Origin of the sequence: Streptomyces sp. NPDC006624, assembly GCF_040611555.1 — a bacterium.
Taxonomy (GTDB): domain Bacteria; phylum Actinomycetota; class Actinomycetes; order Streptomycetales; family Streptomycetaceae; genus Streptomyces.
Window position 1 is genome coordinate 226,688 of sequence record NZ_JBEXOM010000001.1, and the last position, 57,671, is coordinate 284,358.

45 protein-coding genes and 2 pseudogenes (2 of these 47 running past the window's edge) are annotated in these 57,671 nt (G+C 72.0%); 18 read left to right on the forward strand and 29 right to left on the reverse strand.

Annotated features, from left to right (window positions below; genetic code table 11):
• A protein-coding gene (locus tag ABZY20_RS01045) for a BTAD domain-containing putative transcriptional regulator (protein ID WP_356434725.1) crosses the window boundary here: on the forward strand, positions 1-1,713 show its 3' portion. Its footprint begins 1,575 nt before the window's first position; 1,713 of the gene's 3,288 nt are visible here — the last part of the coding sequence; its start codon lies off the left edge, out of view; the stop codon is at positions 1,711-1,713.
• A 20-nt stretch (positions 1,714-1,733) separates the two neighbouring features.
• On the opposite strand, the gene ABZY20_RS01050 is transcribed toward ABZY20_RS01045, so the two are convergent.
• The 3 genes from ABZY20_RS01050 to panB all read right to left on the reverse strand — a co-directional run bounded on the left by ABZY20_RS01050 (position 1,734) and on the right by panB (position 4,591).
• Positions 1,734-2,567, reverse strand: a complete 834-nt coding sequence (locus tag ABZY20_RS01050) for an ABC transporter permease (RefSeq protein WP_356434727.1) — start codon at positions 2,565-2,567, stop codon at positions 1,734-1,736.
• Positions 2,564-3,583 carry an ATP-binding cassette domain-containing protein gene (locus tag ABZY20_RS01055; RefSeq protein ID WP_356434729.1) on the reverse strand — a complete coding sequence of 340 codons (1,020 nt, stop codon included), beginning with the start codon at positions 3,581-3,583 and terminating at the stop codon, positions 2,564-2,566. Before ABZY20_RS01055 ends, ABZY20_RS01050 begins: the two co-directional genes overlap by 4 nt.
• 132 nt (positions 3,584-3,715) lie before the next feature.
• Positions 3,716-4,591 carry a 3-methyl-2-oxobutanoate hydroxymethyltransferase gene (panB, locus tag ABZY20_RS01060; RefSeq protein WP_356434732.1) on the reverse strand — a complete coding sequence of 292 codons (876 nt, stop codon included), beginning with the start codon at positions 4,589-4,591 and terminating at the stop codon, positions 3,716-3,718.
• A gap of 212 nt (positions 4,592-4,803) precedes the next feature.
• Here panB and ABZY20_RS01065 point away from each other — a divergent pair, with 212 nt between their 5' ends.
• The 4 genes from ABZY20_RS01065 (at position 4,804) to ABZY20_RS01080 (ending at position 9,741) form a co-directional block, all read left to right on the forward strand.
• A complete protein-coding gene (locus tag ABZY20_RS01065) occupies positions 4,804-6,405 on the forward strand; it encodes an MFS transporter (protein WP_356434735.1) in 1,602 nt (533 codons plus the stop codon).
• An 87-nt stretch (positions 6,406-6,492) separates the two neighbouring features.
• Positions 6,493-7,143 (forward strand): TetR/AcrR family transcriptional regulator, encoded by a 651-nt coding sequence (locus ABZY20_RS01070; RefSeq protein ID WP_356434738.1) that lies wholly within the window; start codon positions 6,493-6,495, stop codon positions 7,141-7,143.
• A gap of 178 nt (positions 7,144-7,321) precedes the next feature.
• Complete coding sequence (locus tag ABZY20_RS01075) at positions 7,322-8,374, forward strand: endonuclease/exonuclease/phosphatase family protein (protein ID WP_356434741.1); 1,053 nt, start codon at positions 7,322-7,324, stop codon at positions 8,372-8,374.
• Positions 8,375-8,523: 149 nt separating this feature from the next.
• A complete protein-coding gene (locus ABZY20_RS01080; RefSeq protein ID WP_356434744.1) occupies positions 8,524-9,741 on the forward strand; it encodes an MFS transporter in 1,218 nt (405 codons plus the stop codon).
• Positions 9,742-9,823: 82 nt separating this feature from the next.
• Here the strand turns inward: ABZY20_RS01080 and ABZY20_RS01085 are convergent, their stop codons facing one another.
• The 3 genes from ABZY20_RS01085 to ABZY20_RS01095 are packed head-to-tail and all read right to left on the reverse strand — an operon-like array spanning position 9,824 to position 12,915.
• The gene (locus ABZY20_RS01085) at positions 9,824-11,578 is read right to left on the reverse strand and encodes an NAD+ synthase (RefSeq protein ID WP_356434747.1); all 1,755 of its coding nucleotides are present in this window, start codon (positions 11,576-11,578) and stop codon (positions 9,824-9,826) included.
• Between the two features lie 45 nt (positions 11,579-11,623).
• Entirely contained in the window at positions 11,624-12,250 is a 627-nt protein-coding gene (locus tag ABZY20_RS01090; protein ID WP_356434750.1) for a DUF305 domain-containing protein, read from the reverse strand.
• Positions 12,247-12,915, reverse strand: a complete 669-nt coding sequence (locus ABZY20_RS01095) for a DUF3105 domain-containing protein (RefSeq protein WP_356434752.1) — start codon at positions 12,913-12,915, stop codon at positions 12,247-12,249. The genes ABZY20_RS01090 and ABZY20_RS01095 overlap by 4 nt, the downstream gene beginning before the upstream one ends.
• A 194-nt stretch (positions 12,916-13,109) precedes the next feature.
• Here ABZY20_RS01095 and ABZY20_RS01100 point away from each other — a divergent pair, with 194 nt between their 5' ends.
• A complete protein-coding gene (locus tag ABZY20_RS01100; RefSeq protein ID WP_356434754.1) occupies positions 13,110-13,544 on the forward strand; it encodes an Rrf2 family transcriptional regulator in 435 nt (144 codons plus the stop codon).
• Positions 13,545-13,802: 258 nt separating this feature from the next.
• On the opposite strand, the gene ABZY20_RS01105 is transcribed toward ABZY20_RS01100, so the two are convergent.
• Entirely contained in the window at positions 13,803-14,993 is a 1,191-nt protein-coding gene (locus ABZY20_RS01105; RefSeq protein WP_356434757.1) for a globin domain-containing protein, read from the reverse strand.
• Between the two features lie 293 nt (positions 14,994-15,286).
• On the opposite strand from ABZY20_RS01105, the gene glnA reads away from it, so the two are divergent.
• The gene (glnA, locus tag ABZY20_RS01110) at positions 15,287-16,648 is read left to right on the forward strand and encodes a type I glutamate--ammonia ligase (protein ID WP_356434760.1); all 1,362 of its coding nucleotides are present in this window, start codon (positions 15,287-15,289) and stop codon (positions 16,646-16,648) included.
• A gap of 885 nt (positions 16,649-17,533) precedes the next feature.
• Here the strand turns inward: glnA and ABZY20_RS01115 are convergent.
• Together ABZY20_RS01115 and ABZY20_RS01120 are read right to left on the reverse strand one after the other, a co-directional pair.
• Positions 17,534-18,130 (reverse strand): annotated as a pseudogene (locus ABZY20_RS01115) (glyoxalase); the annotation flags it as partial.
• Positions 18,131-18,202: 72 nt separating this feature from the next.
• Positions 18,203-18,652: a VOC family protein gene (locus tag ABZY20_RS01120; RefSeq protein WP_356434763.1), complete on the reverse strand. Its 450-nt coding sequence runs from the start codon at positions 18,650-18,652 to the stop codon at positions 18,203-18,205.
• Positions 18,653-19,016: 364 nt separating this feature from the next.
• On the opposite strand from ABZY20_RS01120, the gene ABZY20_RS01125 reads away from it, so the two are divergent.
• A complete protein-coding gene (locus ABZY20_RS01125; protein ID WP_356434766.1) occupies positions 19,017-22,025 on the forward strand; it encodes a bifunctional [glutamine synthetase] adenylyltransferase/[glutamine synthetase]-adenylyl-L-tyrosine phosphorylase in 3,009 nt (1,002 codons plus the stop codon).
• A gap of 468 nt (positions 22,026-22,493) precedes the next feature.
• Here the strand turns inward: ABZY20_RS01125 and ABZY20_RS01130 are convergent.
• Positions 22,494-23,315 (reverse strand): annotated as a pseudogene (locus tag ABZY20_RS01130) (phosphatase PAP2 family protein); the annotation flags it as partial.
• A 143-nt stretch (positions 23,316-23,458) separates the two neighbouring features.
• Complete coding sequence (locus tag ABZY20_RS01135) at positions 23,459-24,493, reverse strand: LacI family DNA-binding transcriptional regulator (protein ID WP_356434769.1); 1,035 nt, start codon at positions 24,491-24,493, stop codon at positions 23,459-23,461.
• Positions 24,494-24,883: 390 nt separating this feature from the next.
• Here ABZY20_RS01135 and ABZY20_RS01140 point away from each other — a divergent pair, with 390 nt between their 5' ends.
• The 7 genes from ABZY20_RS01140 (at position 24,884) to ABZY20_RS01170 (ending at position 37,561) form a co-directional block, all read left to right on the forward strand.
• The gene (locus tag ABZY20_RS01140) at positions 24,884-26,152 is read left to right on the forward strand and encodes an extracellular solute-binding protein (protein ID WP_356434772.1); all 1,269 of its coding nucleotides are present in this window, start codon (positions 24,884-24,886) and stop codon (positions 26,150-26,152) included.
• 120 nt (positions 26,153-26,272) lie between these two features.
• Positions 26,273-27,277 (forward strand): sugar ABC transporter permease, encoded by a 1,005-nt coding sequence (locus ABZY20_RS01145; RefSeq protein ID WP_356434775.1) that lies wholly within the window; start codon positions 26,273-26,275, stop codon positions 27,275-27,277.
• Positions 27,278-27,290: 13 nt separating this feature from the next.
• Complete coding sequence (locus ABZY20_RS01150; protein ID WP_356434778.1) at positions 27,291-28,202, forward strand: ABC transporter permease subunit; 912 nt, start codon at positions 27,291-27,293, stop codon at positions 28,200-28,202.
• Between the two features lie 134 nt (positions 28,203-28,336).
• Positions 28,337-30,028: a glycoside hydrolase family 13 protein gene (locus tag ABZY20_RS01155; protein ID WP_356434781.1), complete on the forward strand. Its 1,692-nt coding sequence runs from the start codon at positions 28,337-28,339 to the stop codon at positions 30,026-30,028.
• Between the two features lie 120 nt (positions 30,029-30,148).
• The gene (locus tag ABZY20_RS01160) at positions 30,149-31,522 is read left to right on the forward strand and encodes an alpha-amylase family protein (RefSeq protein WP_356434783.1); all 1,374 of its coding nucleotides are present in this window, start codon (positions 30,149-30,151) and stop codon (positions 31,520-31,522) included.
• A gap of 191 nt (positions 31,523-31,713) precedes the next feature.
• On the forward strand, positions 31,714-37,107 hold the full coding sequence (gene pulA, locus ABZY20_RS01165) for a pullulanase-type alpha-1,6-glucosidase (RefSeq protein WP_356434786.1): 5,394 nt from the start codon (positions 31,714-31,716) through the stop codon (positions 37,105-37,107).
• A 97-nt stretch (positions 37,108-37,204) separates the two neighbouring features.
• Positions 37,205-37,561 carry a 5-carboxymethyl-2-hydroxymuconate Delta-isomerase gene (locus tag ABZY20_RS01170; RefSeq protein WP_356434789.1) on the forward strand — a complete coding sequence of 119 codons (357 nt, stop codon included), beginning with the start codon at positions 37,205-37,207 and terminating at the stop codon, positions 37,559-37,561.
• Between the two features lie 6 nt (positions 37,562-37,567).
• Here ABZY20_RS01170 and ABZY20_RS01175 read toward each other — a convergent pair whose 3' ends face one another.
• From ABZY20_RS01175 to ABZY20_RS01185, 3 genes are all read right to left on the reverse strand, one after another.
• Complete coding sequence (locus ABZY20_RS01175) at positions 37,568-38,257, reverse strand: TetR/AcrR family transcriptional regulator (protein WP_356434792.1); 690 nt, start codon at positions 38,255-38,257, stop codon at positions 37,568-37,570.
• A 94-nt stretch (positions 38,258-38,351) separates the two neighbouring features.
• Positions 38,352-40,274 (reverse strand): hypothetical protein, encoded by a 1,923-nt coding sequence (locus tag ABZY20_RS01180; protein WP_356434795.1) that lies wholly within the window; start codon positions 40,272-40,274, stop codon positions 38,352-38,354.
• Between the two features lie 48 nt (positions 40,275-40,322).
• The gene (locus ABZY20_RS01185; protein ID WP_356434797.1) at positions 40,323-40,850 is read right to left on the reverse strand and encodes a tetratricopeptide repeat protein; all 528 of its coding nucleotides are present in this window, start codon (positions 40,848-40,850) and stop codon (positions 40,323-40,325) included.
• A gap of 147 nt (positions 40,851-40,997) precedes the next feature.
• Here ABZY20_RS01185 and ABZY20_RS01190 point away from each other — a divergent pair, with 147 nt between their 5' ends.
• The gene (locus tag ABZY20_RS01190) at positions 40,998-41,450 is read left to right on the forward strand and encodes a hypothetical protein (protein ID WP_356434800.1); all 453 of its coding nucleotides are present in this window, start codon (positions 40,998-41,000) and stop codon (positions 41,448-41,450) included.
• 71 nt (positions 41,451-41,521) lie between these two features.
• On the opposite strand, the gene ABZY20_RS01195 is transcribed toward ABZY20_RS01190, so the two are convergent.
• The 8 genes from ABZY20_RS01195 to ABZY20_RS01230 form a co-directional block, all read right to left on the reverse strand.
• Complete coding sequence (locus ABZY20_RS01195; RefSeq protein ID WP_356434803.1) at positions 41,522-43,087, reverse strand: DUF1996 domain-containing protein; 1,566 nt, start codon at positions 43,085-43,087, stop codon at positions 41,522-41,524.
• Positions 43,088-43,291: 204 nt separating this feature from the next.
• The gene (locus tag ABZY20_RS01200) at positions 43,292-43,945 is read right to left on the reverse strand and encodes a response regulator transcription factor (RefSeq protein WP_356434806.1); all 654 of its coding nucleotides are present in this window, start codon (positions 43,943-43,945) and stop codon (positions 43,292-43,294) included.
• Positions 43,936-45,210, reverse strand: coding sequence for a sensor histidine kinase (locus ABZY20_RS01205; RefSeq protein ID WP_356434808.1), 1,275 nt, complete (start codon positions 45,208-45,210; stop codon positions 43,936-43,938). The genes ABZY20_RS01200 and ABZY20_RS01205 overlap by 10 nt, the downstream gene beginning before the upstream one ends.
• Before the next feature lie 97 nt (positions 45,211-45,307).
• On the reverse strand, positions 45,308-46,318 hold the full coding sequence (locus ABZY20_RS01210) for an NAD-dependent epimerase/dehydratase family protein (RefSeq protein WP_356434811.1): 1,011 nt from the start codon (positions 46,316-46,318) through the stop codon (positions 45,308-45,310).
• 102 nt (positions 46,319-46,420) lie between these two features.
• Positions 46,421-47,356, reverse strand: a complete 936-nt coding sequence (locus tag ABZY20_RS01215) for a hypothetical protein (RefSeq protein WP_356434814.1) — start codon at positions 47,354-47,356, stop codon at positions 46,421-46,423.
• 102 nt (positions 47,357-47,458) lie between these two features.
• Positions 47,459-48,490, reverse strand: a complete 1,032-nt coding sequence (gene glnII, locus ABZY20_RS01220) for a glutamine synthetase (RefSeq protein WP_356434817.1) — start codon at positions 48,488-48,490, stop codon at positions 47,459-47,461.
• Between the two features lie 358 nt (positions 48,491-48,848).
• Positions 48,849-49,580: a hypothetical protein gene (locus ABZY20_RS01225; protein WP_356434820.1), complete on the reverse strand. Its 732-nt coding sequence runs from the start codon at positions 49,578-49,580 to the stop codon at positions 48,849-48,851.
• Between the two features lie 111 nt (positions 49,581-49,691).
• A complete protein-coding gene (locus ABZY20_RS01230; protein WP_356434823.1) occupies positions 49,692-50,054 on the reverse strand; it encodes an arsenate reductase family protein in 363 nt (120 codons plus the stop codon).
• 228 nt (positions 50,055-50,282) lie between these two features.
• Between ABZY20_RS01230 and ABZY20_RS01235 the strand changes: the two genes are divergently transcribed.
• Positions 50,283-50,597, forward strand: coding sequence for a hypothetical protein (locus ABZY20_RS01235; protein WP_356434826.1), 315 nt, complete (start codon positions 50,283-50,285; stop codon positions 50,595-50,597).
• A gap of 99 nt (positions 50,598-50,696) precedes the next feature.
• Here the strand turns inward: ABZY20_RS01235 and ABZY20_RS01240 are convergent, their stop codons facing one another.
• Positions 50,697-51,752 (reverse strand): aldo/keto reductase, encoded by a 1,056-nt coding sequence (locus tag ABZY20_RS01240; protein WP_356434829.1) that lies wholly within the window; start codon positions 51,750-51,752, stop codon positions 50,697-50,699.
• A gap of 95 nt (positions 51,753-51,847) precedes the next feature.
• On the opposite strand from ABZY20_RS01240, the gene ABZY20_RS01245 reads away from it, so the two are divergent.
• Complete coding sequence (locus ABZY20_RS01245) at positions 51,848-52,489, forward strand: TetR/AcrR family transcriptional regulator (RefSeq protein ID WP_356434831.1); 642 nt, start codon at positions 51,848-51,850, stop codon at positions 52,487-52,489.
• Between the two features lie 64 nt (positions 52,490-52,553).
• Here ABZY20_RS01245 and ABZY20_RS01250 read toward each other — a convergent pair whose 3' ends face one another.
• From ABZY20_RS01250 to ABZY20_RS01275, 6 genes are all read right to left on the reverse strand, one after another.
• On the reverse strand, positions 52,554-53,738 hold the full coding sequence (locus ABZY20_RS01250; protein ID WP_356434833.1) for a winged helix DNA-binding domain-containing protein: 1,185 nt from the start codon (positions 53,736-53,738) through the stop codon (positions 52,554-52,556).
• A 67-nt stretch (positions 53,739-53,805) separates the two neighbouring features.
• On the reverse strand, positions 53,806-55,482 hold the full coding sequence (locus ABZY20_RS01255; protein ID WP_356434836.1) for an alpha/beta fold hydrolase: 1,677 nt from the start codon (positions 55,480-55,482) through the stop codon (positions 53,806-53,808).
• Positions 55,483-55,565: 83 nt separating this feature from the next.
• A complete protein-coding gene (locus ABZY20_RS01260) occupies positions 55,566-56,150 on the reverse strand; it encodes a hypothetical protein (RefSeq protein ID WP_356434838.1) in 585 nt (194 codons plus the stop codon).
• A gap of 7 nt (positions 56,151-56,157) precedes the next feature.
• Positions 56,158-57,075 (reverse strand): zinc metalloprotease HtpX, encoded by a 918-nt coding sequence (htpX, locus tag ABZY20_RS01265; RefSeq protein ID WP_356434840.1) that lies wholly within the window; start codon positions 57,073-57,075, stop codon positions 56,158-56,160.
• Between the two features lie 97 nt (positions 57,076-57,172).
• Positions 57,173-57,544: a signal peptidase I gene (locus tag ABZY20_RS01270; RefSeq protein ID WP_356434843.1), complete on the reverse strand. Its 372-nt coding sequence runs from the start codon at positions 57,542-57,544 to the stop codon at positions 57,173-57,175.
• 52 nt (positions 57,545-57,596) lie between these two features.
• Positions 57,597-57,671 carry the end of a hypothetical protein gene (locus tag ABZY20_RS01275; protein WP_356434845.1) on the reverse strand. It continues 177 nt past the right edge of the window, so 75 of the gene's 252 nt are visible here — the last part of the coding sequence; its start codon lies beyond the right edge, outside the window — the gene reads right to left on this strand; the stop codon is at positions 57,597-57,599.

Here is a 57,671-nt window from a genome sequence, read left to right on the forward strand (position 1 = left end):
GAGGACGAACGGGACGTCCTGCGGCGGCTCTCGGTGTTCGCCGGCGGCTGCGACCTCGCCGCCGCCGAGGCCGTGTGCGGGCCGGTCGCCCTGGAGGCGCTCGGCTCGCTCGTCGACCGCTCCCTGGTCGTGGCCGCCCCGCCCGGCGAAGCGGGCGACGAGGGGATGCGCTACCGGCTGCTGGAGACCGTCGCCGAGTACGCCGCCGAACGGCTGGACGAGGCCGGGCAGCGCGCCGCCGCCGAGCGCGCCCACCTCACGTACTACCGCGAACTCGCCCGCACCACCGACCCATTGTTGCGCGGCCCCGGCCAGCTCGACGCCATCCGCCGGCTGGAGCGCGAGTACGAGAACCTGCGCACCGCCCTGCGCCACGCCGTCGCCCTGCGCGACGAGCAGGAGGCGCTGTGCCTCGCGCTGTCCCTCGTCTGGTACTGGCAGATGCGCGACCTGCGCGTCGAGGCCCGCAACTGGTGCCGCGAGGTGATGGCCCTCGGCCCCGACCCCTTCACCGAGCCCGTCCGCCCCGCCGCCCCGGTGTGGCAGCGCTGCACCGACGCCCCGCCCCCGATGGCCGGCGAGGTCCTCCTGGAGGCCCGGCGCGGCATCCATCTGGCCCACCTCGCCTGCATGGACACCGAGTTGGAGGCGTGGCAGACCCCGCAGTCGCAGCAGAAGCTGCGGACCATCGCCCGGACCTACGAGCCCGGCCTCCCGCAGAACTGCCGCCTGCCCGGACTGCTCTGGTTCTTCGCGGTGATGCTCACCGGCGACATGGAGCGGCTGCGGGTCATCATGGACGCCTCCATCCGCACCTGCCGTGACACCCCCGGCTTCGAGTGGGAACTGGCCTCGGGTCTGCAGATGCGGGCCAACTTCCTCGCCAACCGCTTCGACTGGGCCGGTGACGCGGCCCGCGACGCCGACGAGTCACTGGAGATCTACCGCCGCCTAGGAGACGCCTGGGGCACCGCCGAGGCGCTCTCCGCCCGCGCCGAGGCCCGCGAACGCAAGGGCGACCACGCCCTGGCCGCCGCCGACTACGAGGCGGCCATCAAGCACGCCGAACACCTCGGCGCCCGCGCCCAGGCTGCCGTGCTCAGCGCCCGGCTCGGCAGCACGCTGCTGGAGGCGGGGGAGGGGGAGCGCGGCGAGCGGCTGCTGCGCGAGGTGATCGCCCGGCGCGACAACTCGCACAACGAGGCCATGCCGGCCGCCCGGCTCTTCCTGTCCGGCTGGCTCGGCATGACCGGCCGCACCGCCGAGGCCCGGGAGCAACTGCGGCGGCTGCGGCAGGACTTCCGGATCGCCCACTTCGTCGTCTTCGACGCGTTCATCCTCGGCGCGGAGGCCTGGCTGGAGGCGGAGGACGGACGGTACGAGCAGTGCCTGGACCTCGTCCGCAAGGCGCTGGAGCGGGCCCGCGACCCGCTGTCGACGGCCATCGCGCCCCATATGCGCGCGGTGTACCTGACCGTCGGCGCCGGGGCCCTGGGCCATGTCGACGGCGGGCGGCGCGCCGCGGACGCGGCCCGCTGCCTGGGCGCCGCCGACGCCTCGCTGCCGCCCGGCCACTTCCCCCAGCGGCAGGAACGCCTGGCCCGCGAGAGGGCCGAGCGCCGGGCCCGGGAGGTGCTCGGCGACCGGGACTACGACACGGCGTACGCGCAGGGCGGCGGCCTCTCCCCCGAGGAGGCCGCCGGCCTGGTCTGACGCGCGGCCGGCCCGTCCGGTCAGCTCTTTGTGCGGAACTTGTGGATCGCCACAGGGGCCATCACGGCCGTGATCGCCACCGACCAGCCGAGCGTCACCCACAGGTCCTGCGCGACCGGACCGCCCACCATCAGACCGCGCGCGGCGTCCGCGAGCGTGGAGAGCGGGTTGTAGTCGGTGAAGGCCTCCAGCCAGCCCGGCATCGACGTCGTCGGCGCGAAGATCGACGAGCCGAACTGCAGCGGGAACAGCACCAGGAAGCCCATCGCCTGCACGGACTGCGCGCTCTTCATGACCACGCCCAGGGTGAGGAACACCCACATGATCGACGAGGCGAACGCGGTGGACAGCGCCACGGTGGCGAGCAGTCCCGGCCAGTCGGTGATCTCGAACCCGACCGCGACGGCGACGACCATCAGCACCGCCGTCGCGAACAGCATCCGCAGCAGCTCCACGAAGATCTTCGCGAACAGCACCGAGCCGCGCCCGATCGGCAGGGACCGGAAACGGTCCATGACACCGGAGTCGAAGTCCTGGCAGAAGCCCGTGCCGACGCCCTGGCACAGCGTCATGCTCATCATCGCGATCATGCCGGGGATCACGTACTGCACGTACTGGTCCTGCCCGCCGCCCAGCGCCTGCCCGATCGAGCCGCCGAAGACGAACACGAACAGCAGGGTGAAGACGACCGGCATCAGCAGCGCGTCGGCCATCGACTCCGGGTCCTGGCGGATCCACAGCAGGTTGCGGCGCACGAGTGCGCCGGTGTGGCGCAGATGGCCGCGCAGCGTGATCCGGGCGTCCGCGCGGGCCGCGGGGGCCGCGGGCGCTGCGGGGGCGGTGACGGCGCTCATACGGCGGCCTCCTGAAGGTCTTCGGCGGGCGCGGTGTCCTGCGGGGCACTGGCGCGGTGGCCGGTGAGGGACAGGAACACCTCGTCCAGGCTGGGCAGTTCGGTGGTGACGGAGGCGAGCGTGACGCCTTGGGCCATGACGGCCCCCACGACGGCGGTCAGTTGCTCGTCGCTGAGGATCGGCACGAGCAGGGTGCCGGAGGCGCCGTCCACGGTGGTGGTCGCGAGCCCGGTGATGCCCAGGCCGTCGAGGTACCGGGCGAGCGGGCGCAGCCGCAGGGCGTCGGCCGGCCGGATCCTCAGAGTCCGGCCGCCGACCTTGGCCTTGAGCTGCTCGATGCGCCCGCCCGCGACCACGCGGCCCTGGTCCACGACGGTCAGCTCGGAGGCGAGCTGCTCGGCCTCCTCCATGTACTGCGTGGTCAGCAGCACGGTCACGCCGTCCCCGACCATGGCCTTCACCTCGTCCCACACCTCGTTGCGGGTGCGGGGGTCGAGGCCGGTGGTCGGCTCGTCGAGGAAGAGGACGGCGGGCCGCCCGATCATCGAGGCGGCCAGGTCGAGCCGCCGCCGCATCCCGCCGGAGTAGGTGCTCACGGGCCGCTTCGCGGCCTCCGTCAGGGAGAACCGCTCCAGCAGTTCGCCGGCCCGCGCGCGTGCCTCCTTGCGGGGCAGGTCGAGCAGCCGCCCGATCATGTACAGGTTCTCCCAGCCGGGCAGCTTCTCGTCGACGGAGGCGTACTGCCCGGTGAGCCCTATCACCCGCCGCAGCTGCCGCGGCTGCCGTACGACGTCGTACCCGGCCACGGTCGCCCGCCCCGCGTCGGGGCGCAGCAGCGTCGTCAGGATCCGCACCAGGGTGGTCTTCCCGGCCCCGTTCGGCCCGAGCACCCCCATCACGGTGCCCTCCCGCACCTCCAGGTCGACCCCGTCCAGCGCCTTGGTCTCCCCGTAGTGCTTCACCAGCCCCCGCACGGTGACAGCGGCGCCGCCGGCTTCTGTGTCGATTCGCGTCATGCCACCGACCGTCTCAGCCCGCGCCGACACATCGCCGACAGACCGCCGACAGCCTCCGTCGGTGCCCGGGCAGGCGAACGGCCCGCCGACGGGGGAAGATCGGCGGGCCGTCCGTGGTGGTGCGGCAGTGGCTCAGTGCACGGAGTGCTCCTCCTGCGGGAACGTTCCGCCGGCGACCTCGTCGGCGAACGCCTTCACCGCGTCGCCCATGACCTCACGCAGGTTCGCGTACCGCTTGACGAACTTCGGCACGCGCCCGCCGGTCAGGCCCAGCATGTCGGTCCACACCAGCACCTGCGCGTCGGTGTCGGGGCCCGCCCCGATACCCACCGTCGGGATGTGCAGCACCCGCGTCACCTCGGCCGCGAGCTCCGCCGGGACCAGCTCCAGGACCACCGCGAACGCGCCCGCGTCCTGCACGGCCTTGGCGTCCCGCAGCAGCTGCTGGGCGGCCTCCTCGCCCCGGCCCTGCACGCGGTAGCCCATCGCGTTGACGGACTGCGGGGTCAGCCCGATGTGCGCCATGACCGGGATGCCGGACTCGACGAGCAGCCTGATCTGCTCGTGCGACCGCTCGCCCCCCTCCAGCTTCACGGCCTGCACGCCCGCCTCCTTCACCAGCCGGGTCGCCGAGCGCAGCGCCTGCACCGGACCCTCCTGGTAGGAGCCGAAGGGCAGGTCGCCGACGATCAGGGCGCGCGAGGTGCCCCGTACGACCGCCGCCGACAGCATGGTCATCTCGTCGAGGGTGACGGGTACGGTCGTCTCGTACCCGAGGTGGCAGTTGCCCGCCGAGTCGCCGACGAGCATGACCGGGATCCCGGCCTCGTCGAAGACGGACGCGGTCATCGCGTCGTAGGCGGTGAGCATGGGCCACTTCTCGCCGCGCTCCTTGGCGGCGGCGATGTCGCGAACGGTGATGCGGCGGGTGCCCTTGCCCCCGTACAGCGTCTTGCCGCCGTCGGAGGGCTTTCCCTGAGCAGTCTGGGCAGCCGGAAGCTGCGTCATGGCACGGCTCCTATCACGTCATCTCGAGGCGCCCTGACGGCGTCCCCGGACCACGTCCATGGTGGCACCTCGTGCCACCGAGGGCTAGGGGAGCCCCTGTGAGTTCCGCCCGGGTGCCCCGCACGCGCCCTCGTGGAGGCCCGCGTAAAAGCTCGGTAAGAGAATTCCGATACGAGACGGTCTCGTATCGGAATGCGCCTAGGCTCGACGGCATGACCACACCTGCCGACGGCGCCGCCCCCACCGGCCGCCGCATACCGGAAGCGGTGCACCGGCGCCGCTGGGCGATCCTCGGCGTGCTGATGCTGAGCCTGCTGATCGTCGTCCTGGACAACTCGATCCTGAACGTCGCCATCAAGACGATCTCCACCCCCGCCCCGACCGGCCTGGGGGCCACGCAGAGCGAGCTGGAGTGGGCGATCAACGCCTACACCCTCGTCTTCGCCGGCCTGCTGTTCACCGCCGGGCTGCTCGGCGACCGGCTGGGCCGCAAGAAGGTGCTGCTCGGCGGTCTCGCCGTGTTCGGCATCGGCTCGGCGTTCGCCGCGTTCTCCGGCTCGCCCGGCGAGCTGATCACCTTCCGCGCCGTGATGGGCCTGGGCGCCGCGTTCGTGATGCCCGCCACCCTCGCCGTCCTCATGCACGTCTTCGAGCGCGAGGAGCAGCCCAAGGCCATCGGCATCTGGGCCGGCGGGGTCGGCCTCGCCATCGCCATCGGGCCCATCACCGGCGGTGTGCTGCTCGACCACTTCTGGTGGGGCTCGGTCTTCCTGATCAACGTGCCGATCGTGCTGCTCGCCCTCGCGCTGATGCTCTGGCTGGTCCCCGACTCCCGCGACCCGGACCCCGGCCGCGTCGACCCCGTCGGTGTGGTGCTGTCGGTCACCGGACTGGTGCTGCTCGTCTACGGCATCATCAAGGGCGGCCAACTGGCCGACTTCACCGACGCCACCGTGCTGGCCACCATCGGGGCCGGTCTCGCCGTGCTCGTCGCCTTCGTCGTGTTCGAGAAGCGCAGCGACCACCCGTCCATCGACGTCACGTACTTCAGGAACAAGGTCTTCTCGGCCGCCGTCGCCGCCATCGCGCTGGTCTTCTTCGCGCTGATGGGCGTGACGTTCTTCTCCGTCTTCTACACCCAGAGCGTGCGCGGCTACTCGCCGCTGGAGACCGGTCTGCTGATGCTGCCGCTGGCCGCCGCGCAGATGATCTTCGCGCCGCGCGCCCGGCTGCTGGTCGACCGCTTCGGCAACCGCGCCACCACGACCGCTGGCATGCTGCTCATCGCCGCGATGCTGGCCGCCTTCGCCACCCTGGACGCCGATACGCCCATCTGGGTCCTGGAGGTCGTCTTCTTCCTCATGGGCACGGGCATGGCGCACATCATGACGCCCGTCAGCGTCGTCATCATGCAGGCCCTGCCCCGCGAGAAGGCCGGCTCCGCCTCCGCGCTCAGCAACACCTTCCGCCAGGTCGGCGGCGCCCTGGGCATCGCCGTCCTCGGCTCGGTGCTGTCCGCCGCGTACCGCACGGCGATCGAGGACAGGCTCACGCCGCTGCCGCCGGACCTCCGGCACACCGCGGGCGAGTCCATCGAGGCCACCCTCGGCGTCGCGGCGAGGCTCGGCGACCAGGGCCGGGCCCTGATCGCCCCCGCCCACGACGCGTTCCTGCACGCGATGCACGTCACCGCCCTGTGGGGCGCGGGCGTCGCGCTGGCCGGCGCGGTCGTCGTGGCACTGTTCCTGCCCGGCCGCCAGCCCGCCCCTCACGAGGGCGAGCAGGACAAGGAGCTGTCCGGCACGCGGTCGTAGACCTGCGGGAGAAGTCGTAGCCCTGCGGGAGAAGTCGTAGACCTGCGGGAGAATCGGCACCACCCCGGTCAGGAAGGACACAGCGACGTGAGCCTCGCCGAACGGCAACCCCGCCACGACGGCCCCCCGAGGGGCCGCCCGAGAAGCGAGGCCGTCGAGCGCGCCATCATCGAGGGCGTGATGAAACTGCTGGAGGACGGCGTGCCGCTGGCGGAGCTGTCCGTCGAGCGCATCGCCCGCACCGCCGGAGTCGGCAAGGCCACCATCTACCGCCGCTGGAGCGGCAAGGAGGAGCTGTTCGTCGACGTCGTGCGCGCCGCCGAACCGCCGGAGCCGGAGCTTCCCGGCACCTCCGTGCGCGACGACCTCGTGGTGATGCTGGAGCAGATGCGGCTGCGCGGCCTGGTCAACCGCTCCTCGGCGATCCTGCACAGCGTGCAGGCCCAGATGAAGAGCAGCCCGGCGCTGTGGGCGGCCTACCACGCCACCGTGATCGCACCGCGCCGCCGCCGGGGCCTGGAGATCCTGCGCCGGGGCCAGGAGAACGGCGAACTGCGCACGGACGTCGACATCGAGCTGCTGAACGACCTGTTCGTCGGCCCGATGCTGGTGCGCTCGGTCCTGCATCCGGACGCCGACCTGCCGCAGGGCCTGGCCGAACAGGTCGTCGACACCCTGCTCGAGGGGCTGCGTCCGCGCAGCTCACCCCCCGTCAGTTCCGGTGGCCACGGCCCCTAGTGTGCGCGTTTCGTCACAGACCGCGCTTTCCCCGGGCCGGACCGGAACTCCCCGCGCGGAGTCGAACGTCCTCGCCCCCGTACGGCCGTCGGGCAACGGCGGGAACGGAACGGATCATCCCCTAGGGTCGTAAGGACACGGGGGCGATGGTGTGCACGGCAGGTAGTGAGGCGACGGTATGGCGCAGCAGGCGTACATGACGGAGACGGACGACGGCGGCTCGGGGCCCGAGCACCGCGGGACCCGGCTTCGGCGCCTGCGGGACCGGCTGGCCGGCGGCTGGCGGGGCGACCCACGCATCTGGCGGCGCGGCCTGATCCTCGCCGCCTGCGCGCTGCTGCTCGCCGTGGTGATGCTGCTGCACGCGCAGATCCCCAACGCCATCGGCAACCTGGGCAGCCTCGTCGAGACGTTCCTGCCCTGGCTCGGGCTGTTCGTCCCCGTGCTGCTCGTGCTCGCCGTGGTGCGCCGGTCGGCGACCGCGCTGATCGCGCTGCTGGCGCCGGCCGTGGTCTGGCTGAACCTCTTCGGCGGCCAGCTCAGCGACAAGACCGCCACCGGCGGCGACCTCACCGTGGTCACGCACAACGTCAACGCCGACAACCCCGACCCCTCCGGCACCGCCCGGGACGTGGCCGCCTCCGGCGCGGACGTGCTGGCCCTGGAGGAGCTGACGCAGGAGGCGGTGCCGACGTACGAGAAGGCGCTCGCCCCGACGTACAAGTACCACTCGGTGCAGGGCACGGTCGGGGTGTGGAGCAAGCACCCGCTCAGCGACGTGCGGGACGTCGACCTCGACATGGGCTGGACGCGCGCGATGCGGGCCACCGTGACCGCCCCGTCGGGGAAGGTCGCCGTCTACGTCGCCCATCTGCCGTCCGTGCGCGTGAAGATGGAGGCCGGCTTCACGGCCCGCCAGCGCGACCGCAGCGCCGACTACCTGGGCGAGGCCATCGCCCACGAACCGCTGGACAACGTCGTCCTGCTCGGCGACCTGAACGGCACCATGAACGACCGCGCGCTCAACGCCGTCACCTCCCAGATGCGCTCCACGCAGGGCGCGGCCGGCAACGGCTTCGGGTTCAGCTGGCCGGCGTCGTTCCCGATGGCGCGCATCGACCAGATCATGGTCCGGGGCCTGACCCCGGAGAGCTCCTGGACCCTCCCGCAGACCGGCAGCGACCACCTGCCCGTCGCCGCCCGTGTGAAGGTCACCACAAGCGGATCCTGAAACCCCAGGTCAGGGCAGCGCCGTCAGAAAACCGCCACCAGGGCGTCACCTCGTGGAATGCCATGCCTGCGAGACTTTGTTCCGTACTTGAACATACGACTTGACCATGCGACGTACGGATCGCCAAGCACGTCTCGAAAGGCTCCCTCATGCCCCTGGCCCTGCTCGCCCTCGCCGTGGGCGCCTTCGGCATCGGTACCACCGAGTTCGTGATGATGGGCCTGCTGCCCGATGTCGCGGACGACCTGGGCATCTCGATCCCCAGCGCCGGCCACCTGGTGTCCGCGTACGCGCTGGGCGTCGTCGTCGGCGCCCCGCTGCTGGCCGCGGTCACCGCCAGGATGTCCCGCCGCACGGTCCTGATCGGCCTGATGGGACTCTTCGTCGCGGGCAACGCCCTGTCGGCCCTCGCGCCCGACAACGGCTGGCTGCTGGCCGCCCGCTTCCTCAGCGGACTGCCGCACGGCGCCTTCTTCGGCGTGGGCGCCGTCGTCGCCACGAACATGGTCGCCCCCGAACGCAAGGCGCGCTCGGTCTCCCTGATGTTCCTCGGCCTGACGGTGGCGAACGTCGCGGGCGTGCCGGCCGCGACCCTCATGGGCCAGCACTTCGGCTGGCGGGCCACCTTCCTCGGCGTCAGCGCCATCGGCCTGGCGGCCATCGCCGCGCTCGCCCTCCTCATCCCGCACGACCACGAGCACGCCACCGCCCAGGGCCTGCGCGGCGAACTCGCCGCCCTGCGCTCCGTCCCGGTCTGGCTGTCGCTCGGCACGACCGTCGCGGGCTTCGGCGCCCTCTTCGCGGCCTACAGCTACATCACGCCGATGCTCACGGACGCCGCCGGATACGCCGGTGCCAGCGTCACGCTGCTGCTGGCCCTGTTCGGCGTCGGCGCGACCGCCGGCAACCTGCTGGGCGGCCGCCTGGCCGACCACTCCCTGCGGGGCACGCTGTACGGCGGCCTGATCTCCCTGGTGGCGGTCCTGGCCCTGTTCCCGCTGCTGATGCGCACCCAGCCGACCGCCGCCCTGGGCGTCACCCTGCTCGGCATGGCGGCCTTCACCACCGGCTCCCCGCTCCAGCTGATGGTCATGGAGAAGGCCTCCTCGGCCCCGTCCCTGGCCTCCTCGGCCAACCAGGCCGCCTTCAACCTGGCCAACGCCGGCGGCGCCTGGATCGGCGGCCTCGCCCTGGCCGCCGGCTTCGGCGCCACCTCCCCGGCCCTCGCCGGCGCGGCCCTGGCCGTCCTCGGCCTGGGCGTGGCGTCCCTCGCCCAGGCGGTCGACCGGCGCCGGGCCCCCGTCGCCGGGCGCGAGCGGGTCGTGGCCGGCCACGTCCCGCAGGAGGCGGAGGCCGTGCGCCACTGACACCGCCCCGCTCACCCCACGTGACGCGTCTGCCCCCGTCGCACGACGGGGGCAGACGCATCACGCCACGGACTCGGAGCCGTCAGAGCGACTCGCGCCAGCCGTTGGTGATCGGCAGGCGGCGGTCCTTGCCGAAGCCCTTCGCCGAGATCTTCGTGCCCGGCGGGTACTGCCGCCGCTTGTACTCGGCCGTGTCGACCATGCGCAGGGTCTTCGCCACCAGCGCCGGGTCGTAACCGGCCGCCACGATCTCGTCCGCGCCGCGGTCGCGGTCGACGTACAGCTCCAGGATCGCGTCCAGCACCGGGTAGTCGGGCAGTGAGTCCGTGTCGACCTGGCCCGGGCGGAGCTCGGCGCTCGGGGGCTTGGTGATCGAGTTCTCCGGGATCGGCGGGGTCTGGCCGCGCTCCCGGGCGGCGCGGTTGCGCCACTCCGCGAGACGGAACACCGACGTCTTGTACACGTCCTTGATGGGGCCGTACGCACCCACCGAGTCGCCGTACAGCGTCGAGTAGCCCACCGCCAGCTCCGACTTGTTGCCGGGAGCCAGGACGATGTGGCCTTCCTGGTTGGAGATCGCCATCAGCAGCGTCCCGCGCAGCCTGGACTGGAGGTTCTCCTCCGCCAGACCCGTCAGGCCCAGCGAGCCCATGTACGCGTCGAACATCGGCTCGATGGGGACCGTCCGGTAGTTCAGCCCCGTGCGGCGGGCCATCTCCGCCGCGTCGTCCTTGGAGTGGTCCGAGGAGTACTTCGACGGCATCGACACGCCGTACACGTTCTGCGCGCCCACCGCGTCGCACGCGATCGCCGCGACCAGCGAGGAGTCGATGCCGCCCGACAGACCGACCAGGACCGACTCGAAGCCGTTCTTCGCGACGTACGCCCGCAGACCCACCACCAGCGCCGAGTACACCTCCTCGTCGTCGTCGAGGCGCTCGGCGTAGCCGCCCGTGTGCTCCGGCTCGTACGGCGCGAGCGGCTCCTCGGACAGCACCACCCGGTCGATGCGCAGACCGTCGTCCACCACGCCCGCCGGGGCGTCCGGCACGGCCGCCGGCAGGTCGAGGTCCAGCACCAGGCAGCACTCGGAGAACTGCGGCGCCCGCGCCACGACCTCCCCGTCCCCGTCGACCACGATCGAGTCGCCGTCGAAGACCAGCTCGTCCTGGCCGCCCATCATGGCGAGGTACGCCGTCGTGCAGCCGGCCTCCTGGGCCCGCTTGCGGACCAGCTCCAGGCGCGTGTCGTCCTTGTCGCGCTCGTAGGGGGAGGCGTTGATCGACAGCAGCAGACCCGCCCGCGCCGAACGGGCCGCCGGGACCCGGCCGCCGTCCTGCCACAGGTCCTCGCAGATGGCCAGCGCGACGTCCACACCGTGCACCCGCAGCACCGGCATGCTGTCGCCGGGCACGAAGTAGCGGAACTCGTCGAAGACGCCGTAGTTCGGCAGGTGGTGCTTGGCGTAGGTCAGGATCACCTCGCCGCCGTACAGCACCGCCCCCGCGTTCCGCGGCGCGCCGGCCGGCTGGCCGTACTTCGGCTGGGCGCTGTCGCTGCGGTCGAGATAGCCGACGACCACCGGCAGCTCACCGAAGCCCTCGTCGGCCAGCCGGGCGGCGAGAGCGCGCAGCGCCGCCCGGGAGGCCTCCACGAAGGACGACCGCAGGGCCAGGTCCTCGACGGGATACCCGGTCAGCGCCATCTCCGGGAACGCCACGAGATGCGCTCCCCGTTCGGCGGAGTGCCGGGTCCAGCGGACGATCGACTCGGCGTTGCCGGCGAGGTCGCCGACACGGGCGTCGATCTGGTTCAGGGCGAGACGTAGTTGAGGCACGCCGACCAGTGTAATCGTCAGAGCGACACAATGGGGTGGTGTGGGTCACCCCCGCGAGCGCGGCCCCGCTCCTCGCGCCTCGAGCAGGTCCGCCATCAGGCCGATCTCCGACTGCTGCGCCTCCACCATGCCCTGCGCCAGCCGCTTCTCCACCCCGACCGTGCACGTGGCCACACAGCCCTCGGCCATGTGGACACCGCCTTTGTGATGGTCCGTCATCAGCTGCAGGTAGTAGATCTCCGCCCGCTTGCCGTCGAGTTCGCCGAGCTTCTTCATCTCCGCGCCGGTGGCCATGCCCGGCATCAGCGCGCCGTCCTCACCGGAGGCCATGCCGCCCATGCCCATCCAGCTCATCGGCGGTTCGGACGACACCTTCGGAAGTCCCCACAGGTCGAGCCAGCCCAGCATCATGCCGCGCTGGTTCGCCTGCGTCTGCGCGATGTCGTAGGCGAGGCGCCGCACCTCCTCGTCCTTCGTGCGGTCGCGCACGATGTACGACATCTCCACCGCCTGCTGGTGGTGCACCGCCATGTCCCGGGCGAACCCGGCGTCCGCCGAGCCGGCGGACGGGGTCGTGCCGCCGCCGTCGTCCCCGGCGACGGCGTAGGTGATCGCGCCGGCCGCGACGAGCACCGCCGCGGCGGCCCCCGCGATCAGGCCGGCGAACCTCACTGCGAGAGCCCGTTCGTGCAGGCGGCACCGGGCTCGGGGGTCTGCTGGCCCTGGACGAACTTCTCGAAGAACGCGTCCACGTCGGGGTCGCTCGCGCCCGTCACCGTGCGCTGGTGCCCCCACGCCGAGAGCATGATCGGGTCCTTCTGGCCGTCCACGGGGCTCATCAGCGTGTACGGCGTCTTCTTCACCTTCGCCGCGAGCGCGTCGACGTCGGCCTTCTTCGCGTCGGCGTTGTACGTCACCCACACCGCGCCGTGCTCCAGCGAGTGCACGGCGTTGGTGTTGTCGATCTCCTTGGTGTACACGTCGCCGTTGCAGTTCATCCAGGCCTGGTTGTGGTCACCGCCGACCGGCGGCAGGGTCGCGTACTTCACGGCCTTGGTGACGTGGTTGCGGGACAGCTTGCCCTGCCAGGTCTTCACGCCGTCCTTGCCGGTGACGAACTCGCCCTTGCCCGAGGAGTCACTCGCCGCGGTGTCGCTGCCGCCACCGTCGGACTGGGACCGCACGAGCGCCACGCCACCGGCGACGAGAGCGCCCACGACCACCACACTGGCCGCGACGACGAGAATCCGGTTACGGCGCTCACGGGCCTGCTCGGCGCGCCGCATCTCCTCTATTCGCGCCTTGCGCCCGGTGCTGCTCTGGTTGGCGGAGCCCATGAGGTGTCCTTCGGGGGAAAGTGACGGTCGGGTGGCCTGATCGTAATGCGGGAGACGGGGCGCCTCGTAGAGCGTCCCCGGGAAGGGGCCGAATCGATACGGCACCGACAGCTCCACGACAGCTTCACCGAATCCGCCGCCGGTACCGCCCCGGATAATTTGAACAGCAGATTCCCATTATCTACGCTGCGTGTATGCGGCTGCTGCGCTCCACCGACCTGGCCCTGCGCGTCCTGATGCGGCTCGCCGTCGCGGGCGGGTCGACTCCGACGACGCGGGACGTCGCCGCGGACATGGACGTGCCGTACACGCATCTGGCGAAGGTCGTCGCCGAGCTCCAGCACAGAGGGCTGCTGGAGGCCCGCCGCGGCCGCGGCGGCGGTCTCACCCTCACCGAGCGGGGCCGTACGGCGTCGGTGGGCGGCGTGGTCCGCGCCTTCGAGGGCGAGGGCGACGTCGTCGACTGCGAGGGCCCCACCCCCTGCCCCCTGAAGTCCGCCTGCCGCCTGCGCGGTGCCCTGCGGCAGGCCCAGGAGGCGTTCTTCGCCTCCCTCGACCCCATCACGGTCGCCGACATCGTCGCGGAGCCGACGGGGGCGCTGCTGCTGGGGATCTCGCGGGGGCCGTAGGCCGGTCCTGTTCGGGGGCCTTCGTTCCGGAGGCGCGGGAGACGAGAGGCGCGCACGGAGGCACGTGCGACGAGAGGCGCATGCGGAGGCACGTGCGACGAGAGGCACGTGCGGAGGCGCGGGAGACGAGAGGCACGCGCGGAGGCACGGGAGACGAGAGGCGTGCGCGGAGGCACGTGCGTGCGACGCGGCCGGCCCGGGGCAGGGATCCCCGGGCCGGCCGCGCGCCGTACGGCGGTCGGACCCTCGGCGGGCCGCCTACCGCGCCTCACCCGCCAGCCACAGGTCCGGTCCGAACACCTCGTAGTGGATGTCCGCGGGGGCCACGCCCCGGGCGATCAGCTGGGTCCGGACCGACCGCATGAAGGGCAGCGGCCCGCACAGGTACGCGCGCGTACCGGAGGCGACCGGGACGTGGGCGAGGTCGACCAGGCCGGTGCGCGTCCCGGCGGGGGCGTCCTGCTCGTACCAGAGGTGAAGGGCGGAGTCCGGGAGCTTGGCCGTGTAGGTCTCGTGGTCGGTGCGCAGCGCGTGGTCGGCCGGTGAGCGGTCGCCGTGGACGACGGTGACGGGGGCACGGTGCCCCGAGTCCGCGAGGTGGGCCAGCATCGCGACCATGGGGGTGACGCCGATGCCCGCCGAGGCCAGCAGCAGGGGCGTGTCGGGGCCGGCGTCCAGGACCAGGTCGCCGTGCGGTTCGGACAGTTCCAGGACGTCTCCGACCCGCACGCGCGCGTGCAGGTGGTTCGAGACCTCGCCGTCCGGCTCGCCGTCGCCGTGCACGCGCTTGACGCTGATCTGCCTCAGGGCCGGGGCGGGTGCGCCGGAGAGGCTGTACTGGCGTATCTGCCGGGCGCCGTCGGCCAGGGCGACGCGGACGGAGACGTACTGGCCGGGCAGGAAGTCGCGCACCGGGCCGCCGTCGACGGGCCTCAGCCGGAACGTGGCCACGTCCGCGGTCTCGGTGACGCGCTCGACGACCTCCCAGTGCCGCCAGGCGTGCCCGCCGCGCTCCTCGTAGAGGCGCTTCTCCACGGCGATCAGGGCGTTCGCCATCAGCCAGTAGACCTCGTCCCAGGCGGCGGCGACCTCGGGCGTGACCGCGTCGCCGAGCACCTCGGCAATGGCCGCGAACAGGTGCTGGTGGACGATCGCGTACTGCTCGGGGGTGACGCCGAGGGAGGCGTGCTTGTGGGCGATGCGCTGCAGCATCGCGTCCGGCCGCTGCTCCGGGTGGTCCAGCAGGTGCGTCGCGAAGGCGGCGACGGAGCCGGCGAGCGCCTGCCGCTGGGTGCCGGCGGCCTGGTTGCCCCGGTTGAACAGGTCGCGCAGCAGCTCGGGGTGGGCCTCGAAGAGGCCGGCGTAGAAGCGCTCGGTGATCGTGCCGAGGGCCGCGCCGACGGCGGGGAGTGTGGCGCGGACGGTGACGGCGGACTGCTCGGACAGCATCAGGGCTCCTTCAAGCTCGACTGCGCGTACGGTAATTAAAGTTGCATCTGAGATGCAAATTAAGCGGCCGGGGTGCCGCCGGGGACCGGCCGTTACGGATGCCGCGGCGAGCAGGCACTATGGGCGCAGGAGCAGTCCACCCGCCGTACGCGAGTCGTCCGAACCCTGCCGGACGGGCGATCATGGTCCGCAACGCGTACGAAATGGTCGTGTGGTGGGATGCTCAGGTGCCCGACCGCCTCCCGTGGTACGGAAGACAGGCGGCCTGACCAGCAAGGATGGGGAAGCGGAAGATGGACAAGCAGCAGGAGTTCGTGCTCCGGACGTTGGAGGAGCGCGACATCCGGTTCGTACGCCTGTGGTTCACCGACGTGCTGGGCTTCCTCAAGTCCGTCGCCGTGGCCCCGGCCGAGCTGGAACAGGCCTTCGACGAGGGCATCGGCTTCGACGGCTCCGCGATCGAGGGCTTCGCCCGCGTCTACGAGTCCGACATGATCGCCAAGCCGGACCCGTCGACCTTCCAGATCCTGCCCTGGCGTGCGGAGGCCCCGGGCACGGCCCGCATGTTCTGCGACATCCTCATGCCGGACGGCTCCCCGTCCTTCGCGGACCCGCGCTACGTCCTCAAGCGCGCCCTGGCCCGCGCGAGCGACCTCGGCTTCACCTTCTACACGCACCCGGAGATCGAGTTCTTCCTGCTGAAGGACCGCCCGCTGGACGGCTCCCGCCCCACCCCGGCCGACAACTCCGGCTACTTCGACCACACCCCGACCAACGTCGGCATGGACTTCCGCCGCCAGGCCATCACCATGCTGGAGTCGATGGGCATCTCGGTGGAGTTCTCCCACCACGAGGGCGCGCCGGGCCAGCAGGAGATCGACCTGAGGTACGCCGACGCGCTGTCCACGGCCGACAACGTCATGACCTTCCGCCTCGTCATGAAGCAGGTGGCGCTGGAGCAGGGCGTGCACGCGACGTTCATGCCGAAGCCGTTCTCGGAGCACCCCGGCTCCGGCATGCACACCCACCTCTCCCTCTTCGAGGGCGACCGCAACGCGTTCTACGAGTCCGGCTCGGAGTACCAGCTCTCCAAGGTCGGCCGCTCCTTCATCGCGGGCCTGCTGCGGCACGCCGCGGAGATCTCCGCGGTCACCAACCAGTGGGTCAACTCCTACAAGCGCATCTGGGGCGGCGCGGAACGCACGGCGGGCGCGGGCGGCGAGGCCCCGTCGTACATCTGCTGGGGCCACAACAACCGCTCGGCGCTGGTCCGCGTCCCGATGTACAAGCCCGGCAAGACGGGCTCGGCCCGCGTCGAGGTCCGCTCCCTCGACTCCGGCGCGAACCCCTACCTGGCCTACGCGCTCCTGCTCGCCGCCGGCCTGAAGGGCATCGAGGAGGGCTACGAACTCCCGCCGGGCGCGGAGGACGACGTGTGGGCCCTCTCCGACGCGGAACGCCGCGCGATGGGCATCGAGCCGCTCCCCCAGAACCTGGGTGAGGCCCTGACCCTCATGGAGCGCAGCGACCTGGTAGCCGAGACCCTCGGCGAGCACGTCTTCGACTTCTTCCTGCGCAACAAGCGGCAGGAGTGGGAGGAGTACCGCTCGGAGGTCACGGCGTTCGAGCTGCGGAAGAACCTTCCCGCGCTGTAAGGGCGGTGCGCAGCAGGTCCCGCTACTGCGGCGCATGGGGCCGACGGTCACTGACCGTCGGCCCCATGGCGTCTTGAGAGCGTCCTCCTCAAGAGTGTCCTCCGCACCGCCCCCTGGCCGGATCGCCCCCTTGTGTGCCCTTCGTGTGCGTGTCACACACGTCAGAGGCGGGGCATGGGGGAGGGGGCATCGCATGTCGGTGGTGGGTGAGAGGGCCGGGGCGTCCGGGTGGGCCGTCGAGCGGTTCGGGCGGCATGCCGGCGCGCTGGCCGCTGCGGTTCCGGTGCAACTGGCCGCCGCGCATGAGAAGGCGCATGCCGCGCATCTCGCTGCGGGGCTGAAGAAGCGGAGTCCGTACGGGGTCGCCCTCGCGGGGGTGGTGCGGGAGAACCTGGCGGAGACGGCGCGGGCGCTGGGGGAAGCCGTGCGAGACGTGCGCGGATACGAGTACGCCGTGATCAACGATCACGCCCTCTTCCCGTACCGGTACGCGGACAGGCCGAGGCCGTTGGACCGGGCCCGGTTGCCTGCCAACGCGTCGCCCACGCGGCACCGGCTGTTCCGGGCGCACGGGCCGCAGCCCCCGGAGGCCCTGTTCGACGTCGACGAGGACCTGGCGACGGAGGAGTACCTGGGGCTGCGCGAAGCGTTCGAGGAACTCGGGGCTTCCACCAGGCTGGTCTGCGTGTTCTTCACGGCCGACGTCGAGAACGGCATCCACGCCATCCACTGGGGCGACGCCCACCTCGAACCCGACCGCACCTTCACCTGGCTGTACAGGGAGCAGCTGCCGATCGCCTCCGTGCAGACGGAGTGACGGGGCAGGTGGTGGAAGCCCGTCCCTCTCCCCGCCCCCTGCACCGACGCCGTCGTGGAAGCCGTCGTCCAGGCGAAGCCGTCCGGGTCCGTGAAGGGTTCCGTGTCGGCGCCGATGACGAGGCGGTGGGAGCCGGTGCCGTCGGGGGAGACGCCGACGACCTTCGCCAGGCCGCGGCGCTTGTACAGGGCCAGCTTGACCGGAGCGGAGCCGGTGGCGAACTCGACGTACTTGCCGCCGAAGCTCTTGCCCACGGTGAGGCCGTGCTCGACGTAGAACCGCTTGCTGGCCTTCACGTCCTCGACGCCGAGCAGCAGCACGATCTCGTCGAACCGGCGGGTCGCCGGGCCGGTGTCCTTCTTCGACGACGAGGCGATCTGCCAGATCGTCCCGTCCGGGGCCTGGACGACGCCCCCGTAGCCCCACAGCGACCTGGCGGCGGGCTTCAGGGTCGTGGCGCCGGCCCGGACCGCCGCGTCGACCAGCGCGTCGACGTCGGCGGGCTGGGCGGTCACGAGCGACAGCGTGAACCCGCGGAACCCGGTGGTCGGTGCCTCCGAGGCCCGCAGGCGCAGCTGTCCGCCCAGGCCGAAGGCGGTGGAGTAGAAGCGTTCGGCGGCGGCGGGGTCGGTCGCCTCGAGGGTGACGCACGCGATGGAAGTCATGGCGACGACGCTAGTCGCGGCCGCGGGGACCGGCTTCTCGATTCCTGACCGGTAGGGCCACGGGGTGGGAGCTCAGTCCTGCCGCTGCCGTCTCAGGCCCGCCAGCAGCGCGTGCAGCGGTTCCGTCGCCCTGCGGCGGTACTCCTGCACGGCCCAGCCGTTGCCGTCCGGGTCCTGGAAGTGCATGAACGTGGCGCCGTCGTCCGGGGCGTACCGGACCGGTTCCGAGACGTCGAGGCCGCGGGCGACGAACTCCGCGCGGGCCGCCTCGATGTCGGCGACGCACAGCTGCAGGCCCTGGTACGAACCGGGGGCCGGGGTGGGGCCCGGGGTCATCTCCCAGATCGAGCCGCCCAGGGCGATGGAGCAGCCCGAGCCCGGCGGGGTCAGCTGGACGATCCGCATCCCGGGCATGACCTCCTGGTCGATGTCCACGTGGAAGCCGACCTTGTCCCGGTAGAAGTCCCGGGCCCGGTCGACGTCGGTGACGGGCAGCGGGATGACTTCCAGGGTGACGTCCATGGCGTGACTCCTTCGTCGGGCATCGCATCAGCCGAGTTCGGCGGGCATCGCATCAGTGGAGTTCGGCGGGCACCGCGTCAGCCGATTTCGTCGGGCATCGTCGGGCGAGTTCGTCGGGCATGGTCAGGCTCGTTCGGCGGGCATCGCGTCAGGCGGGCCGCCGCCCCGTCCGGACCGACGGCTCTCCCACACCGAAGCCGAAAACGGTGCCCGGCGCCACCGCACGGACCTCCCGGCGGCCCAGCGGCCCGCCCGGCGTCCGCCTGGCGAACTCGCGGCGCCCGCCCCGGGCTGTGCGGTTAGGCTCAAAGCCGTACGACCTTGATCCGAGGGAAATCCGAGAGCACGTGCGAGGGAGGCCCGGATGACGGCGGCGCCGGGGCGCAGGAGCAGTACCTTCACACGGCTGCTGCGGCACGGGTTCACCGACGCCTCCGCCGCCGAGCGGCTGCTGGACAGCCCCGACCTCGCGCCCCTGCGCGACGACCCCGTGCTGCTGGACGCACTGGGTGCCACCGCGGACCCCGACCTCGCGCTGCTCGGCCTCGTGCGGCTGCTGGAGGCCCAGCAGGGCTCCGGTGCCCGCCAGGAGCTGCTCGACACGCTGATCTCCGCCAAGCCCCTGCGCGACCGGCTGCTCGGTGTGCTCGGCGCCTCCACCGCCCTCACCGACCACCTCACCCGGCACCCGGGGGACTGGCAGGCCCTCGTCATGTACGAGGCGCACGACCTGCACCCGGGGGTGGAGGAGTTCGAGGCCGGTCTCGCGGAGGCCACCGACCCGGTCTCCCTGCGGGTCGCCTACCGGCGCTGCCTGCTGTCCATCGCGGCCCGGGACGTGTGCGGCACGACGGACATCGCCCAGTCCGCCGCCGAGCTCGCCGACCTCGCCACCGCCACCCTGCGCGCCGCCCTCGGACTCGCCGAGGCCGCGGCACCCGAGGACGCGGGCCTGTGCCGGCTCGCGGTCATCGCCATGGGCAAGTGCGGCGGCCACGAGCTGAACTACGTCTCCGACGTGGACGTCATCTTCGTCGGCGAGGCCGTCGACGGGGCCGACGAGACCAAGGCGATCCGGGCCGCGACCCGGCTCGCCTCGCACCTGATGCGGATCTGCTCGGAGACCACCGTCGAGGGCTCCATCTGGCCCGTGGACGCCAACCTCCGCCCCGAGGGCAGGAACGGCCCGCTGGTGCGGACCCTGTCCAGCCACCTCGCCTACTACCAGCGCTGGGCCAAGACCTGGGAGTTCCAGGCGCTGCTCAAGGCCCGCCCGGTGGCCGGCGACCCCGACCTCGGCCGGGAGTACGTCGCCGCCGTACAGCCCCTGGTGTGGAAGGCCGCCGAGCGCGAGAACTTCGTGCCCGACGTGCAGAAGATGCGCCGCCGGGTCGTGGAGAACATCCCCGTCTCCGAGGTCGACCGCCAGCTCAAGCTGGGCCCGGGCGGCCTCAGGGACGTCGAGTTCGCGGTGCAGCTGCTCCAGCTGGTGCACGGCCGGGCCGACACCTCCCTGCGCAGCGGTACGACCCTCGACGCGCTGGGGGCCCTCGCCGCCGGCGGTTACGTGGGCCGCGCCGACGCCGCCCAGCTCGACGCGGCCTACCGCTTCCTGCGGTCGCTGGAGCACCGGATCCAGCTGTTCCGGCTGCGCCGCACCCACCTCGTCCCCGAGGACGAGGCCGAGCTGCGCCGCATCGGCCGCTCCCTCGGGCTGCGCGCCGACCCGGTCGCCGAGCTGCGCCGCGAGTGGCGGCGGCACACCGGCGTCGTACGCCGGCTGCACGAGAAGCTGTTCTACCGGCCGCTGCTCGACGCGGTCGCCCAGCTCGCCACCGGCGAGGCCCGGCTCAGCGCCGAGGCGGCCCGGGAACGCCTGGTCGCCCTCGGGTACGCCGACCCGGCCTCCGCCCTGCGCCACCTGGAGGCGCTGGCCTCCGGCGTCACCCGCAAGGCCGCCATCCAGCGCACCCTGCTGCCGGTCCTGCTGGGCTGGTTCGCCGACTCGGCCGACCCGGACGCGGGCCTGCTGAACTTCCGCAAGGTCTCGGACGCGCTCGGCAAGACGCCCTGGTACCTGCGGCTGCTGCGGGACGAGGGCGCCGCGGCGGAGAACCTCGCCCGGGTGCTGTCGGCCGGGCGGCTCGCGCCCGACCTGCTGATGCGGGCGCCCGAGGCGGTGGCCCTGCTCGGCGACGGGGACGGCGGCGGTCTGGAACCGCGCTCCCGGGCCCACCTGGAGCAGGAGATCCTCGCCGCCGTGGGCCGGGCCGGCGACGCGGCCCAGGCGGTCACGGCGGCCCGCGGGGTGCGCCGCCGCGAACTGTTCCGCACGGCCGCCGCCGACATCGTCGGCTCCTACGGCACCGAGGAGCAGCCCGCCGAGGCCGACCAGGGCGCCCTGGTGGACCGGGTCGGGGCGGCGGTGTCGGACCTGACGGCGGCGACCCTGGCCGGCACGCTCCGCGCGGTCGTCCGCGAGCACTGGGGCGACGAGCTGCCCACCCGGTTCGCGATCATCGGCATGGGCCGGTTCGGCGGTCACGAGCTGGGCTACGGCTCCGACGCGGACGTGCTGTTCGTGCACGAGCCGAAGGACGGCGTGCAGGAGCGGGAGGCCTCGCAGGCGGCCGGCAAGGTCGTCTCCGAGATGCGCCGGCTGCTGCAGATCCCCAGCGCCGACCCGCCCCTGCTCATCGACGCCGACCTGCGCCCGGAGGGCAAGTCCGGGCCCCTCGTGCGCACCCTCACCTCGTACGCCGCCTACTATCGCCGCTGGTCGCTGACCTGGGAGTCGCACGCGCTGCTGCGGGCCGAACCGGTCGCCGGCGACGAGGACCTCGGGCGCCGGTTCATCGAGCTGGTCGACCCGCTGCGCTACCCGGCCGACGGCCTCGCGGACGACGCCGTGCGCGACATCCGGAGGCTGAAGGCCCGCATGGAGTCCGAGCGGCTGCCGCGCGGCGCCGACCCCAAGCTGCACGCCAAGCTCGGGCCGGGCGGTCTGTCCGACGTGGAGTGGACCGTGCAGCTGATGCAGCTGCGGCACGGCGCGCGGGAGCCGGGCCTGCGCACCACCCGCACCCGCGAGGCCCTGCGCGCCGCCCGCGCGGCCGGGCTGATCACCGACGAGGACGCCGCCATCCTCGACGAGGCCTGGGTCCTGGCGACCCGCGTCCGCAACGCGGTGATGCTGGTCCGCGGCCGGGCCGGCGACACGTTCCCCACGGAACCGAGGGAACTGTCCGCCGTCGGACGGTACTTGGGCTACGGCCCCGGCCACGCGGGCGACATGCTCGACGCGTACCGGCGCACGGCGCGCCGGGCCCGGGGCGTGGTGGAGGAACTGTTCTACGGCATCGCCGAGCGCTAGAGCCGAGCCGGCCTCCCCGCCCTCCGAGCCGGCCTCCCCGCACTCCGAGCTGGCCTCCCCGCCCTCCCCGCCCTCCGGGTCGGTCGGGTCCGCGCCCTCCGGATCGGTCGGGTCCGCGCCCCCCAAGGTCCGTCAGGTCCGCGCCATCGGTTCGTCCTCGCCGTGCGCCCTGGTGCGGGGCACCGCTTCGCCGTCGCCCCGGGCCGTCTGCCGGTCCTCGCCCCGCGCCGCCCGCTGGTCCTCGCCCCGCGCCGTCTGCCGGTCCTCGCCCCGCGCCGCCCGCTGGTCCTCGCCCCGGGCCGCCCGCTGGTCCTCGCCCCGGGCCGCCCGCTGGTCCTCGCCCCGCGCCGTCTGCCGGTCCTCGCCCCGGGCCGCCCGCCGGTCCTCCCCGCGGGCCCCCGGGTGCTCCTCGTGGGCCCTGGTCCGGGGCACCGCCGTGTGCGCGGCCCCGGTCGCCTCCGGCCGCTCGTCCGGTACCGCCCGCGGCAGGGCGTACGGCTGCCTGCCGTACCAGAGCCCGGCCACCGCGAACCCGAACGCCAGGCACAGCACACCGCCCACCGCGTCCAGCCAGAAGTGGTTGGCCGTGGCGACGATGACCACCAGCGTCAGCGCCGGGTACAGCAGCCCCAGCACCCGCGCCCAGGGGACCGTCGTCAGCGCGAAGATCGTCAGGCCGCACCACACCGACCAGCCGACGTGCATGGACGGCATCGCGGCGTACTGGTTGGACATGTGCTTCAGGTCGCCGGACGCCATCGACCCCCAGGTCTGGTGGACCAGCACGGTGTCGACGAACGTGCCGCCGTTCATCAACCGCGGGGGCGCGAGCGGATACAGGTAGTAACCGAGCAGGGCGACGGCGGTCGTCGCGAACAGCACCAGGCGCGTCGCCGCGTAGCGGCCGGGATGGCGGCGGTAGAGCCACACGAGCACACCCAGGGTCACCACGAAGTGCAGCGTCGCGTAGTAGTAGTTCATCGTGATGATGAGCCAAGTCACCGAGTTGACGGCGTGGTTCACCGACTCCTCGACGGCGATGCCCAGCTGCTGCTCCACTCGCCAGATCCAGTCGGCGTTGCGCAGCGCCTCGGCCTTCTGCTCGGGCACGGCGTTGCGGACGAGCGAGTACGTCCAGTAACTCACCGCGATCAGCAGGATCTCGAACCAGAAACGGGGCCGGCGGGGGGCGCGCAGCCGGCGCAGCGGACCCGGACCCGTCTCGGCCGCAACGGGGTGCGGAAGGGCGGCTTCCAGGCCCTCCGGCTTCGTTACGGTCGTTTCACCCATAGGCGCAGAGTCTGCCAGAAAAGGACTTCTCCACCGATCATCCCGCGACCCGCCCCGGACCGCGAGTTCTGGGGCGGGTGCCACGGCGGGATCAGGCCGCGCGTCTCAGGAGCGACGGCGCGCCTCAGGAGTGATCGCGCGCCTCAGGAGCGGCCGCGCTCCCCGGGCGCCGAAGCGGTCGATCCGCGCACCACCAGTTCCGGCATGAACACGAACTCGCTGTGCGGCGCGGGCGTCCCGCCGATCTCCTCCAGCAGCGTGCGCACCGCGGCCTGGCCCATCGCCGGCACCGGCTTGCGGATCGTGGTCAGCGGCGGGTCGGTGAACGCGATCAGCGGGGAGTCGTCGAAGCCGACCACGGAGATGTCCTTCGGCACGTCCAGACCGTGCTGCCGGGCCGCCCGGATCGCGCCCAGCGCCATCATGTCGCTGGCGCACACCACGGCCGTGCACCCCCGCTCCATCAGGGCGGTGGCGGCGGCCTGACCGCCCTCCAGGGTGTACAGGGAGTGCTGCACCAGCTCCGTCTCGACGGTCCCGGCGTCCAGGCCCAGCTGGTCCTGCATGGCGCGCACGAACCCCTCGATCTTGCGCTGCACCGGCACGAACCGCTTCGGCCCGAGGGCCAGCCCGATCCGGGTGTGCCCGAGGGACGCCAGGTGCGTGACCGCCAGGGACATGGCGGCGCGGTCGTCGGGGGAGATGAACGGCGCCTGCACCTTCGGCGAGAAACCGTCCACCAGCACGTAGGGCACGCCCTGCGCGCGCAGCCGGTCGTAGCGCTGCATGTCGGCGGTGGTGTCCGCGTGCAGCCCGGAGACGTAGATGATGCCCGCGACCCCGCGGTCGACGAGCATCTCGGTCAGCTCGTCCTCGGTCGAGCCGCCCGGGGTCTGGGTGGCCAGCACCGGCGTGTAGCCCTGCCGGGTCAGCGCCTGGCCGATGACCTGGGCCAGGGCCGGGAAGATCGGGTTCTCCAGCTCCGGGGTGATCAGGCCGACCAGGCCCTCGCTGCGCTGCCGCAGCCGCACCGGGCGCTCGTAGCCCAGGACGTCGAGGGCGGCCAGCACGGACTGGCGGGTGGTGGAGGCGACGCCCGGCTTGCCGTTGAGGACGCGGCTGACCGTCGCTTCGCTCACTCCCGCCTGCGCTGCGATGTCGGCAAGCCGTGTGGTCACAGCACTGGACTGTAGCGGCCGTGGATCTCCTTGCACACCGACGGGACGCCTGGTGCGCGCTGTCGCGCGGCCCGTAGCGGGTGGCTTGGTCATCGCGGTCCCTCGAGTCGTGGTCGGTGTCCGCTCCGCAACGGATGTTCCCCTCGGCGGAGACGGATGGCAAGTGCTTGCAGAGTCTTGCACAACTGTCCGAGTCCCCGCCGATCAGCCCGGAATCCAGGCTTCGGGACGGTCGAGAGGAGGTCACGGCGGGATAACCTTCCGTATCCCTTGCAACTTTTTGCTGCAAGGTCTTTCGCAAGCCGACCGGGCGGGGCTAATGTCACCGACGCCCGGCGGCCAACGGCGCAGTCGGCAGCACGAAACGGGCTTCACCCTCAAGGAGAACTCATGCGGCGTGGCATAGCGGCCACCGCGCTGGTGGCGTCCCTCGCCCTGGCAGCGACGGCGTGCGGCGGAAGTGACAGCGGCGACAAGGCCGACGGTCCCGTGACCATCACCTGGTGGGACACCTCCAACGCCACCAACGAGGCGCCGACCTACAAGGCCCTCGTCAAGGAGTTCGAGGCTGCCAACAAGAACATCAAGGTCAAGTACGTCAACGTCCCCTTCGACCAGGCGCAGAACAAGTTCGACACCGCCGCCGGTTCCAAGGGCGCGCCCGACGTGCTGCGCTCCGAGGTCGGCTGGACCCCGGCGTTCGCCAAGAAGGGCTTCTTCCTGCCGCTGGACGGCACCGAGGCCCTGGCCGAGCAGGACAAGTTCAAGCCCAACCTGATCAAGCAGGCCCAGTACGAGGGCAAGACCTACGGCGCGCCGTTCACCACGGACACCCTCGCCCTGGTCTACAACAAGGCACTCTTCGAGAAGGCCGGCGTCGAGGCCCCCAAGACCTGGGACGAGCTGAAGAAGGCCGCCGCCACCATCAAGGACAAGACCGGCGTCGACGGCTACTGGGGCTCCACCCAGTCCTACTACGCCCACTCGTTCCTCTACGGCGAGGGCGCCGACACCGTCGACGTCGACGCCAAGAAGATCACCGTCACCTCGCCCGCGGCCAAGAAGGCCTACGGCACGTGGCAGGGCCTGTTCAAGGGCAAGGGCCTGCACAAGGCCGACACCACCGCCGACGCCTACGCCCACATCCAGGAGGCGTTCGTCAGCGGCAAGGTCGCCTCGATCATCCAGGGTCCGTGGGAGATCACGAACTTCTACAAGGGTTCGGCGTTCAAGGACAAGGCCAACCTCGGCATCGCCACCGTCCCGGCCGGCTCCTCCGGCAAGGCGGGCGCCCCGACCGGCGGCCACAACCTCTCCGTGTACGCGGGCTCGGACAAGGCCCACCAGGAGGCCTCGCTGAAGTTCGTGAAGTTCATGACCTCGGCGAAGGCGCAGGAGACCATCGCGCTCAAGAACAACACGCTGCCGACGCGCGACGACGCCTACACCGACCAGGTCAAGGCCGACCCGGGCATCGCCGGCTACCAGGGTGTGCTCGCCGCCGCCCAGCCGCGCCCCGAGCTGCCGGAGTACAGCTCGCTGTGGACGCCGCTGGACGACGAACTGCTCGCCATCGCCGGTGGCAAGAAGTCCCTGGACGAGGGGCTGAGCAGCGCCGAGACCGCCATCGCCAAGCTGCTGCCGGACTACAGCAAGTAAGCGCGTGTGGCCGCCGGATCCTCCGCAGCACAGAGGGGGAAGGATCCGGCGGCCATCGGCCTGTGTGCCGTACCCCTTGATCTCCAGCTGATCTCCAGTTCGCGAAGAAGGTTGTCGAACATGACAGTCGCCATCGACCGAGCGACCGGCAAGCGGAGCGGTGACCGCGGTCCCCGGTCCGGGCTGGGCCGGCGCCTCAGGCACAGCTACCAGAAGCACTGGTACGCCTACGCGATGATCGCGCCCGTGGCCGTCGTGCTCGGCGTCCTCGTGCTGTACCCCCTGGCCTACGGCTTCTATCTGACGCTCACCGACGCCACCAGCCTCAACACGGCCCGGACGATCGGCGTCAACGAGATCGAGGCCACCTACAAGTACATCGGCTTCGACAACTACGCCGACATCCTGTGGGGGGAGACCGCCTACGAGCGCTTCTGGTCCCACTTCATCTGGACGATCGTGTGGACGGCCGCGTGCGTCGCCCTGCACTACTCCATCGGCCTGGGCCTCGCCCTGCTGCTCAACCAGAAGCTGCGCGGACGCACCTTCTACCGGCTGATCCTCATCCTGCCGTGGGCCGTGCCGACCTTCGTCACCGTCTTCGGCTGGCGCTTCATGCTCGCCGACTCCGGCATCATCAACTCCGCCCTGGAGATGCTGCACCTGCCGGGCCCGGCGTGGCTGGAGGACACCTTCTGGCAGCGCTTCGCCGCGATCATGGTCAACACCTGGTGCGGCGTGCCGTTCATGATGGTCTCCCTGCTCGGCGGCCTGCAGTCCATCGACTCCTCCCTCTACGAGGCCGCCGAGATGGACGGCGCCAGCCGCTGGCAGCAGTTCCGCTACGTCACCCTGCCGGGCCTGAGGTCGGTCAGCTCCACCGTGGTGCTGCTCGGCGTGATCTGGACGTTCAACCAGTTCGCCATCATCTTCCTGCTGTTCGGCAACACCGCCCCGGACGCGCAGATCCTCGTCACCTGGGCCTACCAGCTCGGCTTCGGGCAGCAGCCGCGTGACTTCGCGCAGTCGGCCGCCTACGGCATCCTGCTGCTGGGCATCCTGATCGTCTTCACCTCCTTCTACCGCCGCTGGCTGAACCGCGATGAGCAGCAGCTCGCGATCTGAGGCAGGAGTCCCCATGAGCACCACGACCGTCCAGCAGTCCGCCGGCGAGGCGCCGGTCCCCGCCGTCGCCCCCGCGTCCGCCCCCGTGCGCCGGCGCGGCGGCCGCGGCGCGGCCGGGAACCTCCTCTCCCACGGCCTGCTGATCCTCGCGAGCCTGATCGCGCTCTTCCCGATCGCCTGGCTGGTCTTCCTGTCCCTCGGCCCGGACAAGGACGACTACCTGCACCCCGGGCGCATCTGGTCGAAGATGACCCTGGACAACTACACGTTCGTGCTCCAGGAGACCAGCTTCTTCCACTGGCTGCAGAGCACGCTGATCGTGTCGCTGGGCACCACGCTCATCGGGGTGGTCATCGCCGCCACGACCGGCTACGCGGTGTCCCGCATGCGCTTCCCGGGCTACAAGAAGTTCATGTGGGTCCTCCTGTGCACGCAGATGTTCCCCATCGCCGTGCTGATCGTGCCGATGTACCAGATCCTGTCGAGCCTGCAGCTCGTCGACACCTACCTCGGCCTGATCCTGGTCTACTGCTCGACCGCGGTGCCCTACTGCGCCTGGCTGCTGAAGGGCTACTTCGACACCATCCCGTTCGAGATCGACGAGGCCGGGCGCGTCGACGGGCTCTCGCCCTTCGGCACGTTCTTCCGGCTGATCCTGCCGCTCGCCCGGCCGGGTCTGGCGGTGGCCGCGTTCTACAGCTTCATCACCGCCTTCGGCGAGGTCGCCTTCGCCACGGTGTTCATGCTGGACGACGAGAAGTACACCTTCGCCGTCGGTCTGCAGAGCTTCGTCAGCGAGCACGACGCCCAGCGCAACCTGATGGCCGCGACCGCGGTTCTCATCGCGATACCCGTCTCGGCGTTCTTCTACCTCGTGCAGAAGAACCTGGTCACCGGCCTCACCGCGGGCGGCACGAAGGGCTGATCCAAGGCCCCTGCCGAACCGCACACCAGCCCGAGGCGGCCGCGGCGCCCATCCGACCCCGCTGTGCCGCGGCCGCCTCGTCACCCCCGCCCACGTCTCCCATGACCACACCCCAGTTACGCATCAAGGACGACATGAGCCAGCACTCAGCTGCACCTGCCCCCACCCCCGCGTCCGCCGTCGCCGTCGCCAAGCGCCGCGACTGGTGGCGGGACGCGGTGATCTACCAGGTGTACCCGCGCAGCTTCGCCGACAGCAACGGCGACGGCATGGGCGACCTGGAGGGTGTCCGCACCCGGCTTCCGTACCTGCGCGACCTCGGCGTGGACGCCGTGTGGCTCAGCCCCTTCTACGCCTCGCCGCAGGCCGACGCCGGCTACGACGTCGCCGACTACCGTGCCGTCGACCCCATGTTCGGCAACCTCCTGGACGCCGACGCGCTGATCCGCGACGCCCACCAGCTGGGCCTGCGGATCATCGTCGACCTCGTGCCCAACCACTCCTCGGACCAGCACGAGTGGTTCAAGCGGGCCGTCTCCGAGGGCCCGGGCTCGCCGCTGCGGGACCGCTACCACTTCCGCCCCGGCAAGGGCGCCGCCGGCGAACTGCCGCCCAACGACTGGGAGTCGATCTTCGGCGGCCCGGCCTGGACCCGGGTCACCGAGCCCGACGGCACGCCCGGCGAGTGGTACCTGCACCTGTTCGCCCCCGAGCAGCCCGACTTCAACTGGGAGCACCCGGCGGTCGGCGACGAGTTCCGCTCCATCCTGCGCTTCTGGCTGGACATGGGCGTCGACGGCTTCCGGATCGACGTCGCCCACGGCCTGGTGAAGGCCGACGGGCTGCCCGACCTCGGGTCCCACGACCAGGTGAAGCTGCTGGGCAACGATGTCATGCCGTTCTTCGACCAGGAGGGCGTGCACGAGATCTACCGGCAGTGGCGCCTCATCCTCGACGAGTACGCCGGCGAGCGCATCTTCGTCGCCGAGGCGTGGACGCCCACCATCGAGCGCACCGCCCACTACGTCCGCCCGGACGAGCTGCACCAGGCGTTCAACTTCCAGTACCTCAGCACCCACTGGGACGCGGCCGAGATGCGCGAGGTCATCGACCGCACCCTGGAGGCGATGCGCCCGGTCGGCGCCCCCGCCACCTGGGTGCTGTCCAACCACGACGTGACCCGGCACGCCACCCGGTTCGCCAACCCGCCCGGCCTCGGCACCCAGATCCGCCTGGCCGGCGACCGCGAGCTGGGGCTGCGCCGGGCCCGCGCCGCCAGCCTGCTGATGCTGGCCCTGCCCGGCTCGGCGTACATCTACCAGGGCGAGGAGCTCGGCCTGCCCGACGTCGTCGACCTGCCGGACGAGGTGCGCCAGGACCCGGCGTACTTCCGGGGCGCGGGCCAGGACGGCTTCCGCGACGGGTGCCGGGTGCCGATCCCGTGGACCCGGACCGGATCGTCGTACGGCTTCGGTGACGGCGGCAGCTGGCTGCCGCAGCCGGAGGGCTGGGGCGAGCTGAGCGTCGAGGCGCAGACCGGTGTGGCCGGTTCGACGCTGGAGCTGTACCGGGCCGCGCTCGCGGTGCGCCGGGAGCAGCCGGACCTCGGTGCCGGTTCGTCGGTGGAGTGGCTGCGGGCGCCCGAGGGCGTACTGGCCTTCCGGCGCGGGGAGTTCGTGTGCGTGGCGAACACCACCGGGGAGTCGGTGGCGATGCCGGCGTACGGCCGGGTGCTGGTCGCGAGCGGGGAGATCACCGAGGTGGACGACGAGGCGAAGGTGCCCGCCGACACCACGGTGTGGTGGACCACCGCGGTCGCCGGCTGATTTTCCTGTGAATTTCGTACGGCCCGCTGCCCTTTCGGGTGGCGGGCCTTTAATATCTGCGTCACTGCAAGGGTTTCTGAACCTTGCAGCAAGTGCCTTCAACGAAGAAGGAAACCCCACATGGCACGCAGATACCTCTCCGCCGCCGTCGCGCTCGCCGCGGCTTCGGTTGTCATGACCCCGACCGGTGCCCAGGCCTCCCCTCCGGGCACCAAGGACGTCACGGCCGTCCTCTTCGAGTGGAAGTACGCCTCCGTCGCCAAGGAGTGCACCAGCACCCTCGGTCCCGCGGGCTACGGCTACGTCCAGGTCTCGCCGCCCGCCGAGCACATACAGGGCTCGCAGTGGTGGACCTCGTACCAGCCGGTCAGCTACAAGATCGCCGGCCGGCTCGGTGACCGCACGGCCTTCCAGAACATGGTGAACACCTGCCACGCGGCCGGTGTGAAGGTCGTCGTGGACGCCGTGATCAACCACATGTCGGCGGGCAGCGGCACCGGCACCGGCGGCTCGTCGTACACGAAGTACAACTACCCCGGCCTGTACTCCTCGTACGACTTCGACAACTGCACCGCGCAGATCACCAACTACCAGGACCGCGGCAACGTCCAGAACTGCGAACTGGTCGGCCTGGCCGACCTCGACACCGGCGAGGAGTACGTCCGCGGGGCCATCGCCCGGTACATGAACGACCTGCTCTCGCTCGGCGTGGACGGCTTCCGGGTCGACGCGGCCAAGCACATGCCGGCCGCCGACCTCGCGAACATCAAGTCCCGGCTGAGCAACCCGTCGGTCTACTGGAAGCAGGAGGCCATCCACGGCGCCGGCGAGGCCGTCCAGCCCAGCGAGTACACGGGCAACGGCGACGTCCAGGAGTTCCGCTACGCCTACGACCTCAAGCGGGTCTTCAACAACGAGAACCTCGCCTACCTGAAGAACTTCGGCGAGGGCTGGGGCTACATGAGCAGCGGCGTCTCCGGTGTCTTCGTCGACAACCACGACACCGAGCGCAACGGCTCCACGCTCAGCTACAAGGACGGCGCCAACTACACGCTGGCCAACGTCTTCATGCTGGCCTGGCCCTACGGCGCCCCGGACATCAACTCCGGCTACGAGTTCACCGACCACGACGCGGGCCCGCCCAACGGCGGTCAGGTGAACGCCTGCTGGCAGGACGGCTGGAAGTGCCAGCACAACTGGCCCGAGATCAAGTCGATGGTCGGCTTCCGCAACGCCACGCGGGGCCAGGCCGTCACCAACTGGTGGGACAACGGGGGCGACGCGATCGCCTTCGGCCGGGGCAGCAAGGGCTTCGTGGCCATCAACCACGAGTCCGGCTCGCTGAACCGGACGTACCAGACCTCGCTGCCCGCCGGGACGTACTGCAACGTGCAGAACAACACGACGGTGACGGTGAACGCCGGCGGCCAGCTCACGGCCACCCTGGGCGCCAACACGGCCCTGGCGGTCTACGCGGGCAAGTCCAGCTGCTAGACGGGCGTTCGCGGTGCGAGCGGCCCCTCCGGTGACGTCCGTGTGGCCAGGGGGGCCGCCGTTCCGGGTCAACTCCGGTTGTTGAAAGTTCTTTCCAATGCTTTCAGGACTCTTGCTGTAAGCGTTTCTGCGGCGATACGGTCGCGCGGGGTCGGACCCGAGAGAGCCGCAATCGCAAGGAGACCACGTCAGTGATACCGAGATGGCCGGCGCCTCCCCGGCGCCGAACCGCCCGTGCCGGACGGGTCGCCGCGGTCACCGCCACCGCGCTGGCCGCAGCGCTCGTCCAGCCGCTCGCCGCCGGGGCGGCCACGCCCCCGGCGCCTCCGTCCGACGCCAGGCTGGCCGCCGAGCCCGCCCGGCACGACGCCACCCGTGAGCAGTTCTACTTCGTCCTGCCGGACCGTTTCGCCAACGGCGACCCGCGCAACGACAAGGGCGGACTGACCGGCTCGCGCCTGTCCACCGGCTACGACCCCACCGACAAGGGCTTCTACCAGGGCGGCGACCTCAAGGGCCTGACCAAGAGGCTCGACTACATCAAGGGCCTCGGCACCACCGCCCTGTGGATGGCGCCGATCTTCAAGAACCGGCCCGTGCAGGGCACCGGCAAGGACGCCTCGGCCGGCTACCACGGTTACTGGATCACCGACTTCACCCAGGTCGACCCGCACTTCGGCACCAACGCCGACCTCGAGACCCTCATCGACAAGGCCCACGACAAGGGCATGAAGGTCTTCTTCGACGTCATCACCAACCACACGGCCGACGTCGTCGACTACGAGGAGAAGTCCTACGACTACCTCTCCAAGGGCGCCTTCCCGTACCTGACGAAGGACGGCGTGCCGTTCGACGACGCCGACTACGCCGACGGGCGGCGCGACTTCCCCGAGGTCGACCGCGACTCGTTCCCGCGCACACCGGTGGCCGCGCAGCGGAACAAGGTCCCCTCGTGGCTCAACGACCCGACGATGTACCACAACCGCGGCGACTCCACCTTCGCCGGTGAGAGCTCCGCCCACGGCGACTTCGCCGGCCTCGACGACCTGTGGACCGAGCGTCCCGAGGTCGTCAGCGGGATGGAGAAGATCTACCAGCGCTGGGTGCGGGACTTCGACATCGACGGCTTCCGGATCGACACCGTGAAGCACGTCAACATGGAGTTCTGGACGCAGTGGGCGACCGCCCTGGACGCCTACGCGGCGAAGAAGGGCCGGGACGACTTCTTCATGTTCGGCGAGGTCTACTCCGCCGACACGGACGTCACCGCCCCGTACGTCACCCAGGGCCGGCTCGACGCCACCCTCGACTTCCCCTTCCAGGAGGCGGCCCGCCAGTACGCCTCCCAGGGCGGCAGCGCGCAGAAGCTCGCGGGGGTCTTCGGCGACGACTACAAGTACACGACCGGCAAGGCCAACGCCTACGAGCAGGTCACCTTCCTCGGCAACCACGACATGGGCCGCATCGGGTCGTTCCTCAAGCAGGACAACCCGAAGGCGACCGACGCCGAGCTCCTCGCCAAGGACAAGCTCGCCAACGAGCTGATGTTCCTCAGCCGCGGCAACCCCGTCGTCTACTACGGCGACGAACAGGGCTTCGCCGGCCCGGGCGGCGACAAGGACGCCCGGCAGACCATGTTCGCCTCGCGCACCGCCGACTACCTCGACGACGACCGCATCGGCACCGACGCCACCCACGCCGAGGACGCCTACGACACCAAGGCGCCGCTGTACCGGCAGATCAGCGCGCTCGCCAAGCTCCGCAAGGCGAACCCGGCACTCACCGACGGCGTCCAGCAGCAGCGCTACGCGGCCGACGGGCCCGGCGTCTACGCCTTCTCCCGCACGGACGCGAAGACCGGCACCGAGTACGTCGTCGCCTTCAACAACGCCGCCGAGAAGAAGACCGCGACCTTCGCGACCGGCTCGGCCGGCATGACCTTCAAGGGCATCCACGGCACCGGCGCCTCCGTGAAGAGCGACGGGGACAAGAAGGTCACCGTCACCGTCCCGGCCGGCTCGGCGATCGTCCTCAAGGCGGCCGGAAAGCTCGCCAAGCCCGCCACCGCGCCCACGATCGCCCTCAAGGCCCCGGCGGCCGGCGCCACCGGCACCGTCGAGGTCACCGCCGACGTCGACGGCGGGCAGCTCAACCGCGTCGTCTTCGCCGCGCAGACCGGCAACGGCAAGTGGCGGACCCTCGGCTCCGCCGACCACGCCCCGTACAAGGTCACCCACACCGTCGGCAAGGACGTGCCGCCCGGCACGGCCCTGCGCTACAAGGCCGTCGTGATCGACTCGGCCGGCCGCACCGCGAGCGCCCTGGCCGCGTCCACCACCGGCACCCCGCCCGTCGAGGAGCCGCCCACGGCCTCCTCCCGCGACTACGCGATCGTCCACTACAAGCGCACGGACGGCGACTACGCCGACTGGGGCCTGTACGCCTGGGGCGACCTCGCCGAGGGCGAGGCCACCGAGTGGCCGAAGAGCCACCCCTTCGTCGGACGCGACGCCTACGGCGCCTTCGCCTACGTCAAGCTCAAGCCCGGAGCCGCCGGCGTCGGCTTCCTCGTCATCGACAAGGACGGCAACAAGGACGTCTCCACCGACCGCACGATCGACGTCACCAAGACCGGCGAGGTCTGGATCGAGCAGGGCAAGGACACCGTCACCACCGAGCGCCCCGACTACCCGGCGCCCGACAAGAGCAAGGCCGTCCTGCACTACCACCGCGCCGACGGGGACTACGACGGCTGGGGCCTGCACGTGTGGACGGGCGCCGCGAACCCCACCGACTGGTCGAACCCCCTGAAGCCGGTCGAGACTGATACCTATGGCGCAGTCTTCGAGGTGCCGCTCACCGAGGGTGCCACCAGCCTCAGCTACATCCTGCACAAGGGCGACGAGAAGGACCTGCCCGGCGACCAGTCGCTCGACCTCAAGGCGAACGGCCACGAGGTGTGGCTGGTGAGCGGCCAGGAGAAGTACCTGCTCCCGCAGCCCGCGGGCTCGGCCGCCGCCCTCGACCTGACCACCTCCAAGGCGGTCTGGATCGACCGGAACACCGTCGCCTGGAACGGCTCCGACGCCGCCGCCTCCACCCAGCTGCTGTACTCCCGCGACGGCTCGATCGCGGTGCGGGACGGCGCCCTCACCGGTGACGCGAAGTGGCTGCGGCTGTCCAAGACCGAACTCAGCGACGCCCAGAAGGCCGCCTTCCCGCACCTGAAGGAGTACGACGCCTTCAGCGTCGACCCGCGCGACCGCGACCGGGTCCGCGCCGCCCTGCGCGGCCAGGTCGTCGCCACCCAGCACGCCGCCAACGGGGCCGTCCTCGCGGCCACCGGCGTCCAGATCGCCGGAGTCCTCGACGACCTCTACGACGCCACGAAGGCCGACCTCGGGCCGACCTTCACCCGGGGCCGCCCCACGCTGTCCGTGTGGGCGCCGACCGCGCAGTCCGTGGCCCTGGAGATCGGCGGCTCCACCGCCGCCATGAAGCGTGACTCCGCCACCGGCGTCTGGTCCGTCACCGGCCCCGCGTCCTGGAAGGGCAAGCCCTACCGCTACGTCGTGAAGGTCTGGGCGCCCAGCGTCCGCAAGGTCGTCACCAACAAGGTCACCGACCCCTACGCCGTCGCCCTCACCGCCGACTCCGAGCGCAGCCTCGTGGTCGACCTGCGCGACAAGGCCCTCAAGCCCGCCGGCTGGTCGACGTACACCAAGCCCAGGGCCGTACCGCTGCGGGACGCCCAGATCCAGGAGCTGCACATCCGGGACTTCTCCGTCGAGGACCGCACGGCGAAGCACCCCGGCACCTACCTCGCCTTCACCGCCAAGGACAGCGACGGCTCCAAGCACCTGCGCGAGCTGGCGAAGGCCGGCACCTCGTACGTGCACCTGCTGCCGGCCTTCGACATCGCCACCATCCCCGAGCGCAAGGCCGACCAGGCGAAGACCGACTGCGACCTGGCCTCCTACCCGGCCGACTCCGACAAGCAGCAGGAGTGCGTGGGGAAGATCGCCGCGAAGGACGCCTACAACTGGGGCTACGACCCCTACCACTACACGGTTCCCGAGGGCTCCTACGCCACCGACCCCGACGGCACGGCCCGCACGGTCGAGTTCCGCAAGATGGTCAAGGCGCTCAACGACGACGGCCTCAGGGTCGTCATGGACGTCGTCTACAACCACACCGCCGCCAGCGGCCAGGCGGACACCTCCGTCCTGGACCGGATCGTGCCCGGCTACTACCAGCGGCTCCTGGCCGACGGCTCGGTCGCCAACAGCACCTGCTGCGCCAACACGGCTACCGAGAACGCCATGATGGGCAAGCTGGTCGTCGACTCGATCGTCACCTGGGCCAAGGAGTACAAGGTCGACGGCTTCCGCTTCGACCTCATGGGCCACCACCCGAAGGCCAACATCCTCGCCGTCAGGAAGGCCCTCGACGCGCTGACCCCCGCGAAGGACGGCGTCGACGGCAAGAAGATCATCCTGTACGGGGAGGGCTGGAACTTCGGCGAGGTCGCCGATGACGCCCGCTTCGAGCAGGCCACGCAGAAGAACATGGCCGGCACCGGCATCGCCACCTTCTCCGACCGGGCCCGTGACGCCGTGCGCGGCGGCGGCCCCTTCGACGAGGACCCCGGCGTCCAGGGCTTCGCCTCCGGCCTGTACATCGAGCCCAACGCCTCCGACGGCAACGGCACCCCGGCCGAGCAGAAGGCCCGGCTGCTGCACTACCAGGACCTCATCAAGGTGGGGCTCTCCGGCAACCTGGCCGGCTACCGGTTCACCGACACCGACGGCAAGGAGGTCAAGGGCTCCGAGGTCGACTACAACGGCGCCCCCGCCGGATACGCCGACGCCCCGGGCGACGCCCTCGCCTACGCCGACGCGCACGACAACGAGTCGCTCTTCGACGCCCTCGCCTTCAAGCTGCCCGCCTCGGTGAACGCCACCGACCGGGCCCGCATGCAGGTCCTCGCCATGGCGACGGCCACCCTCTCCCAGGGCCCGGCCCTCTCCCAGGCGGGCACCGACCTGCTGCGCTCCAAGTCGCTTGACCGCAACTCCTACGACAGCGGCGACTGGTTCAACGCCGTCCACTGGAACTGCGAGGACGGCAACGGCTTCGGCCGCGGACTGCCCATGGCGGCCGACAACGCCGACAAGTGGCCGTACGCCAAGCCGCTGCTGACCAAGGTGAAGGTGGGCTGCGAGCAGATCGAGGGGGCCTCGGCCGCCTACCGCGACCTGCTGAAGATCCGCGGCACCGAGAAGGACTTCTCCCTCGGCACGACCGAGCAGGTGCAGTCCCGGCTGTCCTTCCCGCTGTCCGGCAAGGACGAGACGCCCGGCGTGATCACCATGCGGCTCGGTGACCTCGTCGTCGTCTTCAACGCCACACCCGAGCAGCAGAAGCAGACCGTGCCCGCACTCGCGGGGACGGGCTACCGGCTGCACCCGGTGCAGGCGGCGGGGGCGGACACCACCGTCAAGTCCTCCTCGTACGCCGAGGGGTCGGGCACCTTCGCCGTCCCCGGCCGCACGGTCGCGGTCTTCACCCGGACCGCCGGATAACACACGGCACCCCCAGGGGCGGACCGCGTCAGGCGGTCCGCCCCGTCCGCGTTCCGGCGGCTAGGGTGAGCCTCCTGGACCCGAGACAGGAGTGCTGATGCCGCAGATCACCGTCGACTATTCCGCCGACCTGGCGGACGGCTTCGACCGGCCCGGATTCGCCAAGGCGCTGCACGAGGCGACGGTCGAGATCGCGGCCGCCAAGCCGCCGGCCTGCAAGACCCGGTTCCGCCCCACCGAGGACATCGTCGTCGGCCCCGAGACCCGGGGGCACGCCCATGTGCACGTCCACATCGCGCTGCTCGCCGGCCGCACCGACGACACCAAGGCCCGCCTCACCCAGGCCGCGCTGGACCTGCTGCGCACACACCTGAGCCCCGCCGGGGGCGTCGCGCTGCACGCCTCCGCCGAGGTCCGGGACCTGGACCCCTCGTACGCCAAGTTCGAGAGCTGAGCGCCCTCAGGTCGCCAGAGCGGTGAGCCGGCCGGCCAGGTGCGCGAACGGGCCGTCGGCCGGCTCGTCCCGCACGATGCGGCGCAGCAGGGCCGCCATCTCCGGGTCGTAGGAGGCGGCGACCGCGGCGAGCGCGCCGAAGTCGTCGACGAGCTGCGGCTCCAGCTCCTCGCGCGGGATGCGCCGGCCGTCCAGCCAGATCAGCGCCGTCGACTCGGCGAGCGAGATCCAGGACCGCACGACCAGTTCGAGACGCGCGGGCGGATCGGTCACGCCCAGGTGCGAAAGGATCTGGACATACGCGGCCTGCCGTACGGAGTCGATCAGCGCGTTGGTCGTCGACGAGCCGACCGCCGGTCCGCCGCGCATCAGGGCGGAGAAACCGGGGCCGTGCTCGTCCACGAAGTCGAAGTAGCGGCGCATCACGCGCAGCAGCCGGGCGCCCAGCGGACCCTCGTGCGGCTCCACGAAGCGCGCCGCGAGATCGTCCGAGGCGCGCTGCAACGCGGCCTCGTACAGGCTGAGTTTGCCGGGGAAGTAGTGGTAGACCAGCGGGCGCGATATCCCCGCGGCGGAGGCTATCTCGTCGATCGAGACCTCGTCGGGCGAGCGGCGGCTGAACAGTTCGAGGGCGACGCCGATCAACTGCTGCCGCCGCTCCTCGACTCCCATTCTGCGGCGTACCCCGGTAGTCATGCGAACACCTTACCGATCGATTCCAGCCTCGAACGGGCCGGACCGATCGCCGATGTGCACCTGAGATCTTCGGACGGTCACGAGCACCGGTCCGTCACTGCAGCCCGCCGAGCGAACGCCCGTCCTTCAGCGTCCCCTTGAGTTCCGCCTGCGCCCCCTGCTCGGCCCGCACGGTCAGCAGACTGCCCCGCGCCGCTCCTTCGACGCCGCCCGCCGCACGGATCGACGCGGTCCGCCGGCTGCCGGCGGCCAGCAGATACCAGCCACCCTCCTCCGCCTTCCACAACACCCCGGCCAGCACGTGCGGGTCGCGCGGCCCGCACGCCGGGACGTTCTCCGCCTTCGCCGCCACCGCCCCGTACCTCCCGCCCGGGGTGTGGAACTGCGCCAGCACCCGCGCCCCGCCACCCCGCCAGGTCTCCGCCCGCGTGCACACCCAGGCCGCCGAGCCGCTCGCGTCGGGCAGCGGCTGCTCGTTGAACGCCCAGGCGTTGACGCTGCGCACCCCCGCGGAGCGGACCGTGCCCAGCGAGCATGCGAACGGCTGCCAGGTGTGCGCCGCCCGCGCACCCGACGCGTCCCGTGCGGCGCCCGGCCGGCCGGTGGTCAGCCGGGCCGGGACCAGTTCGCCGAGGTCGGTCAGCAGCCTGATGCCGTCCCCGTCGGTCAGCTGCAGCACGTTCCACGAGGTGCACGGGCCCGGCCGCAGCGCCGGGCCGGCCAGCGGCGCGGTCACCCCGTCGGTGAGCGTGAGGTCCATCGCGCCGGAGCCCGGCTTCATCAGGTCCCGCTCGCGCGCCTCGCTCACCCAGGGCGCGGTCAGATAGCGGACGTTGCCGTCGGCCCGGCCCAGGACCACCGCGCCCGCCTCGGCCCGGGTGGCCCCGTCGACCCGGGCGAAGTCCAGGGCGGCACCCTCGGCGCCGTCCTTCGGCTCCGCGTAGCGCACGATGCGCAGACCGTCGTGGAGCAGCACCACCCGGGCGGCGTCGACCGTGCCCGCGTACAGCAGCTGGGGCGGGCCGGGCGGGCCGCCGGACGGGGTGCCGGGCGTCGCGGAGACCTGCACCGTGCCGCCGGGGCGTGCCCAGACGGCCAGGGCGCGGCGCAGCAGGGCGTCGTCGCCGGTGAGATCGCCGCGGGCCGGCCACACGGAGAAGTCGGTGCGCGCCGAGCTGCGCCACGCGGCGGGGGAGACCCGGGTCAGCTTCGCCGGGTCCAGGGCGGCCTGGGCCGACGGGTTGCGCGCGTACGGGGGCGCGGCGGCACCGTCCGGACCCCAGCCCTCACCGGGCAGACCGAGCAGGGCCCCGCACACCAGCAGCGCCGCCCCGGCCGCCAGCGCGGCCTTCAGGTGCTGGCGGCGGCGCATCAGGTCGGTGGGGCGGGCCTGCAGCGAGCAGGGGTCGAACTCCGGGGAGTCGAGCAGCCCGTACTGCGCGGGCACCCCGCCGGCCTCCAGCAGCGCGCCCTCCGGGTCGGCGACGCCCACCGCCGTGAGCACCTCCAGCGCGCCCTCGTCCGGCAGCCGCTCCACGCCCCGCAGCGCGTACGCGGCCCGGGCCGGTCCGGACAGGGTGGACAGCCGCTGGTCCAGCGCCAGCTCGTCGGCGCCGCCGGAGCGCGGGAACAGCTTCAGGCCCCACACCTGCGGCAGCACCGGCGGCAGCTGGGAGCGCCTCGGCCACGCCTTCCGCTTCAGCGGCAGCCCCGCCTCCAGCGCCGTGCGCAGCACCTTGAGGCGGACCACGGCGTAACCCGGGTCGCCGTCACGGCCGGTCGACTGGGCCGGGATCACCGGGGCGGGGGTGCGGTTGCGGGGGAGGGCCCGCTGCGTGAGGGCGTGTGCGGTCAGGACCCTCCTGCTGCGGCCCAGTCCGGGCGGCAGCACCAGATAGGCCAGCCGGACGAGTCGCGGATAGTGCTCGACGAGGGCGGCCTCGGCCTGCTCGACGTCGACGACCGGGCCGGTGGACGAAGGGGGTGCGGGGCGCTGGGCGACATCCTGTGACTGCACGTTCAGCAGAACGAGCGAATCGTTGGATGGTCACCTGACCACGCGGCCTCACACCTGCGGCGGCCGCCCGGGTGCCACGAGCAGCCGGGCGTAGTTCGCCATCGACCGCTGGTAGCGCGGCAGGTGCGGGGCCAGGGCGCCCAGCGCGAGCGACAGCCCTTCGCGATCACGGCCCGCGCTGGACAGGCACAGGGCGAGGCAGGCCCGCACGGCGTCGTCCAGCTCGTCGGAGGGGGCGTCCAGCTCGGGCGTCAGCAGGGCGATGCCCTCCTTGGCCCGGCCGGTGTTCCGCAGCGAGCTGGCCAGCTGGATCCTGGTGCGGCGGGCCTTGTAGGGGCTGACGTCGGCGAGCCCGCGCCGCAGCGCCTCCCGGTACAGGGGAACCGCCTTGTCCGAGTGGCCCGTGGAGTCCCAGGCGCAGGCCTGCTCGAACGGGCCCAGCGGGCTGCCCTCGGGCAGCTCGGCGACGAGGGCGTCCACGGCCGCGCGGAAGCGGGCCTGGTCCTCCTCCTCTTCGGCGTAGTCGCCGAAGCCGTCCCACAGGGCGGTCACGCGGTCTTCCCAGTCCTGGTCCACCCGCCCACTCTCGCACGCCCGTGCCCACGGAAGCAGGCGCTTTTTGAGCACGGCGGGCTCCGCGGCCGTATCGAAGGCGAGAGCCTCCTGCCAGGGCTCCGTGCGGCATGCGTCCGGACCGTGCCGTGACAAGGACCGGAGGAACAGATGAGGGTGACCCGACCGATGCTCGCGCTGAGCGGCGCGGTGGCGATACTGGCGCTGGCCGGCTGCGGATCCGGCGGCGAGGACGAGGCGGCGGCCGTGCCGGAGGCGGTGACCGGCAGCCTGGAGCACATCGCGGCCGAGGCCGAGTGCAAGCCGAACATGCAGACCGACGCCGACACCATCCGCCAGGCCATCTGCAAGAAGGGCGAGGAGAAGTACGTCCTCGCGACCTTCGCCACGGACCGCGGCCAGCGCGAGTGGCTGAACAGCGCCAAGGACTACGGCGGCTACTACCTCGTCGGCCGCAAGTGGGTCGCGGTCGGCGAGCAGAAGACGGTCACGGCGCTGCAGAGCACGCTCGGCGGGACCATGGAGGAGGGGTCCGAGCACATGAACCCCGGCGGCAGCCACAACAAGGGCGGTCACGACGGCGGCAGCGGCCACCACGGCTGAGCGCCCGGGCCACGTCAGCGGAAAGCCGGCGGTGGGAACTCCCACCGCCGGCTTTCCTCACGACCCGGGGACTACTGGCAGTCCTGGCCGCTGTTGATGCACTGGACCATCTCGTTCATCACGTTCTCGTCGAAGAAGTTGATGAAGTCGTTGTGGTCGGTGATCGCCTTGTGCAGCTGCTCCGGGAAGGAGTCCACCGCGAAGGCGTTCTGCACCTGCCCGTTGTTGATCTGCGGTGCCTGCACGTCGTAGACCAGGCGGACCTGGAGCTGGGGGATGGCCTGGAAGCCGTTCGAGCAGCTGCCGTCCGCCTCCACGAAGTCCACGTGGGTGCGGTGGTTGGCGCTGTCGATGTTCTGGCCGTCCCAGCAGCTCTGGAAGTTGGACGTGCGGACCACGCTGCTGCCCTCGGGGCAGATCGGGTACTTGTCCGTCACCTGCCGGTCCTCGAAGCCGGTGCAGCTCCAGGAGGTGTTGGCGTTGTTCAGGCCGTTGGTGAAGGACTTGGCGTCACCGGTGATGATGCGCAGCGCCCTCGGCATCGCGACGACGTCGCTCGTGCGGTTGCCGACGAACTTCAGCTGCGCCTCGGCCGGCTCGACGATCTTGCCGACGTTGCCGTCCTGACCACCGCCGGGCTGGCCCTGGTCGATGTCCTGCGAACCGTCCTGGATGCGCAGGACCGGCCAGAAGTACGAGGACTTGTCGCCCTGGTTCTGGCAGGAGGTCTCGGCGTTCGCCAGGTCCTCGTCGCTCGCGAAGGCGTTGTTGCTCTGGTTGCCGACGTAGTCGTGCTGGTGCTGCGCGCCGTTGGACACGCCGGGCGCCACGATCACGTTGTCGGAGTTGCGGTTCTCGTTCTGGTTGGTGCCGCAGTTCGTGGTGAACGAGCCCGTGGAACCGCCGTCGCCGTTCGCGGCGAGACCGTTCGGCAGGTTGCGGGAGTTCGGCTGGACGTCCTCGATGTTGATGAAGTCCGCCGCCACCGGGCCGTTGCCGGCCTGGCCGCCGTTGCCGCCCTGACCCTGGTCCTGGCCGCCGTTGTCCTGACCGCCGTTGTCCTGGCCTCCGTTGTCCTGGCCCTGGTCCTGACCGCCGTCGTTCTGGCCGTCGTTGTTCTGACCGTCGTTGTTCTGACCGTCGCCGGCCTGGCCGTCGTTGGTGTCGGCGTCGGCCGCCATGCCCTTGCACCGGGCCAGCTGCTCCAGGTTGGCCGGGGCCTTGCCGCCCACCCGCCGGATGTTGATGCCGATGCGATCGATGACGGCGGTCCGCTTGGACTTCAGCGGGCCGAGGATGGCGTTGTCGACGAAGCGTGAGTCGCCGGCCTGAGCCTGGCGCGTGGAGGCGAGCCGGGAGTAGGCCTCGCTGATCTGCTTGTCGAGGTTCGCCAGCTCCTTGTCCACCCCCCGACGGGCGCGGTTCGGCACATCGGTCAGTTTCTGTCCGACGTCCGGGCACTGGATCGTGGCGATCTGCGCGCCCGCGGACTTCGTCTGGTTCGCCGAGTTCTCCTCATGCGCCGAGGCATAGAAGTTCGCCCAGATCAGCCCGCCCCCACCGAGCGCTAGGGCCGCCGATGCGGCTATGGCCTTGGTGGCCATCGGCGTCCGGCGTTTTCTTGTGTTGCGTCCCATGGAACTCCTCTGACTTCCTTTTTCGGGGGCATCGAGGCGCCCGACAGGAGTGAAGCGGCTCCCTTCCATACGGAGGGCGCCCCACGGGCGTTCAGAGGTCACGGAAATTGATGCGGGACACGTGTGGACTCTGTGCGCTCAACAGCCCCTGAAGTACCGGGAGTTGCTGATCCCGCACCGAGGGTGAAGGAGGGCTTTTCGGTATCACCGGCCGTGGTCGAGGAACGCGAGGACGGCCAGCACGCGCCGGTTGTCGTCGTCGGAGACCTCCAGGCCCAGCTTGGCGAAGATGTTCGCCGTGTGCTTCGCGATCGCCCGTTCCGTCACCACCAGTTTCCCGGCGATCGCCGCGTTGGACCGGCCCTGCGCCATCAGCTCCAGCACCTCCCGCTCCCGGGGCGTCAGCCGCGCCAGCGGCCGGTCGTCACCCGACTGCCGCGCCAGCAGCTGCTGGATGACCTGCGGATCCATCGCCGTGCCCCCGGCCGCGACCCGCCGTATGGCGTCCACGAACTGCTCCGCGTCGAACACCCGGTCCTTCAGCAGATAGCCGACCCCGCCGGTGCCGTCGGCGAGCAGCTCCCGCGCGTACAGCTGCTCCACGTGCTGGGAGAGCACCAGCACCGGCAGGCCGGGCCGCTTCCGGCGGGCGTCCAGCGCGCACTGCAGGCCCTCGTCGGTGTGCGTGGGCGGCAGCCGGACGTCGACCACGGCGACGTCCGGGTCCAGCTCGGCCAGGGCGGCGGCCAGTTCGGGCCCGGACTCGACGGCCGCCAGGATCTCGAAGCCATGCGCCCGCAGCAGCCGGACGAGTCCGTCGCGCAGCAGGAAGAGGTCTTCGGCCAGGACTACGCGCAAGGGATCTCCATGGTGACCATGGTGGGGCCGCCCGCGGGACTGCTGACGGCCAGGACGCCGTCGAATGTACCGAGTCGCCGCTCGACCCCGGCCAGCCCCGAACCGGCACCGATCACCGCACCGCCCTTGCCGTTGTCGGTGACGGTGGCCCGCAGCCGGCCGTCCGCCCGGTGCAGGTCGACCCAGATCCGGTCGGCGCCGGAGTGCTTCACGGCGTTGGTGAGCGCCTCGCTCACCGCGAAGTACGCGGCCGACTCCACCGGCGCCTCCGCCCGCCCGGGCAGGTCCACGCTCACCTCCACCGGCACGGGCAGCCGCAGCGCCAGCGCCCGTACGGCGTCACCGAGGCCGCGCTCGGCGAGCACCGGCGGGTGGATGCCGCGCACCAGCTCGCGCAGCTCGGCCAGGGCCTCCACCGAGGACGTACGGGCCTGCGCGATCAGCTCCTTGGCCCGGTCCGGGTCCTTGTCGAGGAGGGCCTCGATGGTGCCCAGGTCCATGCCGACGGCGACCAGCCGGGCCTGGGCCCCGTCGTGCAGGTCCCGTTCGATGCGCCGCAGCTCGGCGGCGGAGGCGTCGACCGCGTCGCGCCGGGTCTCGGTCAGGACCCGCACCCGCGCGGCCAGTTCCTCCTGGTCGCTGCCGAGCACGGCCCGGGTGAGCCGGAAGTGGACGTCCAGCAGCCGCGGGGTGAGGAAGTGCGCGAGGACCAGCAGGACGACGGCCAGGGCGGCCGCCCCGAGCGCCGACCACTGCCCGCTCACCGGGACGAACCCGTACCAGTACCCGTCGGGGACGGTCCGCCACAGCCCGGCCGCGAGCGCGAACCCCTGCAGCGGATAGAGCAGCAGCACCGCCGGGAGCAGGGCGGTGAGGAACCCCGCGGTCATGTCGACCGGCAGCCACCTCAGGTCCCGCCAGGTCGCCGGGTCGGCGAGCATGCCGAAGGTGCGCCCCCAGGGGTTGGCGTCCTCCGGCAGCGGCCGGTACGCCGGCGGGATCCGCACTCCGCCCCACTCCGCCGCGAGCACCCGCCGCCAGTTCACGAACAACCGTACGCCGGTGAGGACATAGGGCGTCGTGACGATCCCGACCCCGATCGGGATGAGCGCCATGGACAGCAGGGACAGACAGAAGCACAGCACCGCCCCGGGCAGCGAGACGAGGGCCAGCGCCAGCCCCCGCACCGCCGCGAGCCCCATGCCCCGCCCCGTCGTCCGCGCCGAGCCGGTCTTCGCCGAGCCGGTCTTCGTGTCGATGGTCATGGCGTCAGTCTGGTCGAGCCGGGGAGCGTGGTCACGGGGCCGGGCACCCGGCCGCGGGGTGGTGCTACCTCCACCCCCCCCGGCGGCGGCCGGTGGTTCAGGAGCCCGCGCCGGCCGCGAGCACCTTCGCCTCCAGCTCCGGATCCAGCCCCTTCCGCGTCCGGTCCGCCCGCTGGGGCGCGACCCCGCCGATGGCGCGCAGCCAGTTCCAGGTGTCGGCCACGGTCTCCTCGACGGGCCGGCAGCGCAGACCGGTGGCGAGCGCCCGGGAGACGTCGGAGGCGTGCAGGGCGTCGTGCATGTCGCTGCCCGGCGGCACCCACACCGGCAGCTGGACCCATGGTTCGACGCCCGCCTCCAGGATCACCCCGGGGTCGGTCCAGCGCAGCTCGGCCGCACCGCCCGTGACCCGCGCGCAGGCGTCGAGGAGCGTCCCCATCGTGGCGTGCCCCTGAGGACTCATCAGGTTGTACGGCCCGCTCAGCCCTTGTTCGGCCGCGCCGAGCATCCACTCGGCCAGGTCCCGGGCGTCGACGTACTGCAGGGGGAGGTCCCGCGGTCCCGGCGCCAGGACCGGGCCGCCGCGGGCCGTCCGGGTCAGCCACCAGGGCAGGCGGCCGACGTTCTCGTACGGGCCGAGGATCAGCCCGGCCCGTACGAGCACCGAGCGGTCCGCGCCGAAGCCCTCGAGCGCGGCCAGCTCGCCGCCCCGCTTGTCCCGGGCGTAGTCGGTCTGCTCCGCGTCGGCCGACGCGCCCTCCACCAGGGGCGCGTCCTCCCCGTATCCGGCGGGCGGCGCCCACGCGTACACCGAGCAGCTCGACACGTACACGTACCGACGGGCACGGTCCCGCAGCAGCCGCGCCGCGTCCCGCACCGCACGGGGCGCCGCCGACCAGGTGTCGACCACGACGTCCCACTCGCCGCCGGTCTCGGCGAGCGCGGTCAGGCCCCCGGGCGCGGTGCGGTCACCGGTCAGCGCCCGCGCACCGGGCGGCGCCGGGTGCCGCCCCCGGTTCAGCACGGTCACATCCCAGCCCCGCCCCAGCGCCGCCTCCACGACGGCCCGCCCCACGAACTCCGTACCACCCAGCGTCAGCAGCCTCATGCGGAGGACTCTGCCCGGTCACACGGCGGGACGGAACGCGATCTGCTCTCAGCAGAGGACGGGCCCGCCCAGCCGGCGTCAAGGGGTTGCCCAGCCGCCGCCTCATCCCACCAGGCGCTTGCGCCACTCCAGGGGTGTCACCTCGATCGCCCGGCCCGGATCGCCGTCCCACGTCGTGGGCAGCCCGGCCGCGGTCAGGGCCGCCACGACCTCGTGCCCGACGGCGGCGGTCGTCTCCTCGGAGCCGTCGAAACCGCCGTAGTACAGCGACAGTCCATGACCCTCCGCCGCGCTGCGGGTGCTCTGCCGGTGGAAGAAGACGAACCCGCGCACCTGCGACGGGTCGTCCACCTCGGCACCGATCTCCGTCATGCCGCAGCTCCGGCAGCAGGTGAAGTTCTCACGGGCGACGACGCCTGCCCGCTCCAGCGCCGCGAAGGCCCGCTCCAGCCGGTCCGGATCGGTCGGGGCGGTCCACGCCTGCTGCTCCTCGACGCGCTCCAGCCACAGCCGCTCGACGATCTCGCGGGCCTGTGCGGGGGAGACGGGGGAGGAGCCGGCGCCGCCCTGCATCAGGTGCACCGTCTCGCGGATGATCGTCTCGATGTCCGGACAGCCGTCCCGGAGCATCTCGCGGACATGACCCTCCGCCCGCCCGGCCGGCTCCGGGGCGAGCGCGGGCGCCGGCTCGGGCAGCCCGAACTCCTCGCGCTCCCAGGCGATCCCGGCGTCCCAGCCGTCCTCCTGCCGCGCCCAGCGCACCATCACCCCGGCGACCAGCTCCGGGTCGGCCACCCGGGCCACCCACAGGTGGGGCACGGAACCCGTGCGGTGCTGGAGGTCGTACACCCCGCCCTCGTCACGGGCGGTCTGGATGAAGACCAGTGGCCGGTCCGGTATCCGCTGCACCACGAGGAAGTGGTCGTCCTCGCCGCCGATCCGCTCCACCAGCCGCCGCAGCTCGCGCTCCGCGATCCGCGCGTGCGTCCGCCCGCTCTCCGTCCGTACCTTGACCGCCAGGCCCCCGTCGTTCTCCATGCCCCCACGATGGCACGCCCCACTGACAACGCGAACGGGCAACGCGAGGGGGCGCCCGCCGCGAACGGCGGGCGCCCCCTCGAAAGCCGTGCCGGGGCCGGATCAGACCTGGCCGGCCTTCTCCAGCGCCGTGCAGCAGGTGTCGACCAGCAGGCGGGTCACCACGTACGGGTCGACGTTGGCGTTCGGGCGGCGGTCCTCGATGTAGCCCTTGCCGTCCTTCTCGACCTGCCACGGGATGCGCACCGAGGCGCCGCGGTCGGAGACGCCGTAGGAGAACTTGTCCCACGGGGCGGTCTCGTGCAGGCCGGTCAGGCGGTCGTCGATGCCGGCGCCGTAGTTCTTGACGTGGTCGAGCGGCTTGGAGCCCTCGCCGAGGGACTCGCAGGCGGTGATGATCGCGTCGTAGGACTCGCGCATCGCCTTGGTGGAGAAGTTGGTGTGCGCACCGGCGCCGTTCCAGTCGCCCTTGACCGGCTTGGGGTCGAGGGTGGCGGCGATGTCGAAGTCCTCGGCGGTGCGGTAGAGCAGCCAGCGGGCCACCCACAGCTGGTCGGAGACCTCCAGCGGGGCCAGCGGGCCGACCTGGAACTCCCACTGGCCGGGCATGACCTCGGCGTTGATGCCGGACAGGCCCAGACCGGCCTTCAGGCAGTTGTCCAGGTGCGCCTCGACGACGTCACGGCCGAAGATCTCGTCGGCGCCGACACCGCAGTAGTAGCCGCCCTGCGGGGCCGGGAAGCCGCCCTTGGGGAAGCCGAGCGGGTAGCCGTCCTTGAAGAAGGTGTACTCCTGCTCGATGCCGAAGATCGGCTCCTGCGCCGCGAACTTCTCGGCGACCTCGGCCAGCGCGGCACGGGTGTTGGTGGCGTGCGGGGTGAGGTCGATGTTCAGCACCTCGCACAGCACCAGCACGTCGTCGCCGCCGCGGATCGGGTCCGGGCAGGTGAAGACCGGCTTGAGGACGCAGTCCGAGGAGTGGCCCTCGGCCTGGTTGGTGGAGGACCCGTCGAAGCCCCAGATCGGCAGCGCGTCCAGACCGGCGGGGGAACCCGTGATGATCTTGGTCTTGGAACGCAGTTTGGCCGTCGGCTCGGTGCCGTCGATCCAGATGTACTCAGCCTTGAAGGTCACGGGCCACATCCTTCGGGGGTGTGTCTGGGCGCGTATCGCGGGTGCTGCGGCGCTGCGGCACTGAGGCGCCGCGCGGTGCTGCCCGGCAGCCTGGCAACAGGCGATTTCCCGGCCATTGCCCGTATGTGAACCCCGTGTTACCTGGGGCCGCTGTGCCCCACGTCACGCCGGAAGAGCGGAACGGCTCCGGTCACCGGCTTCCCTCCGTCAAGCCGGTGACCGGAGCCGCTCCCGTCGGCGGGCCCGGGACGTGCCGGGTCCTGCCACCCCTGGCCGGGGGTGGCAGGACCGCTGACACGTACGAGGGGGCGGCCGAGGGGTGGGCCGCCGCCTCAGTGACCCGGTGGTTCCTCCGGCCTCACCCCACCTTCTCGATCACGGCCCGGCGGATCAGGAACTTGCCGGGCTCACGGACCTGTTCGAAGGCCGCGTTGTTGAGCAGCACACAGCTGCCGGAGACCGAAGTGACCTCCACCGTCGTGGACTTGTCGTTGTCCAGGTTGGTGACCTTCAGCTTCGTGCCGGCCGGGAACTGGTTGCTGGACGCGGCGGGGGCACCGCCCTCGCCGGAGAGCGTGACGGTGGAGCCGTTGCAGACCTGCTGGCCCGCGGCGGCGCCGCCGGCGGCGTCGTCGGCGTCGTCGGCCGGGGCGGACTGCGCCGGCTGCGAGGGCTGACCGCCCCCGGCCTGCTGGCCGCCTCCCGCCTGCTGGCCGCCTCCGGCCTGCTGACCGCCGCCCTGTGCGGGCTGCGAGGGCTGCGCGGTCTGGGAGTCCTGAGCCGACTCCCCAACCTCACATCCCGACGCCTCCTGCTTGCGCTGGATCTCGGCGATGACCGCCTCACGGTTCGCGATCCGGGCCTCGGACTGGGCGTCCGGGTTGGCCCGCTGGTCCGCGATGAACTTCTGGTTGTTCCCGAGGGCGGTGGCGAGGCCCAGGCAGGCCGTCGACTCCGAGGCCGTCTTGGGGGTCGGCGCGGCGTTCGACGTACTGGCCATGACGAAGGCCCCGCCTCCCGCCACCGTCGCCGCGCTCACCAGCAGCGCGATCTTCTTCTTCTTCGGGCCGAGAGTTCTCCTGCGCGACATGCGCGCCTCCTGAAAGAGGTAGGGGAGCGTACGCCGCTATGTACGAGATACCGAACGCGGTGACTCAGTGGTGACAGGAGTCATCTCAGGTGACCTGTGTCACGCGGGTGTTCACGTGCGGGACAGGGCGTCCCGTACGGCCTCGTCGCTACGGGCCACCACGGCCGTGCCGTCGTCGGCGGTGATGATCGGCCGCTGGATCAGCCTGGGGTGCTCGGCGAGCGCCCTGATCCACCGGTCCCGTGAACCGGCGTCCCGCGGCCACTCCTTGAGCCCGAGCTCCTTGGCGGCCGCCTCCTGGGTGCGGGCGATGTCCCACGGCTCCAGCCCGAGGCGGGTGAGCACCTCGCGGATCTCGTCCTCGCCCGGCACGTCCTCCAGGTAGCGGCGGACGGTGTAGTCGGCGCCCTCGGCGTCGAGCAGCTGCACGGCGCTGCGGCACTTCGAGCAGGCCGGATTGATCCAGATCTCCATGCGGCACACGGTACGCGCCCCGGGCTCTGTTCGATTTCTAGACGACTCACCCGCCCCGTGCGCAGCTCCGGTGACGCACCGCCAATTTCCCTCTCCACCTGGGCATTTGCCGGACCGTGCGGCCTCCCGGTTGTCAGTGCCCGGCGGTAGACTGTAAGCAGTGGTCGAGGGTGGCGCCGGGGATGCGGAAGTCTCCGTGTGCCACCCGACCGCGACAGGAGGATGCCTGTGCCCGCTGCCGCCCTGAAGCCGAAGCCGCTGCCCACCCAGTCCACCGCGAAGCGCCCCGTCCTGCTCGACCTGCCGTACGCGCCCGTGCGGAAGCGCCCGCTGCCGCCGGGCCGGCCGCGCGAGTGGTACGTGACGCACAACCGCCGCCTGAAGGCCATGCGCCTGGCCATCGCCCTGCTCGACTCCGGCGTCTACATGCCGAACCAGGCGCGCAACGAGACCATCCGCGACGCGGCGGAGACGATCGGCGTCCACCCGCCGTCGGACACGACGTGCCACATGGTGCGGGCGCTCATGCGGTACGCGCGCTGACCCGACCCGACTGGGCCCGGCCGTGCGCGAGCCGATCCGGCCGACGCGAGCCGATCCCGGGCGCCGGGTGCCCTGTTCCGCGGGGTGCCCGGCGCTTCGTCATGCCGCCCGGTCCGGCGGTGCGATCATCGGCGGGTTGAGACGCGCGAAGCCCTCCTGGCGCTCGTAGGGGAAGTGGGGGTACGGCGCCGGGCGGTGGCTCGCCGCGTCGAGCCTGGCCACCTGCCCCGGCGTCAGGCTCCAGCCGACGGCGCCGAGGTTCTGGCGCAGCTGCCGCTCGTCGCGTGCGCCGATGATGACGGAGGAGACGGTCGGCCGCCGGAGCAGCCAGTTGAGGGCTACCTGCGGCACGGCCCGGCCCGTCTCCTCGGCGATCTCGTCCAGCGCGTCGACCACGTCGTAGAGGTGCTCGTCGGGCACGGGCGGGCCGTACTCGGCGGTGCGGTGCAGCCGGCTGCCGGGCGGGAGCGGCGAGCCGCGGCGGATCCTGCCGGTGAGGCGGCCCCAGCCGAGCGGGCTCCAGACGATCGCGCCGAGCCCTTGATCGCGCGCCAGCGGCATCAGCTCCCACTCGTAGTCCCGGCCGACCAGGGAGTAGTGCACCTGGTGGGCCACATGGCGCGGGTGGCCGAGCCGGTCCGCCGCCGCGAGGGACTTCATCACCTGCCACCCGGAGAAGTTGGAGACGCCGGTGTAGCGCACCTTGCCCGCCCGGACGAGCGTGTCCAGCGTGTCCAGCACCTCCTCGACCGGGGTCCCGGCGTCGAAGGCGTGCAGCTGGAACAGGTCGATGTGGTCGGTGCCCAGCCTGCGCAGGGCGTCCTCGCAGGCGCGGATCAGCCGGGATCGGGAGGTGCCCGCCTCGTCCGGGCCGTCGCCCGTCGGCAGGCCGGTCTTCGTGGAGATGATCACCCGGTCCCTGCGGCCCTTGATCGCCTCGCCCAGCACCTCCTCGGAGGCGCCCGCGGAGTAGACGTCGGCGGTGTCGAACATCGTGATCCCGGCGTCCAGGCAGATGTCCACCAGGCGCCGCGCCTCCTGCGCACCGGTCGTGCCCCACGCGCCGAAGAGCGGGCCCCGGCCCCCGAAGGTGCCGGCTCCGAAGCTCAGCGCGGGGACCACGAGCCCCGAAGCGCCCAAGCGCCTGTATTCCATCTCGGTCCCCTCTCGATACTGTTAACGGGTCTGTGGTTCCGTTAGTGGTCACTAAGGTAACAGGGGGGAGCTGCTAATGGAACAGGAGTGCCGTTATGGCTGACGGAGGCGAGCCCGGGACCGTACGGCCCGGGGGCCGGACCGCCCGGGTGCGGGAGGCCGTGCTGCGGGCGGCGGAGGACGCCCTGACCGAACTGGGCTTCAGCGGCCTGGACCTGGCCGACGTCGCGCGCCGTGCCGATGTGGGCAAGACGACCGTCTACCGCCGCTGGGGGACGGTGGCCGGGCTGGTCGCGGACCTGCTCGCCGACATGGCCGAGCAGTCCGTGCCGCGCACCGAGACGGGCTCGCTGCTCGGCGACCTGACGGCCAACGCCCGGCTGGTGTGGCGGACCTTGACGGACCCGCGGCAGGGCCCGCTGTTCACGGCGCTCATCGCCGCCGCGACCGGCGACGCGAAGACGGCCGCGGCCCTGCACCGCTTCTACGACCTCCGCGTCAGGGAGTGGGCCCCCTGCGTGCGGCAGGCCGTCGACCGGGGCGAGGTGCCCGAGGGGACGGACGCCCAGGAAGTGATCCGGGCCGTTTCCGCTCCGCTCTACTACCACCTGCTGATCAGCGGGGGCCGGCTGGACGAGGCCCTGGCCGACCGGGCGGCGGAGGCGGCCGCGGTCGCGGCGCGGGCGGGGGTGTTCGTACGGGGAAAGGAGGGCCGGCGTGGAGGGGAGCAGGCGTAGCGGCGGAGCGGGGCGGCGGAGACCGGGCGCGAGACGACCGCGGTCCCCGTGGTGCCGTCGGACCCTAACCCGCCGCCAGTTCCCTCTCCAGCGGCGTGCGGAAGCGGGGCGTGACGCGGGTCGTTCCCAGCCACCCGCCCAGCCGTTCCGCCTCTGCCCGGATCGCCGCCCGGGCCTCCCGGCCGACGCCCTCCTCGTCGAGGATCCGCCACGTGATCTCCCCGTCGGAGCGCTGCGCCCAGCCGCCGATCACCCGTCCGTTCCACCACACCGTCGGCCCGACGTTGCCGCTGCGGTCGAACAGCCGGGGCCGCAGCTCGGGTGCGACGTACCAGTCGCGCTGTCGCCAGCCCATCGCCGTCGGGTCGAGAGCGGGCAGGAGCGCGGCCCAGGGCTCGTCCGGCCCGGGTACCGGGTCGCTGTCGCCCGCGGCCACGAAGCCCGTGCCCCCGTCCAGCTCCACCGCCTCCGCCCCGATCGCGGCCAGCGCCCTGCGGACGTCCGTCACCCGCCACCCCGTCCACCACTTCAGGTCGGCCTCGGTCGCCGGACCGCACGCGGCGAGCCACCGCCCCAGCAGCTCCGCCTGTGCCCCGGCGCCGTCCAGTTCCGGGTGCTCGGGCGCGAGGGCCCAGCGGAACCGGCCGGACGTCCACGAGCCGAGCGGCCGGCCGCGTACGACCTTCCCCTCCACGCCCAGCACCCGCAGCAGACGGGTCGAGACCGTGTGCACCCCCTCGTAGCTCTTGCCGGGCGCGTACACGAACTGCTCCCGCAGGCGCGGCTCGTCCTGGGCGAGTTCGGCGGCCGTCGCCTGCCCGCGCCGGGCGAGGGCCGCCAGCGTCGACTCCTCGACCTCCTTCAGCCAGGCCACGTCCGGCGCCCCGGCCGCCGCCATGTGCTTCAGCAGCGACGCCCTCTCCGCCGCTGCGACGGCCAGACCCGTCGAGGCGTGCACCACGGCGGTCAGGGCCGTCGGGAACACGAACACCGTGTGCCGCATGCCGTGCATCCGCACCAGGGACCGGTCCTCGTAGAGCGCCCGCCCGGTGTCGTCCACCGTCTTCGCCGGGTCTGCGAGCCGGGCGCCCACCGCCAGGTACACGGTGGCCGGGTCCGTGCCGTGCAGGGCGACCAGCGACGCGGCGACCTCCTCTGGCGTCGCCGCCCGGGCCGGCCCGGCCAGCCGATGGCGCAGCGCCAGCCGCGCTCGCCGCTCCGCCGCGCCGATGTACCGCCGCGCACCCATGACGCCTCCACCCCTCGCACGTCCCGGACCCGACCGCATCATCGCTCACGCCACTGACAACCGGCCGTCACCGGCGTGCGGCGTACCGCTCCAGCAACCCCGCCACATACGCCTCCAGCCGCCCGCCCAGCACCTCCGGTGTCAGATCGGTCCGCCCCAGCTCCCGCCACGGGCCCGCCAGTTTCGCCGCGTCGGGGACGTAGGCCAGCGTGTCGAGCAGCCGCCAGTACAGGTGGTCCGGGCCGTCGGCCAGCGGGTGGCCGCCGTGGGCCTCGTAGTGGTCCCGGAACGCGAGGCCGTGCTCCGGGCCGTGCAGCAGCGCGAGCGCGGTGGAGCAGTGGGCGACGTCCAGGTCGGCGGGGCCCCAGGAGGTCTCCACCCAGTCGACGACCCCGCCGATCCGCGGGCCGTCGCCCGCCGGGTCCGTGAACAGCACGTTCCCGGGGTGGTAGTCCCGGTGCAGGAAGCAGCCCGCGTACGGCGGGGGATCGCGGCGGATGACGTCCACCGCCCGCTGCCACATCGCGCCACCCGGCGCGTTCACCCGCTCCGGGGAGGTCCACGCCTGGTACACCCGCGGCCGCTCACGCGGCACGACCCGGTGGATCCGGGCCAGTTGCGCCGCCAGCAGCTGCAGCCGCGGGGCGAGATCCTCCTCGTCGACCCGGACCCGTCCCGGCAGCACGGACATCAGCAGGGACGGGTGGTCGCAGTGCTCGGCCGTCGCGTCCACGCCGATCAGCCGGGCGGCCGGGATGCCGTCCTGGTCCGCCAGCAGGCCGAGGATCCCCGCCTCACGGGCCAGCAGCCCGGGGGCGTGCCGCCGGAAGAAGGGCTTCACGAAGGTGCGCAGCGCCAGTTCGGAGCCGTCGTCCAGGGTGAGCCGCCGCATCTGGGCGCTCCAGCCGCCCGTCAGGAAGGACTCCTTGTGGACCGTACGGCCCTGCGGGAGCTGTTTGGCGACCCACGCGCGCGTGGCCGTCCAGCCCTGCTCGCCGAGTCCGGTGAGGACGGCGGTGGCGAACGCCCGCCGGTCCTCGGGGTGGTCGCCGAACCACAGGCCCAACCGGTGCCCCGCGTCCGGCAGTTCCCAGTGAGTGAACTGGGCCCGCCGGGCCAGTGCCTCCGAGACGGCCTCCGTCACGGCGGGCGGGATGACCTCGTCCGTGCCCGGCACCGCGAGCACCGCCCGCCCCTCGTAGGCGCGCAGCACGTCCAGCGCGGGTGAGTCGCGCCAGCTCCCGGGGCGGCGGATGAGCCGGCTGAACCGCCCGTCGCCCGCGCCGAACGGCACGTCCCACGCCTCGCCCGTGTACACCGCCGGAGCGCACAGCCCCAGGGCCGCCACCCGGTCGCCGTAGTGGCGCACGAGGTCGGCCACCGTCTGGCCGCTCATGCTGAAGCCGACCAGGACCAGCGGCCCGTCCCCGCGCGCGTGCGCGTCGATGACGGAGACCGCCTGGCCGAGGCGGCGGCGCAGGCTCAGCTCGCTCAGCAGGCCGGTGCTCTCCCCGTGCCCGGAGAAGTCGAACGCGAGGGCGTGGCAGCCGTGCGCGGCGAACTCCTCCAGCAGCGGCACCAGCCGCTCCTTGCCGCCGCTGCCGGCGCCGTGCAGCAGGACGGCGGTGGCTGCGGCCGTGCCTCCCGGGCCTGGGCCGCCGTACCCGCCCGGGCCTGGGCCGCCGTACAGTCCGCTGAGTCGTTCGCCGTCGGCCTCGTGGGTGAAGGGGATCAGCTCGCTCATCCGGCCATTGACTCACGCGGCCGCACACCCCTGCGGCCGTTTCCGCCGAGGGCGGTCACAGGCCGGGCGCTCCCCACACGCGGTCACAGGCCGGGCGCTCCCCACACCGGGAACCAGCGGCTCAGGTCCTGCTCGATGCGCAGGTCGCCGGCGAGGGCGGCCCGCACCTGCAGTTCCAGCGCGCCGTCCCGCCGTTCCGTCCCGCCGGGCAGGGGCGCGAACGGGTAGAAGGTGCCGCGCTTGTAGAGGTACACCAGCGCCAGGCGCCGGCCCGAGCGGTCCCGGAAGCCGGCCAGGGAGCACAGCAGCTGCGGGCCGAACCCGTCGGCCTCCAGCTGGCTGTTGACGGCGTGCAGGTCGGTCACCAGGGCCGTCAGCTGGTCGGGGGCGCGGCGCGAGACCAGCCAGGAGTAGCCGTAGCCGTCCCGCCGCAGTTCCACCGGGGGGCCGTCGCGGCCGGTGTCGGCGTCCAGCAGCGCCCGCACCTCGCGGTGGGTCTGCTCGAAGGCCGCGCCCTCGACCGTGGCGAAGCACACCGCGCCCTCGCCGGTCGGGGTGAAGCCGGTCGCGGCCTCCAGGGTCACGGCCGCCGACGGCAGGGCGAAGAGCCGGTCGAGATCCGCCGCGACCGGTTTCGTCCGGCCGAGCAGGATGTCCAGCAGCCCCATGTGCCGCTCACACTCCTCCCGGTGCCGCCGCCTCGCCGAGCTCGGCGGAGATCCGGCCCAGCTGGTCGAGTCGCTGCTCCAGGCTCGGGTGGGTCGAGAAGATCCGCGCGACCACGGGGTCGCGGCCCAGCGCCGGCGTGAAGTAGAAGGCGTTGAAGGCCTGGGCCGTGCGCAGGTCCTTCGTCGGGATGCGGGCGATGTCGCCGGAGACCTTGGTGAGCGCGGAGGCCAGCGCCGAGGGCCGGCCGGTGAGCAGGGCCGCCGCCCGGTCAGCGGCCAGCTCCCGGTAGCGCGACAGGGCCCGGATCAGCAGGAAGCTGATCGCGTACACGGCCGCCGACACCCCCATCACCGCCGCGAAGATCACCGCCGTGTTCTGGTCCCTCCGGCCGCCGCCGAACAGCTGCGAGTAGAAGGCGAACCGCACGATCAGCCCGGCGATCACCCCGAGGAAGGACGCGACCGTGATCACGGCGACGTCCCGGTGCGCCACGTGCGACAACTCGTGCGCCAGCACGCCCTCCAGCTCGGCCGGTGTCAGCCGTCTGAGCAGCCCGGTCGTCACGCAGACCACCGCGTGGTCGGCGTTCCGCCCGGTCGCGAACGCATTCGGCATGTCCATGTCCGACACGGCGACCACGGGCTTGGGCATGTCGGCCAGGGCGCACATCCGGTCGACCACCGCGTGCAGCTCGGGATACTCCTCCCGCTCCACGACCCGGCCGCGCATGGCGTACAGCGCGATCCGGTCCGAGAACCAGTACTGGGCGCCGAGCAGCGCCGCCGCGACCACCACGACCAGCACCCACGACTTCAGCAGCACGATCAGCGCGGCGACGAACCCCACGTACAGCAACCCGAGCAGGAACAGCGTGATCCCCATCCGGGCGGTCAACCGCCGGTCGCTCCGGAAGCGGCTGTGCATCTGCCTCACCCCGCAGTCAGGCACTCGTCCCACTGCCAGTGTGCACCCGCCCGCGCCCGTGGACAGGGGCTGATCGGCCCCCGTACCGGCGGAGGCGTCAGCCGCCCGGGGGCACCGCGTAGCCGGGCACGGACGGCCACCGGACCGTCAGCACCACCGACTCCTTCTCCGCGACCCACGAGTGATCCACGCCGCGCCCCCACACGACGTAGTCCCCCTGCCGCTCCAGCAGCACACTGCGCCCCGGCAGCTCGACCCGGAAGCGCCCGCTGATCAGCACCAGCAGCGCGGTCCGTTCCTCGCCCCGCACCCACGCGGCCCGCTCGTCGCCCCGCGGATGGACCCCCCACTTGATCTCCACGGCCTCGCTGTGCCGCGGATCCCCGGCCTCCTTGAAGTGCCCGAGGATCCACCCGCGGTCCGGCACCGCGTCCGCACCGGCGTTCCCCACGTACACGCTGTCGCTCACGGGGCGGACGCTAGCAGCAGCCCCGGCACGCCCGACCGGCCGCCGCCGCGCGTCAGGACCGCACACCGGGACCGGTGGGCGGCGGTACGGGCTCACCTCGTGCGACCGACAACCGGTACGCGGCGAT

What these genes read in the sequence shown, in the direction of transcription:
- ABZY20_RS01210 (WP_356434811.1), bottom strand. Translation starts at nt 46,318, where the DNA reads ATGAGGCTGCTGACGCTGGGTGGTACGGAGTTCGTGGGGCGGGCCGTC.
- ABZY20_RS01240 (WP_356434829.1), bottom strand. Translation starts at nt 51,752, where the DNA reads ATGGAATACAGGCGCTTGGGCGCTTCGGGGCTCGTGGTCCCCGCGCTG.
- panB (WP_356434732.1), bottom strand. Translation starts at nt 4,591, where the DNA reads ATGACGCAGCTTCCGGCTGCCCAGACTGCTCAGGGAAAGCCCTCCGAC.
- ABZY20_RS01190 (WP_356434800.1), top strand. Translation starts at nt 40,998, where the DNA reads ATGAGGGTGACCCGACCGATGCTCGCGCTGAGCGGCGCGGTGGCGATA.
- ABZY20_RS01100 (WP_356434754.1), top strand. Translation starts at nt 13,110, where the DNA reads ATGCGGCTGCTGCGCTCCACCGACCTGGCCCTGCGCGTCCTGATGCGG.
- ABZY20_RS01175 (WP_356434792.1), bottom strand. Translation starts at nt 38,257, where the DNA reads ATGACTACCGGGGTACGCCGCAGAATGGGAGTCGAGGAGCGGCGGCAG.
- ABZY20_RS01170 (WP_356434789.1), top strand. Translation starts at nt 37,205, where the DNA reads ATGCCGCAGATCACCGTCGACTATTCCGCCGACCTGGCGGACGGCTTC.
- ABZY20_RS01230 (WP_356434823.1), bottom strand. Translation starts at nt 50,054, where the DNA reads ATGGAGATCTGGATCAATCCGGCCTGCTCGAAGTGCCGCAGCGCCGTG.
- ABZY20_RS01055 (WP_356434729.1), bottom strand. Translation starts at nt 3,583, where the DNA reads ATGACGCGAATCGACACAGAAGCCGGCGGCGCCGCTGTCACCGTGCGG.
- ABZY20_RS01095 (WP_356434752.1), bottom strand. Translation starts at nt 12,915, where the DNA reads ATGGGCTCCGCCAACCAGAGCAGCACCGGGCGCAAGGCGCGAATAGAG.
- ABZY20_RS01250 (WP_356434833.1), bottom strand. Translation starts at nt 53,738, where the DNA reads ATGGGTGCGCGGCGGTACATCGGCGCGGCGGAGCGGCGAGCGCGGCTG.
- ABZY20_RS01140 (WP_356434772.1), top strand. Translation starts at nt 24,884, where the DNA reads ATGCGGCGTGGCATAGCGGCCACCGCGCTGGTGGCGTCCCTCGCCCTG.
- ABZY20_RS01260 (WP_356434838.1), bottom strand. Translation starts at nt 56,150, where the DNA reads ATGGGGCTGCTGGACATCCTGCTCGGCCGGACGAAACCGGTCGCGGCG.
- ABZY20_RS01075 (WP_356434741.1), top strand. Translation starts at nt 7,322, where the DNA reads ATGGCGCAGCAGGCGTACATGACGGAGACGGACGACGGCGGCTCGGGG.
- ABZY20_RS01105 (WP_356434757.1), bottom strand. Translation starts at nt 14,993, where the DNA reads ATGCTGTCCGAGCAGTCCGCCGTCACCGTCCGCGCCACACTCCCCGCC.
- ABZY20_RS01255 (WP_356434836.1), bottom strand. Translation starts at nt 55,482, where the DNA reads ATGAGCGAGCTGATCCCCTTCACCCACGAGGCCGACGGCGAACGACTC.
- ABZY20_RS01195 (WP_356434803.1), bottom strand. Translation starts at nt 43,087, where the DNA reads ATGGGACGCAACACAAGAAAACGCCGGACGCCGATGGCCACCAAGGCC.
- ABZY20_RS01215 (WP_356434814.1), bottom strand. Translation starts at nt 47,356, where the DNA reads ATGGAGAACGACGGGGGCCTGGCGGTCAAGGTACGGACGGAGAGCGGG.
- ABZY20_RS01145 (WP_356434775.1), top strand. Translation starts at nt 26,273, where the DNA reads ATGACAGTCGCCATCGACCGAGCGACCGGCAAGCGGAGCGGTGACCGC.
- ABZY20_RS01080 (WP_356434744.1), top strand. Translation starts at nt 8,524, where the DNA reads ATGCCCCTGGCCCTGCTCGCCCTCGCCGTGGGCGCCTTCGGCATCGGT.
- ABZY20_RS01160 (WP_356434783.1), top strand. Translation starts at nt 30,149, where the DNA reads ATGGCACGCAGATACCTCTCCGCCGCCGTCGCGCTCGCCGCGGCTTCG.
- ABZY20_RS01205 (WP_356434808.1), bottom strand. Translation starts at nt 45,210, where the DNA reads ATGACCATCGACACGAAGACCGGCTCGGCGAAGACCGGCTCGGCGCGG.
- ABZY20_RS01050 (WP_356434727.1), bottom strand. Translation starts at nt 2,567, where the DNA reads ATGAGCGCCGTCACCGCCCCCGCAGCGCCCGCGGCCCCCGCGGCCCGC.
- ABZY20_RS01155 (WP_356434781.1), top strand. Translation starts at nt 28,337, where the DNA reads ATGAGCCAGCACTCAGCTGCACCTGCCCCCACCCCCGCGTCCGCCGTC.
- ABZY20_RS01065 (WP_356434735.1), top strand. Translation starts at nt 4,804, where the DNA reads ATGACCACACCTGCCGACGGCGCCGCCCCCACCGGCCGCCGCATACCG.
- ABZY20_RS01120 (WP_356434763.1), bottom strand. Translation starts at nt 18,652, where the DNA reads ATGGACGTCACCCTGGAAGTCATCCCGCTGCCCGTCACCGACGTCGAC.
- ABZY20_RS01125 (WP_356434766.1), top strand. Translation starts at nt 19,017, where the DNA reads ATGACGGCGGCGCCGGGGCGCAGGAGCAGTACCTTCACACGGCTGCTG.
- ABZY20_RS01150 (WP_356434778.1), top strand. Translation starts at nt 27,291, where the DNA reads ATGAGCACCACGACCGTCCAGCAGTCCGCCGGCGAGGCGCCGGTCCCC.
- htpX (WP_356434840.1), bottom strand. Translation starts at nt 57,075, where the DNA reads ATGCACAGCCGCTTCCGGAGCGACCGGCGGTTGACCGCCCGGATGGGG.
- ABZY20_RS01225 (WP_356434820.1), bottom strand. Translation starts at nt 49,580, where the DNA reads ATGTCGCGCAGGAGAACTCTCGGCCCGAAGAAGAAGAAGATCGCGCTG.
- ABZY20_RS01245 (WP_356434831.1), top strand. Translation starts at nt 51,848, where the DNA reads ATGGCTGACGGAGGCGAGCCCGGGACCGTACGGCCCGGGGGCCGGACC.
- glnA (WP_356434760.1), top strand. Translation starts at nt 15,287, where the DNA reads ATGGACAAGCAGCAGGAGTTCGTGCTCCGGACGTTGGAGGAGCGCGAC.